55 protein-coding genes and 1 pseudogene are annotated in these 56,497 nt (G+C 60.8%); 19 read left to right on the top strand and 37 right to left on the bottom strand.

Translation table 11 applies throughout. The features are described 5' to 3' along the window. Positions 1-180: 180 nt before the first annotated feature. On the top strand, positions 181-561 hold the full coding sequence (locus L53_RS00265) for an Hpt domain-containing protein (protein ID WP_034810503.1): 381 nt from the start codon (positions 181-183) through the stop codon (positions 559-561). Here L53_RS00265 and L53_RS00260 read toward each other — a convergent pair. Further along, complete coding sequence (locus L53_RS00260) at positions 522-866, bottom strand: chorismate mutase (RefSeq protein ID WP_051607406.1); 345 nt, start codon at positions 864-866, stop codon at positions 522-524. The genes L53_RS00265 and L53_RS00260 overlap by 40 nt on opposite strands. A 152-nt stretch (positions 867-1,018) precedes the next feature. After that, on the bottom strand, positions 1,019-2,206 hold the full coding sequence (locus L53_RS00255) for a mechanosensitive ion channel (protein ID WP_034810502.1): 1,188 nt from the start codon (positions 2,204-2,206) through the stop codon (positions 1,019-1,021). Positions 2,207-2,726: 520 nt separating this feature from the next. Here L53_RS00255 and L53_RS00250 point away from each other — a divergent pair. Then, positions 2,727-3,428 carry a class I SAM-dependent methyltransferase gene (locus tag L53_RS00250; RefSeq protein WP_051607405.1) on the top strand — a complete coding sequence of 234 codons (702 nt, stop codon included), beginning with the start codon at positions 2,727-2,729 and terminating at the stop codon, positions 3,426-3,428. Here the strand turns inward: L53_RS00250 and odhB are convergent. From odhB to L53_RS00200, 10 genes are all read right to left on the bottom strand, one after another. Then, complete coding sequence (odhB, locus tag L53_RS00245) at positions 3,425-4,945, bottom strand: 2-oxoglutarate dehydrogenase complex dihydrolipoyllysine-residue succinyltransferase (protein WP_034810501.1); 1,521 nt, start codon at positions 4,943-4,945, stop codon at positions 3,425-3,427. The genes L53_RS00250 and odhB overlap by 4 nt on opposite strands. Before the next feature lie 29 nt (positions 4,946-4,974). After that, on the bottom strand, positions 4,975-7,983 hold the full coding sequence (locus L53_RS00240; RefSeq protein ID WP_034810500.1) for a 2-oxoglutarate dehydrogenase E1 component: 3,009 nt from the start codon (positions 7,981-7,983) through the stop codon (positions 4,975-4,977). A gap of 164 nt (positions 7,984-8,147) precedes the next feature. Next, positions 8,148-9,050, bottom strand: coding sequence for a succinate--CoA ligase subunit alpha (sucD, locus tag L53_RS00235; RefSeq protein ID WP_034810499.1), 903 nt, complete (start codon positions 9,048-9,050; stop codon positions 8,148-8,150). A 6-nt stretch (positions 9,051-9,056) separates the two neighbouring features. Next, the gene (gene sucC, locus L53_RS00230) at positions 9,057-10,253 is read right to left on the bottom strand and encodes an ADP-forming succinate--CoA ligase subunit beta (protein WP_034810498.1); all 1,197 of its coding nucleotides are present in this window, start codon (positions 10,251-10,253) and stop codon (positions 9,057-9,059) included. Between the two features lie 122 nt (positions 10,254-10,375). After that, complete coding sequence (locus tag L53_RS00225; RefSeq protein WP_198019693.1) at positions 10,376-10,855, bottom strand: MFS transporter; 480 nt, start codon at positions 10,853-10,855, stop codon at positions 10,376-10,378. Next, on the bottom strand, positions 10,825-11,109 hold the full coding sequence (locus L53_RS00220; RefSeq protein ID WP_034810496.1) for a hypothetical protein: 285 nt from the start codon (positions 11,107-11,109) through the stop codon (positions 10,825-10,827). The genes L53_RS00225 and L53_RS00220 overlap by 31 nt, the downstream gene beginning before the upstream one ends. Beyond that, positions 11,100-11,576: an MFS transporter gene (locus tag L53_RS00215; RefSeq protein ID WP_034810494.1), complete on the bottom strand. Its 477-nt coding sequence runs from the start codon at positions 11,574-11,576 to the stop codon at positions 11,100-11,102. Before L53_RS00215 ends, L53_RS00220 begins: the two co-directional genes overlap by 10 nt. Before the next feature lie 37 nt (positions 11,577-11,613). Next, positions 11,614-12,786, bottom strand: a complete 1,173-nt coding sequence (locus L53_RS00210; RefSeq protein ID WP_034810493.1) for an alkaline phosphatase D family protein — start codon at positions 12,784-12,786, stop codon at positions 11,614-11,616. 75 nt (positions 12,787-12,861) lie between these two features. Next, entirely contained in the window at positions 12,862-13,413 is a 552-nt protein-coding gene (locus L53_RS00205; RefSeq protein WP_233347449.1) for a DUF2306 domain-containing protein, read from the bottom strand. Between the two features lie 23 nt (positions 13,414-13,436). Next, positions 13,437-13,859, bottom strand: a complete 423-nt coding sequence (locus L53_RS00200) for a DUF2141 domain-containing protein (RefSeq protein WP_034810491.1) — start codon at positions 13,857-13,859, stop codon at positions 13,437-13,439. Between the two features lie 162 nt (positions 13,860-14,021). On the opposite strand from L53_RS00200, the gene L53_RS16045 reads away from it, so the two are divergent. After that, positions 14,022-14,762 (top strand): LytTR family DNA-binding domain-containing protein, encoded by a 741-nt coding sequence (locus tag L53_RS16045; protein WP_198019692.1) that lies wholly within the window; start codon positions 14,022-14,024, stop codon positions 14,760-14,762. Here the strand turns inward: L53_RS16045 and L53_RS16665 are convergent. The 4 genes and pseudogenes from L53_RS16665 to L53_RS00180 form a co-directional block, all read right to left on the bottom strand. Continuing rightward, positions 14,759-14,923: an HNH endonuclease signature motif containing protein gene (locus tag L53_RS16665; protein WP_084333035.1), complete on the bottom strand. Its 165-nt coding sequence runs from the start codon at positions 14,921-14,923 to the stop codon at positions 14,759-14,761. The two genes, L53_RS16045 and L53_RS16665, sit on opposite strands and share 4 nt — an antisense overlap. A gap of 80 nt (positions 14,924-15,003) precedes the next feature. After that, positions 15,004-15,873 (bottom strand): annotated as a pseudogene (gene folD / locus L53_RS00190) (bifunctional methylenetetrahydrofolate dehydrogenase/methenyltetrahydrofolate cyclohydrolase FolD); the annotation flags it as partial. After that, positions 15,854-16,150, bottom strand: coding sequence for a DUF167 family protein (locus L53_RS00185; protein ID WP_034810490.1), 297 nt, complete (start codon positions 16,148-16,150; stop codon positions 15,854-15,856). The pseudogene folD and the gene L53_RS00185, both read right to left, overlap by 20 nt. A 4-nt stretch (positions 16,151-16,154) precedes the next feature. Then, the gene (locus tag L53_RS00180; RefSeq protein ID WP_034810489.1) at positions 16,155-16,448 is read right to left on the bottom strand and encodes a YggT family protein; all 294 of its coding nucleotides are present in this window, start codon (positions 16,446-16,448) and stop codon (positions 16,155-16,157) included. 159 nt (positions 16,449-16,607) lie between these two features. Between L53_RS00180 and L53_RS00175 the strand changes: the two genes are divergently transcribed. Then, positions 16,608-17,852 carry an MFS transporter gene (locus L53_RS00175; protein WP_233347448.1) on the top strand — a complete coding sequence of 415 codons (1,245 nt, stop codon included), beginning with the start codon at positions 16,608-16,610 and terminating at the stop codon, positions 17,850-17,852. On the opposite strand, the gene L53_RS00170 is transcribed toward L53_RS00175, so the two are convergent. From L53_RS00170 to L53_RS00150, 5 genes are all read right to left on the bottom strand, one after another. After that, positions 17,839-18,210, bottom strand: coding sequence for a VOC family protein (locus L53_RS00170; RefSeq protein WP_034810488.1), 372 nt, complete (start codon positions 18,208-18,210; stop codon positions 17,839-17,841). The genes L53_RS00175 and L53_RS00170 overlap by 14 nt on opposite strands. 62 nt (positions 18,211-18,272) lie before the next feature. Next, the gene (locus L53_RS00165; protein WP_034810487.1) at positions 18,273-19,043 is read right to left on the bottom strand and encodes an SDR family oxidoreductase; all 771 of its coding nucleotides are present in this window, start codon (positions 19,041-19,043) and stop codon (positions 18,273-18,275) included. Between the two features lie 99 nt (positions 19,044-19,142). Beyond that, positions 19,143-19,436 carry a 4a-hydroxytetrahydrobiopterin dehydratase gene (locus L53_RS00160; RefSeq protein WP_034810485.1) on the bottom strand — a complete coding sequence of 98 codons (294 nt, stop codon included), beginning with the start codon at positions 19,434-19,436 and terminating at the stop codon, positions 19,143-19,145. Between the two features lie 3 nt (positions 19,437-19,439). Next, a complete protein-coding gene (locus L53_RS00155) occupies positions 19,440-20,024 on the bottom strand; it encodes a hypothetical protein (RefSeq protein WP_034810483.1) in 585 nt (194 codons plus the stop codon). Beyond that, positions 20,011-20,661, bottom strand: coding sequence for an HAD-IA family hydrolase (locus L53_RS00150; RefSeq protein WP_034810482.1), 651 nt, complete (start codon positions 20,659-20,661; stop codon positions 20,011-20,013). The genes L53_RS00155 and L53_RS00150 overlap by 14 nt, the downstream gene beginning before the upstream one ends. A 102-nt stretch (positions 20,662-20,763) precedes the next feature. On the opposite strand from L53_RS00150, the gene L53_RS00145 reads away from it, so the two are divergent. After that, positions 20,764-21,681: an SDR family NAD(P)-dependent oxidoreductase gene (locus L53_RS00145; protein ID WP_034810481.1), complete on the top strand. Its 918-nt coding sequence runs from the start codon at positions 20,764-20,766 to the stop codon at positions 21,679-21,681. A gap of 11 nt (positions 21,682-21,692) precedes the next feature. Then, positions 21,693-23,261, top strand: a complete 1,569-nt coding sequence (locus tag L53_RS00140) for a mechanosensitive ion channel family protein (RefSeq protein WP_051607403.1) — start codon at positions 21,693-21,695, stop codon at positions 23,259-23,261. Between the two features lie 10 nt (positions 23,262-23,271). Here the strand turns inward: L53_RS00140 and mtgA are convergent, their stop codons facing one another. Genes mtgA through L53_RS00125 form a run of 3 tightly spaced genes read right to left on the bottom strand, consistent with a single transcriptional unit; the run spans position 23,272 to position 26,093 of the window. Next, a complete protein-coding gene (gene mtgA / locus L53_RS00135) occupies positions 23,272-24,318 on the bottom strand; it encodes a monofunctional biosynthetic peptidoglycan transglycosylase (RefSeq protein ID WP_084332925.1) in 1,047 nt (348 codons plus the stop codon). Beyond that, entirely contained in the window at positions 24,303-25,415 is a 1,113-nt protein-coding gene (queG, locus tag L53_RS00130) for a tRNA epoxyqueuosine(34) reductase QueG (RefSeq protein WP_034810480.1), read from the bottom strand. Before queG ends, mtgA begins: the two co-directional genes overlap by 16 nt. A 3-nt stretch (positions 25,416-25,418) precedes the next feature. Beyond that, positions 25,419-26,093: a glutathione S-transferase family protein gene (locus L53_RS00125; RefSeq protein ID WP_034810478.1), complete on the bottom strand. Its 675-nt coding sequence runs from the start codon at positions 26,091-26,093 to the stop codon at positions 25,419-25,421. A gap of 124 nt (positions 26,094-26,217) precedes the next feature. Between L53_RS00125 and L53_RS00120 the strand changes: the two genes are divergently transcribed. Then, positions 26,218-28,941 (top strand): M1 family metallopeptidase, encoded by a 2,724-nt coding sequence (locus L53_RS00120; RefSeq protein ID WP_051607402.1) that lies wholly within the window; start codon positions 26,218-26,220, stop codon positions 28,939-28,941. 287 nt (positions 28,942-29,228) lie between these two features. Here the strand turns inward: L53_RS00120 and L53_RS00115 are convergent, their stop codons facing one another. After that, positions 29,229-33,956 (bottom strand): NAD-glutamate dehydrogenase, encoded by a 4,728-nt coding sequence (locus L53_RS00115; protein ID WP_034810476.1) that lies wholly within the window; start codon positions 33,954-33,956, stop codon positions 29,229-29,231. 357 nt (positions 33,957-34,313) lie between these two features. Next, positions 34,314-35,441, bottom strand: a complete 1,128-nt coding sequence (locus L53_RS00110; RefSeq protein ID WP_051607401.1) for an AI-2E family transporter — start codon at positions 35,439-35,441, stop codon at positions 34,314-34,316. Between the two features lie 131 nt (positions 35,442-35,572). Between L53_RS00110 and L53_RS00105 the strand changes: the two genes are divergently transcribed. Further along, on the top strand, positions 35,573-37,096 hold the full coding sequence (locus L53_RS00105) for a helicase HerA-like domain-containing protein (RefSeq protein ID WP_034810475.1): 1,524 nt from the start codon (positions 35,573-35,575) through the stop codon (positions 37,094-37,096). A gap of 6 nt (positions 37,097-37,102) precedes the next feature. On the opposite strand, the gene L53_RS00100 is transcribed toward L53_RS00105, so the two are convergent. From L53_RS00100 to petA, 5 genes are all read right to left on the bottom strand, one after another. Further along, entirely contained in the window at positions 37,103-38,014 is a 912-nt protein-coding gene (locus tag L53_RS00100) for a hypothetical protein (protein ID WP_034810474.1), read from the bottom strand. 74 nt (positions 38,015-38,088) lie between these two features. Beyond that, entirely contained in the window at positions 38,089-38,967 is an 879-nt protein-coding gene (locus tag L53_RS00095) for an S-methyl-5'-thioadenosine phosphorylase (RefSeq protein ID WP_034810472.1), read from the bottom strand. An 80-nt stretch (positions 38,968-39,047) separates the two neighbouring features. After that, on the bottom strand, positions 39,048-40,040 hold the full coding sequence (locus tag L53_RS00090; protein ID WP_034810471.1) for a cytochrome c1: 993 nt from the start codon (positions 40,038-40,040) through the stop codon (positions 39,048-39,050). A gap of 18 nt (positions 40,041-40,058) precedes the next feature. Then, positions 40,059-41,516 carry a cytochrome b N-terminal domain-containing protein gene (locus L53_RS00085; RefSeq protein WP_034810469.1) on the bottom strand — a complete coding sequence of 486 codons (1,458 nt, stop codon included), beginning with the start codon at positions 41,514-41,516 and terminating at the stop codon, positions 40,059-40,061. Positions 41,517-41,532: 16 nt separating this feature from the next. Continuing rightward, positions 41,533-42,072: a ubiquinol-cytochrome c reductase iron-sulfur subunit gene (gene petA / locus L53_RS00080; protein WP_034810468.1), complete on the bottom strand. Its 540-nt coding sequence runs from the start codon at positions 42,070-42,072 to the stop codon at positions 41,533-41,535. Between the two features lie 221 nt (positions 42,073-42,293). Between petA and hemF the strand changes: the two genes are divergently transcribed. Next, a complete protein-coding gene (hemF, locus tag L53_RS00075) occupies positions 42,294-43,178 on the top strand; it encodes an oxygen-dependent coproporphyrinogen oxidase (RefSeq protein ID WP_034811695.1) in 885 nt (294 codons plus the stop codon). 4 nt (positions 43,179-43,182) lie between these two features. On the opposite strand, the gene L53_RS16040 is transcribed toward hemF, so the two are convergent. Next, a complete protein-coding gene (locus tag L53_RS16040; protein WP_051607400.1) occupies positions 43,183-43,767 on the bottom strand; it encodes a hypothetical protein in 585 nt (194 codons plus the stop codon). 66 nt (positions 43,768-43,833) lie between these two features. Between L53_RS16040 and L53_RS00065 the strand changes: the two genes are divergently transcribed. The 3 genes from L53_RS00065 (at position 43,834) to L53_RS00055 (ending at position 45,199) form a co-directional block, all read left to right on the top strand. Beyond that, entirely contained in the window at positions 43,834-44,382 is a 549-nt protein-coding gene (locus L53_RS00065) for a DUF2975 domain-containing protein (protein ID WP_034810467.1), read from the top strand. After that, on the top strand, positions 44,382-44,636 hold the full coding sequence (locus L53_RS00060; protein ID WP_051607399.1) for a helix-turn-helix transcriptional regulator: 255 nt from the start codon (positions 44,382-44,384) through the stop codon (positions 44,634-44,636). The genes L53_RS00065 and L53_RS00060 overlap by 1 nt, the downstream gene beginning before the upstream one ends. 74 nt (positions 44,637-44,710) lie before the next feature. After that, entirely contained in the window at positions 44,711-45,199 is a 489-nt protein-coding gene (locus L53_RS00055; protein ID WP_034810466.1) for a TspO/MBR family protein, read from the top strand. Here the strand turns inward: L53_RS00055 and L53_RS00050 are convergent. The 4 genes from L53_RS00050 to L53_RS00035 all read right to left on the bottom strand — a co-directional run bounded on the left by L53_RS00050 (position 45,189) and on the right by L53_RS00035 (position 48,177). After that, positions 45,189-46,400, bottom strand: coding sequence for a CCA tRNA nucleotidyltransferase (locus tag L53_RS00050; RefSeq protein ID WP_034810464.1), 1,212 nt, complete (start codon positions 46,398-46,400; stop codon positions 45,189-45,191). The two genes, L53_RS00055 and L53_RS00050, sit on opposite strands and share 11 nt — an antisense overlap. Next, positions 46,387-46,872 (bottom strand): DUF6111 family protein, encoded by a 486-nt coding sequence (locus L53_RS00045; RefSeq protein WP_034810463.1) that lies wholly within the window; start codon positions 46,870-46,872, stop codon positions 46,387-46,389. The genes L53_RS00050 and L53_RS00045 overlap by 14 nt, the downstream gene beginning before the upstream one ends. Before the next feature lie 75 nt (positions 46,873-46,947). Next, positions 46,948-47,568: a CoA pyrophosphatase gene (locus tag L53_RS00040; protein WP_034810462.1), complete on the bottom strand. Its 621-nt coding sequence runs from the start codon at positions 47,566-47,568 to the stop codon at positions 46,948-46,950. A gap of 6 nt (positions 47,569-47,574) precedes the next feature. Beyond that, the gene (locus L53_RS00035) at positions 47,575-48,177 is read right to left on the bottom strand and encodes a DUF1285 domain-containing protein (protein WP_034810461.1); all 603 of its coding nucleotides are present in this window, start codon (positions 48,175-48,177) and stop codon (positions 47,575-47,577) included. Positions 48,178-48,236: 59 nt separating this feature from the next. Between L53_RS00035 and L53_RS00030 the strand changes: the two genes are divergently transcribed. From L53_RS00030 to L53_RS17215, 7 genes are all read left to right on the top strand, one after another. Continuing rightward, entirely contained in the window at positions 48,237-49,235 is a 999-nt protein-coding gene (locus L53_RS00030) for a MoxR family ATPase (protein ID WP_034810460.1), read from the top strand. Between the two features lie 153 nt (positions 49,236-49,388). Continuing rightward, a complete protein-coding gene (locus tag L53_RS00025) occupies positions 49,389-49,604 on the top strand; it encodes a hypothetical protein (protein ID WP_156947762.1) in 216 nt (71 codons plus the stop codon). Continuing rightward, on the top strand, positions 49,601-50,467 hold the full coding sequence (locus tag L53_RS00020; protein WP_034810457.1) for a DUF58 domain-containing protein: 867 nt from the start codon (positions 49,601-49,603) through the stop codon (positions 50,465-50,467). The genes L53_RS00025 and L53_RS00020 overlap by 4 nt, the downstream gene beginning before the upstream one ends. Further along, positions 50,464-53,304, top strand: a complete 2,841-nt coding sequence (locus L53_RS00015; protein WP_034810455.1) for a DUF4159 domain-containing protein — start codon at positions 50,464-50,466, stop codon at positions 53,302-53,304. Before L53_RS00020 ends, L53_RS00015 begins: the two co-directional genes overlap by 4 nt. Then, on the top strand, positions 53,301-53,582 hold the full coding sequence (locus L53_RS17225) for a hypothetical protein (protein ID WP_233347446.1): 282 nt from the start codon (positions 53,301-53,303) through the stop codon (positions 53,580-53,582). The genes L53_RS00015 and L53_RS17225 overlap by 4 nt, the downstream gene beginning before the upstream one ends. A gap of 25 nt (positions 53,583-53,607) precedes the next feature. Then, positions 53,608-54,510, top strand: a complete 903-nt coding sequence (locus L53_RS17220) for a hypothetical protein (protein WP_233347445.1) — start codon at positions 53,608-53,610, stop codon at positions 54,508-54,510. After that, on the top strand, positions 54,453-55,301 hold the full coding sequence (locus L53_RS17215; RefSeq protein WP_233347444.1) for a hypothetical protein: 849 nt from the start codon (positions 54,453-54,455) through the stop codon (positions 55,299-55,301). The genes L53_RS17220 and L53_RS17215 overlap by 58 nt, the downstream gene beginning before the upstream one ends. 1 nt (position 55,302) lies before the next feature. Here the strand turns inward: L53_RS17215 and L53_RS00005 are convergent, their stop codons facing one another. Further along, positions 55,303-56,019: a hypothetical protein gene (locus L53_RS00005; RefSeq protein ID WP_034810453.1), complete on the bottom strand. Its 717-nt coding sequence runs from the start codon at positions 56,017-56,019 to the stop codon at positions 55,303-55,305. Between the last annotated feature and the right edge of the window lie 478 nt (positions 56,020-56,497).

Genomic DNA, 56,497 nt, shown 5'->3' with positions numbered 1-56,497 from the left:
CCCCAGAGCCAAATACGAATTGTGCCACGTCAAAACTCGGCACAGATGAATAATAATTCAAGTTTGCCTTTTCGACAATCGATAAATTCAGCCCGATCAAAGATTCTCTGAAAAGCTAAAATCATTAACGATTGGGCAGCAGCCTCGTGTCACGGTCAAATTCTGTGGGAGACGCCTGACATGACCGAGACCTTTGCCTTACTCGATCGCGAGCACCTCAAAGCAATGACCGGAGGCGACAATGATCTCGCCGTGGAAGTCATCGAAATCTTCCGGCATCAGGCCGAAATCTGGTCACGTATGCTGGATCCGCACGCCGAGGCGAGCCAATGGGCCGACGCCGCCCACACGCTCAAGGGCGCCAGCCTTGGTATAGGTGCCATCCTGTTGGCGTCGAAATGTGAGAAAGCCGAAAAAGCAGGCCGGTCAGAGACCCCGCCCAGCGTCACGGCCGCTGCAGTCATGATCAGCGATATCAAGGATGCGCTGGGGGAGACACTCGAAGAGGTCGCCCAGGTGCTTTACGAGTTTACATCGTCGCCGCCACGCCGCGCGTCATAGCTGCCGAACTCGTACGCAATGCAACGGTCAATCAAGGTCCGCCAGACCGGCTCGGCGATGGCCGGCGACAAGCCCGCGCCTTCGCAAGCAGCCTTGACCTTTGTCACGACATCTTCGATCCGCGCGCTGTCATGCACTTTCGACCGGTCCGGCTTGATACGCGCCGCAGCATCCATGAAGGATTGGCGCTCTGCCAGGATTTCGACGAGCAGACGATCAATCCGGTCGATCTCATAACGAACATCGGACATGGTTTCAGCCGTCTCGGATGAGTGACGTCGCTGATCGGAAGTGTAGGTGGTCATGCGGAATATGCCCTGTTGCCGAGAGGTTTGCGCATATATGACCCCAATCGCCACCGCAACAAAGCAGCTGCGACGAAGCGCCTCCAGACCACATGGACATGAAAAAGGGCCGCCCTTTCGAGCGGCCCCCTGTTTTATGGGTTGAGCGCTGTCTAGCGTGTGCTGCGCCAGGATTCGAGGATCCGGGCGGCCCATTCGCGGCCACCCCAGCCAAAGGCGATGGCAAAGGCTGCGGCACCGCCGATGACAATCCATTTGGCCACTTCCAGAATGAACACGCCACCCGTAGGGTCGAGGCCCATGCGGGAGATGCCGAGGATCACGGCAAGCACGATGATGATCCATTTCATGACGCGCGCAGTGACATCGGTTGCCCCTGCCCCAGTGGAATCCATGGCCGAGCTCACAAGCTTGGCAATGAACACGCCTGCGAAGATGATCAGCGCGCCAAAGATGATCTGGACGCCCATATCGAGCACAACATTCATCGCATAGGTCAGCGACTCAATTCCCAGCGCGTTCAGCGCAGCCACCAGGCCAAGCAGCACGATCAGGAACATCGCAACCCGGGCAATTACCGTGCTGGCAGTCAGCCCGCCATCTGCGCCCTTGAGCAGGCCAAGTTCGGAAACAGCCGAATCCACACCTGTACCTGGCAGCGTCTTCAGCACCAGATTGGCAACAAACCGGCCGATCAGCACGAAGATTGCGAGGATCACGCCGGCGGCCAGTACATTCGGGATAATGCCGATAATGTCGGTCAGCAGCTCATTTGCCGGGGCGGAGATCGCCTCGATGGCCAGCACATCAAACGCCATGATAGCGCCGATGATCACCAGAACGGCGAATGCCACGGATGCCACAATGCCGGAGATGTTTACGCGTCCGGTCGCCAAGCCGAAGCGTTCCGGCATGCCGTCACCGAATACAAGTACGGCTTTCAGCGTCTCACGCACGACATTGGCAATAATGATGAAAATTCCGAAGATCAGTGCCGCACCGATGACATTTGGCAGATAGGACAGGATCGGATCGATCACGCCATGTAGCGCGCTCGAAATCTGCGTTGCGCCTGCGATCGCGAGCGCTTGCATCAAACCTATCAGGATCGTGACCCAGAATGCCGCTTGCGCAAGGCTGGTGCCAAGCGATTTGCTGTCACTGGTGGCCGTTGATGCGTTGGCTTTCTTGGCCAGACCTGTCCGGTCGATGGCTGCCGCAATCAGCCAGCGCACGATGAAAGCGCCGATGATGAAGGCAATCATGACCAAGGCGGCCTTGATCAGCTGTGGACCATAGGCCTGCGCCTGATCGACCGTATTTCGCCAGAATTCGTCCATTGAAGTTAGTCCCCTTTAGTTGTGTTGCGCCAGTTGAGGCTCAATCAGATACGCATTGGGGGAGCCCCTGGTTGCGCGTGCCAACAAATTTCGCTTGGAAAATGCCAGCCCAGCACATGCCCACCGCCTCCGTTTGTGTGCGCTCACCCACACTAGGGATTGAAGTCGATTTCGACCACGGAGCGCACCAAAGCGTACCGCTTTTGCTACCTCGGATCAAATGAACGTGAAATAACAAGGCATTGGGGAACCATTCAATCAGCCCCCCTTATGTACATAACCTGTGTTGTGACGCGTAATAAATACAACACATCGCGGAGGGTGGGGAGACGCCCCCCTGGCAGGCCGCGATAAGGGGACGACGCGAATGGGCAGGTGCAGAAACGCACCTGCCCTTTTTCGTGAACCCGTAGGTCAATTTCGCGAAAAATCTCGCAACGGCGATCTCGAACGTTTTTCCTGTTGCGGTCACATGGGTCAAACGTATATGTTATAAAATAACATGTATGGAGAGCTTCCCATGTCGCAAGACAAGTTCGCTTTGTCTGAAGCCTTCGGCCCGGATCATGCCGCAGCATACGACAACCAGTTCGAAGAATTGCAGGCCATCAAGGGGCTGCTGCATCTGATACTGGAAACCGGTTTGGGAAAACTGCCGGACAATGCACGCATTCTTGTCGCCGGGGCCGGGACCGGCGCTGAAGTCCGCTACCTCGCCACACGATTTCCCAAATGGCAGTTTGCGCTCATTGATCCTTCCAACGCCATGTTGGATGTCGCTCGCCGGCATGCGGAGGCTGAAGGCTTCGCGGCGCGCTGCACGTTTCACAATGCTTATGTCTCGGAGGTCGAAGCATTCGACTTTGATGGCGCAACCAGTCTGCTCGTCTCGCACTTCCTGACCCAGGCCGACTCGCGGACCGCTTACTTCCGTTCCATCGCGGATCGCTTGCGCCCCGGCGCACCGCTCTTCAATGCCGACTTGTGCGCCAACATGAACGCGCCCGACTTCCCGATGGTGATGGAGCTTTGGCTGAACCTCTTGTCCCGTACGGGCATGACCCCGGAGGGTCGGGCTCACTACCAGCAGATGTTCGGCTCACAGTTTGCCTGCCACGGACCGGCAAAGGTTGAACACATGATGGAGAGTGCCGGATTTGCCCTGCCCGCACAGTGCATGCAGGCAGGACTTATCCGAGGCTGGCTGACCGCGAAGGCCTAGACTTCGAGCAGCATCCGCTCTGGGTCTTCCAGGGCTTCCTTGACGCGGACAAGGAAGGTCACCGCTTCCTTGCCGTCAACGATCCGGTGGTCATAGGACAGCGCCAGATACATCATGGGGCGAATCTTTACTTCGCCATTGATGGCCACAGGGCGCTGTTCGATCCGGTGCATGCCAAGCACGCCGGACTGTGGGGGGTTCAGGATCGGGGTCGACATCAGCGAGCCATAGATCCCGCCATTGGAGATGGTGAACGTACCGCCCTGCATGTCGCCAATGGTCAGCGAGCCATCGCGGGCGCGCTTGCCGAGATCGGCAATATACTTCTCGATACCGGCCAGCGACAGGTCGTCGGAATCGCGCACGACGGGCACAACAAGGCCCTTGTCGGTGCCGACCGCGACGCCGATGTCATAATAGTTCTTGTAGATGATGTCCGTGCCATCGATCTCGGCGTTCACCGCAGGCACTTCCTTCAGCGCGTTGACGCACGCTTTCACGAAGAAGCTCATGAAGCCAAGCTTGATGCCGTGCTTGGCAACGAAGGCTTCCTGATGCTTTTTCCGAAGGTCCATGATTGCGCCCATGTCGACATCGTTGAATGTCGTCAGCATGGCCGCATTGTCCTGAGCCTCTTTCAGGCGGCGAGCGATCGTCTGGCGCAGGCGCGTCATGCGGACGCGCTCTTCCCGCGGACCAATGTCGCGCGGTCCCTTGGCTTCTGCCGGAGCCGAAGCAGCCTTCGGCGCGCTGTTCACATAATTCATCGCGTCAGCCTTTGTCGCGCGGCCATCACGGCCTGAGCCTGGAATATCAGCGGGGTTCACGCCAGCCTCTGATGAAATGCGGCGCACGGATGGAGAGACAGGGCGCTCGCCCGTCGCAGCGGGAGCCGATGTGGTGGCTGCAGGCTTCGACGCTGCCGGCGCAGCGGCCGCGGCCGACCCGCCCGCGCTGATGCGCGCAATAACAGATCCCGGCGTAACCGAGTCACCCTCACCGACCAGCAATTCGGCGACGATGCCGTCAGCGGGTGAAGGCACTTCCAGTGCAACCTTGTCGGTTTCGATCTCGGCGATTGTCTCGTCTTTCTTGACCGCATCACCTGGCGCCTTGAGGAAGGTTGACAGCGTGCCCTCAGCGACGCTTTCGCCCATGGTCGGCACTTCTACATCCATCAGTTCGCCCTTGTCGGCCTTGCCCGGGACGCCGCCCGGATCTTTCGGCCCGCCATGCTCCGGCAGCGCCGCCGCAGCCGTTTCAGGCTTCGCCGATGCGCCGGACCCGCCGCCGAGCTTGCCAAGCAGCGCGCCGATTTCGACCGTGTCGCCCTCATTGGCGATAATCTCGGACAGGACGCCATCTTCGGTGGCGGAAACCTCAACAGACACTTTGTCTGTTTCGAGTTCAACAAGCACTTCGTCTTTCTTTACCGCGTCGCCCTTGGCTTTCAGCCATTGGCCAACTGTGGCTTCGGTGATGCTCTCGCCGAGAGTAGGCACTGTGATATCGGTCATGAAATCAGTCCGTTTGTAATAAATCAGAATCAGGTGGCGACGATGTTGTCAGCTACAGGGTCTTTGCCAAGGGCCGTTGAGATCAGGGAATCCTGCTCGGCCTTGTGCTTGGACAGCAAACCTGTTGCCGTGGCAGCAGATGGCGGACGGCCCGCATAGGATGGACGCGGAGAGGTGGACCCGGCCTGGTTTGCACACCATTCCAGCTCGTCCCGAATGAACGTCCAGCCACCCATGTTGCGTGGCTCTTCCTGACACCAGACGATCTCGGCCTGTGGGAAGCGCTTCAACTCATGGATCAGCGACTTGCGTGGCACCGGATAGAATTGCTCGACGCGCAGCAGATAGACATCGTCCACACCGCTTTCCTCGCGCGCTTCGAACAGATCATAATAGACCTTGCCCGAACAGAGCACGACGCGGCGCACCTTGTTGTCCTTGACGAGTTTCACCTTGCCTTCGCGGCCCGGCGTCTCGGCATCATCCCACAAGATACGGTGGAAGGATGACTTCGTGCTCAGATCGTCCAGACTGGACGTTGCCAGCTTGTGACGCAAAAGGGATTTCGGCGTCATGATGATCAGCGGCTTGCGGAAGTCGCGATGGATCTGGCGGCGCAGGGCATGGAAATAGTTTGCCGGCGTCGTCAGATTGCAGACTTGCCAATTGTCTTCGGCACACATCTGCAGGAAGCGCTCCAGACGGGCTGATGAGTGCTCCGGACCCTGACCTTCATAGCCATGCGGCAGGAGCAGGACCAGGCCCGACATGCGCAGCCATTTGCGCTCAGCCGACGAGATGAACTGGTCGAAGAAGACCTGCGCACCGTTGGAGAAGTCCCCGAACTGGGCTTCCCACATGGTCAGCGTGTTCGGGTCGGCTAGCGAATATCCGTACTCGTATCCGACAACAGCCTCTTCCGACAGAAGCGAGTCGATCACTTCGTAATGGGCCTGCTTGTCGCTGATATTGTTCAGCGGCGTGTAGCGATCGCCATTTGTCTGGTCGATGATGTGGCTGTGGCGCTGGGAGAATGTCCCACGACCGCTATCCTGTCCGGACAGACGGACCGGGAAGCCCTCGTCCAGCAAGGTCGCAAACGCCAGATGCTCCGCCGTCGCCCAATCGAGCCCCTTCCCTTTCGAGATGGCGGTTGAGCGTGCGTCGATGACGCGCGCAAGCGTGCGGTGAATGTCGACGCCTTCCGGCACCGTGGTGATGGTCTGGCCAAGCGCCTGCAGGCGTTTCTTGGCAACACCGGTCTTGCCGCGGCGCTCATCATCATCCGGCAGGCCGAGGCCTTTCCACTCGCCGTCCAGCCAGTCGGCTTTCTTGGCTTCGAATGTCTTGCCGGCTTCGAACTCGCGGTCGAGATAGGCTTCGAAATCAACCACTTGCTGCTCGACCTGCTCGGCCGTCAGGATGCCTTCCTTGACGAGGCGCTCGGCATAGATCTCGCGGGTCGAGGCATGGCCCTTGATCTTGGTGTACATCACCGGCTGGGTGAACATGGGCTCGTCGCCCTCATTGTGCCCGAAGCGGCGATAGCAGAACATGTCGATGACAACGTCCTTGCCGAATTTCTGACGGTACTCGGTCGCGATCTTGGCCGCATAGGTAACCGCTTCCGGATCGTCGCCATTCACGTGGAAGATCGGTGCCTGAACCATCAGGGCAACATCCGACGGGTACGGAGAAGACCGGGAATAAATCGGGCTCGTGGTGAAGCCGATCTGGTTGTTCACGATAAAGTGGATCGTGCCACCCGTGCGATAGCCCGACAGGCCCGACAGCGCGAAACATTCGGACACGACGCCCTGCCCCGCAAAGGCTGCGTCGCCGTGGAGCAACAATGGCAACACGGTCGAGCGGTCCAGCGTCCCGCTCTCACGATGCAGCATTTCCTGCTTGGAGCGCGACTTGCCCAGCACAACCGGGTCCACTGCTTCCAGGTGGGACGGGTTGGCGTTCATCGAGAGGTGAACTTCATTGCCGTCGAACTCGCGGTCAGACGACGCGCCGAGATGGTATTTCACATCGCCCGAGCCAAACTCGCCTGCGCCTTGCGTGTTACCGCCCTGGAATTCGTGGAAGATCTGCTCGTAGGGCTTGCCCATCACAGCGGCCAGCATGTTGAGGCGACCACGGTGCGGCATACCGACAACGATCTCGCGCACGCCAAGCGCGCCGCCACGTTTGATGATCTGTTCCAGCGCGGGCACCGCCGCTTCACCGCCATCAAGTCCGAAGCGTTTCGTGCCTGGATACCGCTTGTGCAGGAAGCGTTCGAAGGTTTCCGCTTCGATCAGCTTGGCGAGGATCGCCTTCTTGCCCTGATCCGTGAACGCAACGCCCTTGTCCGGGCCTTCGATCCGCTCCTGAAGCCAGGCCTTCTCTTCCGGATCGGAAATATGCATGAACTCGATGCCTATGGTCGAACAATATGTCCGCTGCAGGATGTCGAGCATCTCGCTGACCGTCGCATGGTCCAGACCAAGATAGCCATCGATGAAGATCTTGCGGCCCATGTCGTCTGCACCAAAGCCATAGCTGGCAGGGTCCAGTTCAGGCTGTTTTTCAGGCGTGTCGAGCGAAAGCGGGTCCAGCTGCGCAGCAAGGTGGCCGCGCATGCGATAGGCGCGGATCATCATGATCGCGCGGATCGAATCCTTGACGTTCTGGGCGATTTCCTCGGCAGAGGCGCCCGGCTTGGCAGATTTCAGCTTCTTTTCGAGCTTTGGCTCGACCAGCGCCCAGTTGCCGTCGAAGGCGGCGACCTGTTCGTCGCTGACCGGACGGGGCCAGTCGCCCCGTTTCCAGCTGGCACCGTCGGCATTGCGCGCCGCATCACCTGAATCATCGCCCAATTCCGCAAAGAATTCGCGCCAGCTCTCAGGAACTGACGCGGGATTCTTCGCATATGCAGCCTGCATCTGCTCCAGCCATTGGGCCGAGCCGCCATACAGGAACGCTGTTTCCAGCATGGCGCTGTTACCTGCGCCGCGCGAGCCGTCTACTGGGCTGCCATCATCTGCCATTTTCAATCCGTCCTTTGGGACCTGTTCCCTGACATTAAGGAACAAAATACTTGCCCGGTTCCTACCGGAACTGAAGTTCTCTAGGACGGCCTGTGCGGGGACAGATGCTGGCCTCGCCAGACTGGCCCGGACGGGCCGTCCTGGCTTAGATGTATATCCGGGCGCTAGCCCTTCAATACGTCAACCATGGTTGTCCCGAGACGCGCAGGTGACGGGGAGACGCGAATACCCGCCTCTTCCATCGCCGCAATCTTGCTCTCGGCATCACCCTGGCCACCTGAAACGATAGCACCGGCATGGCCCATCGTGCGCCCCTTCGGCGCAGTCCGACCCGCAATAAAGCCGACCATCGGTTTTTTCCGGCCTTTTTTGGCTTCGTCGATCAGGAATTGCGCAGCTTCCTCTTCGGCACTGCCGCCAATTTCACCGATCATGATGATCGATTGGGTCTCATCATCGGACAGGAACATGTCCAGCACGTCGATGAACTCGGTGCCTTTGACCGGGTCACCGCCGATACCGACTGCAGATGTCTGGCCGAGGCCCGCCTGAGAGGTCTGGTAAACGGCTTCATAGGTCAACGTACCGGAGCGCGACACAACGCCAACAGTGCCCTTCTGGAAGATCTTGCCGGGCATGATGCCGATCTTGCACTGTTCCGGCGTCAACAGGCCGGGGCAGTTCGGACCGATCAGGCGTGACTTGGATTTTTCTAGTTTCGCCTTCACACGCACCATGTCGAGCACAGGAACGCCCTCGGTGATGCAGACGATCAGCGGGATTTCCGCATCGATGGCTTCTTCGATGGCGGCGGCGGCGCCGACTGGCGGCACGTAGATCACGGACGCATTGGCGCCGGTTGCCTTGGCGGCTTCACCGGCATTGGCGAAGATCGGCAGTTCGGTGCCGTTGTCAGCGGTCCATTTCTGGCCAGCCTTCTTCGGGTGCGTACCGGCAACCATTTGCGTGCCGTAATACTCCAGCGCCTGATTGGTGTGGAAAGAGCCCGTATTGCCGGTCAGGCCCTGGACGATGACTTTGGTATTCTTGTCGATGAGAATGGACATGTTTCCTTAGGCCTCTTTAACAGCGGCAACAATTTTCTGGGCGGCGTCGTCGAGGTCATCGGCGGGGATGACGTTCAGGCCGGAATTCTTGATGATTTCCTTGCCCATTTCGACGTTCGTACCTTCGAGGCGCACAACCAGCGGCACAGCGAGGTTGGTCTCCTTCACCGCGGCGATCACGCCTTCGGCGATGACGTCACATTTCATGATGCCGCCGAAGATATTCACGAGGATGCCCTTCACGTTCGGGTCCTTCATGATGATCTTGAAGGCCGCAGCGACCTTCTCGGCGTTTGCACCGCCGCCAACGTCACAGAAGTTGGCTGGCTCTTCACCGTACAGCTTGATGATGTCCATCGTCGCCATGGCGAGGCCCGCGCCGTTGACCATGCAACCGATCGTGCCGTCGAGGGCGATATAGGCGAGGTCCCATTCGGAGGCCTCGATCTCTTTTTCGTCTTCCTCGGTCGTGTCCCGCAGCTCGACAATGTCAGGGTGGCGGAACAGGGCGTTGCCGTCAAAGCTGACCTTGGCGTCGAGCACGCGCAGACGGCCATTTTCCATGACGATCAGCGGGTTGATCTCGAGCATCGCCATGTCCTTCTCGATGAAGGCCTTGTAGAGGATCGGGAAGAGTTTCATGCCATCTTCGCGGGCCTCACCGTCCAGCTTCAGCGCGTCGCAGAGCTGCGCAGCATCGGCTTCGGTCACACCAGCCGTCGGATCGATTGGCAGGGTCAGGATTTTCTCAGGCGTCTCGTGCGCGACTTCCTCAATGTCCATGCCGCCTTCGGTGGAGGCAACAAAGGCCGGGCGGCCTGTGGCGCGGTCGACCAGAAGGGAGAGATAGAGTTCGCGATCAATGTCGGCGCCGTCTTCGATGTAGAGGCGGTTGACCTGTTTGCCAGCATCGCTGGTCTGCGCGGTGACGAGGTGATTGCCCAGCATCGCCTTGGCGTGCTCCAGAACGTCTTCCTTGGAGAAGGCGAGGCGAACGCCGCCCTTTTCGCCAGCTGCTGCTTCGATGAACTTGCCCTTGCCGCGTCCACCGGCATGAATTTGGGACTTCACGACCCAGAGCGGCCCCGGCAGCGTATCGACCGCCTTTTGTACATCATCGAGAGAAAGAACGGGTACGCCTTCTGCCACTGGAGCGCCGAAAGATTTCAGCACGGCCTTGGCCTGGTATTCGTGTATGTTCATGGAAACTTGCCTTGTCTGCCCTGGCTTGCGGAAAGAGCCGGCACAGGCCGGCCCGTTTGATTGTCCGCGCTATATAACAGTCTTGGCAGGCCCGTAAACCAGCTGAGTACTCAAGTCTGGACTCAGGTTTCGGCTTCCCGGTCCGGATTGCGCGGATCGAGTTCCACGCTGGCCAGAGGCGTTGGCAGGATCGGGCTCCAATCCTCTTGTTGGTGCTCTTCCGGAGCTGCCCTTGCGGAAACCCGCCAGACCATAATCAACGCCAACAGGATGAGCAACAAGCCAGACAGACCGAACAGGCCTGTCGCACCTGCACCGCGCATGGCGATACCCGACAAAAGTGGCCCCACAATTGATCCACCGGCCCAAATGAAAAGCAGACCGGACATGACCTGCGGAATCTTTCCCTTGGGGGTGCGGTCGATGGCGTGGGCCACGCATAATCCAAAAAACGTCAATGCACCGGCGCCCCACACGACCAGCACCATCATCACGCCGACCTCTCCAAGGCTGCGTCCGAATATCGCGATCACCATCGCAGCCATACCCGAAATGGCGCACAGTACCGCGATCACCAATCGGCGCTCGATTCGGTCGGACAACCGCCCTGCAGGCCATTGAATGATGAAGCCGCCCAGCCACGCACCGTCCCTCCCCCGCCAATGGAGAAGCTTTCAAAATAGATCGGCAGCAAAGCGAGCGTACCGGTATTGATCACGCCCGCCAGCATCACCCCGATGACAGCCGCCGGGGCCAGTTTGTACAGGCGCCCAATCGGCATTGCCTTGCGATCCGGCGCTTCCGGCTGTTCCTGTTGTGTGAGGCAGATCGGCACGAGCGCCAAGGTCAGAAACAATGCAGCGGCGACAGGCCCGCCACGAAGAACGGACCAATCATCAGCGAGAGTTTCGCGCCCATGTGATACAGGCCCATGACATTGCCGCGCGACTTGTCCGGCACGGCCTGCCCCAACCAGCTCTCCACGCTCGTGAACATATAGGCAAAACTGACACCCTGTACGATGCGTACGATGGCCCAGAAGCCGGGCTCATACCACAGGGACAAGGCAATGGACCCCGCCGAAGTGACTGCTGCGGCAGCAGCGAACAGGCGGATGTTGCCAAAGGAGGCAAGCGCTGCAGGTGCGGTCCATGCCCCCAGCATGAAGCCCGTCGCATAGAGCGCGGCGATGCCACCGATGAATTGGGGCGCCGTGCCCAGCGCTTCGAGCCCAAGCGGGGTCAACATGCTCAGCAAGCCGCCCGCGATTTGCAGGATCATCACCGCCAGGATGAGGGCGAAGACATTGCGGGTATCAGTCATAATCTACAGGCGGCCTTTCCGTTGCCGCGTGGCATAGCTACCGGAATTGGGCGGTTGTTTGACGGACCGTCTCGCCTGCGGCGTTTTTTATCTCAAGATCGACAGCCCCAGCGGCCCAATCGATGCCGATTGCACCATAATTATCCTGCGAAAAGCCTTCGCCGATCTGTGCTGGGTCCATCTCGTCCGTTGTATCCTGGAACGACACGTTCAGCGACGAAGCCGTCAACTCGTAGGCAGGGTATGGCAGCGCAGTCTCACTGCGATAGAGGAAGGACGCATGCCGGTCGCCTGACACGAACACCACGCCGTTCGCACCTGTCTCACTGATCAGATTGTAGAGACGCTGCTGTTCGGCCGGCAGGCGCGACCAGCTTTCCCAGCCATGGCCGTCGGTCGGCAAGACCTGGATCGACGAGACGATCAGGCGCAAATCTGCCGGCTTTTGCAACTGGTTTTCCAGCCAGGTCCACTGGTCATTGCCCAGCATGTCCTGATTGGGATCGGAGGACGCGACATAGCGCTCCTTGCCGGTCACGCCATATTCGTCTGTCGCGGTCAGCGGCGACCGGAAGAACCGCGTATCCAGCATGATGATCTGGGCGCGCTGGCCTTCCGGGCCAAAGGTGCGCGCATAATAGGTGCCGGGCCAGGCGCCGACATCTATGTTCTCGATCCCCCAGAAGCGTTCGTGCACACGCTCAGCAAGACGACGGAACGGGAATTCGCGGCCCGCATCATTGGCGCCATAGTCATGGTCATCCCACGCCACCATCATGGGATGGCTCGCCCGCAAGGCCTGGAAATCGCTGCGGGCGGCAAGATCGGCAAAACTCTCGCGAAGTTCGTCGAGTTCGGCCTGATCGGTGGCATAGCTCATGCCGTCCTTGTCGCCATAGACATTGTCGCCGATCATCAGGAAAAGATCCGCGTCTTCGGCGGCAATGCGCTGCAATGTATCGGTCGGTCCGGCTGCTTCCTCATCATGACAAGACCCCACCAGCACGCGCGACAGGACCGCGTCTTTCGAAGGCAAGGGCAATCCGGCGGGGGCGGTTGGATAAAAATCTTTCGGCAATGTGCGGTAATAGGCGTCGAGCGCCTCTTCGGCACTTTGCGGCGCGCGCGTTATGCCCGGAATGGTGATCGGCCCCGGCGCCTGGCACGCCGCGAGCCCTGCAACGACAATCGCACTGACAATACGTTTCATATTACCCCTCCAAGGCACCTCTACCTGCAATCGGTGTAGCGGTCTTTGGAGGGGTCGGTAAGGGGCTTATTCCGATCAAACTCCGAAGAAGATCGACCACATCATGCGTCCCGGCAGGAAGGTAAACAGGCCAGCAACCAACATACCCCCTGTGAACATTCCGGTCATTTCCTTGCGATGCCTTGCGATATCCTTCCGGCGCGCCGCAGCGATGCCCATGGGCAGGCCGATGATTGTCCAGGCTGACAGGCCATGGATCCAGCTGAAGCTGTTGCCATTGAGGCCTGTCAGGAAGAAGGAACTGATCGCCGTGATCGCCATCGCCACAACCCAGGCATAGCCAAGCCGCTTGTGCAGCCCCCTGCCCTTTACGCCCATCATCAAAGCCGTGCCGATACCAAACGCGCTGAGCGCTCCCGCCAGGTGCATTTTGAGCACGACCGGCGACTCGACCAGACGCGCGGCATCCAGCCTGAACCGGATCGGAGGATTGTCCGCGCTTTTCAGGATCATCCAGCTGATCACCGCATAGGCGGCAAGGCCGATTAGGATCACGGTGCGGTTGCTGGGCCGTCCCGGCGACAGGCGGGGCAGTCCGGATGGCAGGGCAAAGGCAGGACTTTTCATGACAGGTCTCCTTAACGGCAGGCTTAGCGCAGTGTGATTGTGTGGACGGCGCCATCGGTCGGCAGGGCGAACTCGGCATCGCCGAAGCTTGGCGGACCAAAGCGGACCGGCGCATCATTGGAGAAACCATAGGGCTCTGTCGGAATGCCGAAATTTCCACGCGCCAGTTTGCCGTCGCCATCTACGTCGTGAAACAGCTTCACACCGTATGTCCTAGGCTCCAGCCCTTGGAAGACGACGGAATCAGCGCCTTCTGAAACGTCGACAATGTCCGCCGCAACGGCGTCATTTCCGGACCAGCCGCCTTCGTTGAAGATCGCAATGTGGAGCGCCCCGGTATTCTCACCAAGATTTTCGACCTTGAGCGTCAGGTCAGCGGCAGACGCCGAAACAGGCACAATGGCGATGGCGGCCAGGATCGATACGAGTGTGCGGTTGATGTTCATTTGATGTCTCCATAGTGTGGGGCGGTCGCCCCGTGGTGGGTGATGAAGACAGGGTGTGGTGCGGGCCGGGTCAGCGCTACGGAGATTGCGCGGACGGGCTGGAATCCTTCGCCAAATACCTGCAAACCCATTCACGAAGCGCGAAATACACGGGATGACACGATGGCATCAGCCCTGAAGGATATTGGAAAAACACTCGGCATCGTCACCCTGCTGGCGGCTGGCTTCACATGGTTCGGAGTCTATGGCACCGGCGGCTCTCTCAAACTCCGATTCCTGATGTGGTTCGTCACAATGCTGGTCGGGTCGGTCGCATCCTATTGGGTCGTACCCTTTGTCTTCCACACGCACATGAAGGCGTCCCACCCGGCCCTGAGAATTGTAGCCGCCGCCGTCTTGCTTACGATTCCTGTCACGATCTCGCTCTGTATTTTCCTGGCCTTTCTGGGCGCGTCGATTTCCCTGGTGCACATCCCCATCCAGTTTGCCTATGTGCTGGCGATCTCGCTCGTCATCACGACGGGCGGATTCCTCATTGATCGGGCCCGTCAACTGGCCGAGCTGGAAGACGCCGAACCGGAAGACCGGGTCGCGGGCTTCCTGTCGCGCCTGCCAGTGCGATATCGGGGCGCAGATCTCTGGGCCATCTCCTCGGAAGATCATTATCTGCGCGTTCATACAGACCGGGGGGAAGAACTGATCCTGATGCGGCTGGCCGATGCGATGCGAGAACTGGGCGAAGACAACGGCCTGCAGACTCATCGCTCATGGTGGGTCTCGCACAAGGGTGTCGCCGATGCGCGGCGCACCAATGGCAAACTGGTTCTCATCCTGAAATCCGGTCAGGAAGCACCGGTTTCGCGTACCTACCAGCCGAATGTCCGGGCTGCAGGCCTCGCCTAGCCCTTTCCGGTGCCTCGGCGTTTGTTGCAAATGGCATGGGCAAGACGGAGATTGTTGATCTCGTCTGACCCTTCATGCGCGCGCGGTATGATATGGTCGAATGTCGGCCGCCATTTCTTCCAGAGCGTGGAATGCGCCACATCAGCCCGGCTGGGGGGCATGGGCTTTCCACACAGGGCGCAGAGGCCGTCCTGATCTTCCCAAAGTTGCCGGAATCGCGGCGTGTCCGGCGGGGAAAAGGACTCCAGCCACGCCGGGCGCAGGCGGCCAGCACCGTATTGCGCAACAGGCAGGCAATGGTCATGGGCCCGACCCCGCCCGGCACGGGCGTGATGTGACCCGCAACTTCCGCGCTGGCGGCATAGTCGGCATCACCCACCAGACGGGTCTTCCCCTCGCCCTTTTCGGGCGCATCGATCCGGTTGATCCCGACATCGATAATGGTCGCGCCGGGCTTCACCCAGTCGGCCTTGACCATTTGCGGACGTCCGACGGCAGGCACGAGAATGTCGGCCTCGCGGCACATGGCCGGCAGGTCCTTTGTACGGCTGTGCGCGATGGTGACCGTGCAGTTCTCAGCCAGGAACAACAGCGCGGCCGGCTTGCCGACGAGGATCGAGCGACCAATCACGACGACATGTTTGCCGGAGAGGTCACTGCCCAGCGCGCGCTTGGCCAGGATCACACAGCCGGTCGGTGTGCACGGGCGCAGGCCCGGCTTGCCGAGCGTCAGGCGACCGGCAGACACTTCGGTCAGTCCGTCGACATCCTTGTCGGGATCGATCTTCTCGATCGCCGCATCAGCATCGAGACCCTTGGGCAGCGGCAACTGCAACAGGATGCCATCGACGCTTTGATCGGCATTCAGGGTTGCTATCAGGGTCTCGACATCGGCCTGGCTGGCCGTATCCGGCAGGCGGTGGTGCACGGAGACCATGCCAACCTCTTCGGTCTGGCGTACTTTGTTGCGCACATAGACCTGGCTCGCAGGGTCTTCCCCCACAAGGACCACAGCCAGTGAAGGCTGTCCGGGCAATTGGCTTACCGCCTTTGCCACGTCTGAGCGGACATCTGCCGCAACCGATTTTCCGTCAATTACCTGCGCGCTCATTGCCCTGATCCCCGGCCAGCTTCGCCGCCAGATCGGGCGGCCCGTCAATGTCGAGGCCTTTTAACCGGTTCTTTGTGCCCGTCACCACCCTGACCGCAGACTTTGGCACGCCCAGCCATTTCGCGATCAGCTTTTCGACGGCTGCATTCGCCTTGCCACCCTCGGGCACAGCGCGCACACGAACCTTCAGATAGGTTCGGCCCGAAGCGTCTGTTTCCCATGTTTCGACCCGGTCGGCCGAGGCGTTCGGCTGAACGCGGACGATCAGCCTGTGCATGCGATCAGAACGGGACGATGCCGTAGCCGTAGCGCGCGATCACACGCTCGAGGAAGAAAATGATCAGCAGAACCACCATAGGCGTCAGGTCCAGCCCACCCATGGGCGGCAGGATGTTGCGGATCGGGCGGTAAACCGGCTCGGTAATACGCTGCAATCCACCCCAGACACTGCGTACGGTGGGGTTCTGGAGGCTCAGCACATTGAAACCGACCAGCCAGGACAAGACAGCCTGAATGATGATGATGAATGTGGCGATCCGCAGAACGACCATGATGAGATCAAGAATGGCGGCCATGGGGCAACGCTCCGATTTTTCTGTTGTTGCCTTCACTTAGGGTGATGCCCCTAGCTTGTGCAAGGCGTTCTCTCTAGCTTTGCCAGTTGGGAACACATTCCGTTTGGCAAGGCGGGCAAACACAAACAATTATAACGATTGCCGAGGGAGCCCGCTTGCATGACAGATCCGGACAGGCCGCTGCTACCGCTCACCGGGGTCCAGAAAGCGATGATCGGCATTGCCATGGTGGCCATGGGCGCGGGCATGAGCATCAACTTCGTGGTCGTTGCCCCCCTCGCCCGCAAGGCCGGCCTGACCGAAATTCAGGTCGCGGGTATCCTGACCCTGTCCGCTGCTGTCTATGCGCTGCTCATTCCAACCTGGGGCCGGCTGGCTGACCGGTTTGGCCGCAAACGCGTCATGGTTTTCTCGCTGGCGGCCATGGGCCTGACCAACATGATCTTCGTGTTCGCCCTGAGCGCCGCGCTGGCAGGAATCCTGACCGGGCTGACCGCCTTTTTCACGCTTGTCTTCGTGCGCCTCTGGTTCGGCCTGTTGTCGCCCGGTCTGCAACCGGCCGCCATGGCTGCGATGACGGATGCCACCACGCCGCTCGACCGGGCCGGCGGGCTCGGCATGCTTGGCGCCTGTATGAGCATCGGATCCATCCTCGGCCCGGCAGGTGCCACCGTGCTTGCCCCGTTTGGGGCCCTCATGCCGATCTGGGGCACCATCGCCTTCAATCTGACCGTTGCCCTTATTCTGGCCGTGGTTTTGCCCCCAACAAGGCCGCGCCCGAAATCTGCCAAGCGCCCGACCCCACTCGCGGTGCGCGATCCGCGCGTCTTCCCGCACCTGCTTTTCCTGTTCACCTATTTCATTGGAATCGGAATCGTACAGCAGACGGTCAGCTGGTTCATCGAAGATCGCTACCAGTTCATAGACACAGCCACCCGCTCAGCCGGCGAAGCCGTCGTGCTTCATTCCGGGATTGCCTTCGCCTGCATCGCCGCGGGCATGATAATGGTGCAATTCGGCTTTGTTCAGCCGCGCAAACCCGATCCGCGACGCATCCTGCCGATTGGCCTCGCCATTGTGGCCATGGGCTATGTTTCAGCCGACCTCTTCTTCCCGTTCTGGTCGCTCGCACTCAGCTTCTTTGCCGTTGGGTGTGGTGCGGCGCTGGCCGTGCCCGCCGCCAATGCGCTGGGCAGCCTTTCGGTCTCTCGCGAGGAGCAGGGCTCAGCGGCAGCGCTGCTCGCGGCAGCGCCCCCGGCCGGCTTCATCTTCGGCCCCCTTATCGGGGCAATGCTGTACTCATTCATGCCGGAACTCCCGCTCTACGTATCGGCAGGCCTGGTCGGCACACTCGCCGTCTATGCCGTTATCGTGACGTCGAAACGCCCGCTTACACCATCGTGAAAGCATTGAGCTTGTTGCCATCCGGATCCCGGAAATAAGCGGCATAGAACCCTTCATCGCCACGCGGTCCGGGTGCGCCTTCATCACTGCCGCCATTGGCCAGCGCGATCTCATACAGCTTGTGCACCTGATCCTTGTCCCTGGCCTGCAGCGCCACCATCGTGCCATTGCCGACGGTGGCGGGCTGTTTGTCGAACGGCAGGGTCGCCGCCACGCCTGCTGCACCACCGGGCGTGCCCCAGGCGATGAATGTGTCGAAATCCATCATCCGCCCGGTGCCCATCTCGGCCGCAATGGCATCATAGAATTTCGCAGCGCGCTGCAGGTCTGACGTCCCGACTGTTACATACCCGATCATAAGTCCCTCCCATCAACTGGACAGAACGGAACATAACAGGAACAGTCGGGAGCGACAAGCCTTTACATGGCCGAGATGCCACCATCCACTTTCAGCTCGATTCCGGTGACGAGCTTCGACTCATCCGATGCGAGATAGAGCACCGCATAGGCGATATCGTCCGGCTCACCGACCTTCCCGAGCGGGATCTGGCGCCCAAGCTTGGCGAGCGCTTCTTCCTCGCCGAACATTTCCTTCGTCCGATCCAGGATCGGCGTATTGATGAAGACGGGATGCACCGAGTTGCAGCGAATCTGGCCGCCCTTGGCGCAATGCAGCGCAATGGATTTCGAGATATGCCGAACGGCCGCCTTGGCGGTGTTGTAGGAGACGTAGTTCGCACTCGCGATGATACCGGCAATGGACGAGATGTTGATGATCGAACCAAGCCCGTGCGCGCGCATCAGCGGAATGGCGTACTTGCAGCCGAGAAAAATGGAATCGACGTCGACCGTCTGCACTTTCTTGAACATGTCGTAGTTTTCGTCTTCGACCGAGCCGAGCGAGCCGATGCCGGCATTGTTGACCAGCACGTTCAGGCCGCCCATCGCATCATGCGCCGCTTGCAGCACTTCCTGCCATTGCGCCTCGTCGGTCACATCATGCTGCCAGGCAAAGGCCGTGCCTGCGCCGTGTTCGTCATTGATCGAGGCGGCAACAGCTTCGGCCCCTGCCCCGTTCACATCGGTGACGGTTACCTTGGCGCCTTCGCGAGCCATCATGCGAGCCGTTGCCTCGCCCAGCCCCTGCGCACCGCCGGTGATAAATGCCTTCTTGCCCTGTACGCGACCCATGCCGGTCTCCTCCACTGTTTCAGGTTTTCCTACCCGTAACAGTGCACTCGAAACCGGGCCAGCTTGACCTTGGGAGAGGCGACAGTTCTGCCGCGAGGATCAGGAAAGTTTCGCAGCCAGTTCATCCATGAACCGGGCCAGTTCAACGTCCTTTTCAGACACACCGTCCACATCATGCGTCGTCAGCGTGACCTCGACCTTGTTATAGACATTGAACCATTCAGGATGATGGTCCATCTGCTCGGCTTTTAGTGCGACAGCCGACATGAAGCCCCAGGCCGTCTTGAAATCGGCCAGCTTGAACGTCTTCTCGATCGTGTCACGGTCACCGGCACCTTTTGCCCAGCCGCCCAGTTTTGAGAGCGCTGCATCTGCGCCAATCCTGTCTGTCATAGCTCAGTCCTCTGCATCCTGACCGAGCACATAATAGACCCATCGGCCATTGCCCGCGATGGCGGTGCGCATGCCGGGATAGCCTTCACCCTGTCGTATCCGCTCAATTCCCTCTTCGCCAATCAGTTCCATGAGGCGCCGGCGGTCCTGGAAGGACAGTTTCTCCGGGATCAGGTCCTCAGCGTCACGCGCGGCTAGGTCTGGCCAGACATACCAGACTTCGCCATCAATCTCGCGCATGCCGGGAGGCAGTTCGAACAACTTGCGCAGGCTGCGGTTCGGATCGGCGCCAATCCGGCGCATCAGATCCCAATACTGCCGGTGCGGCGTACCGCCCAGATTGGAGACAAAGCCGTCATTCGCATTGGCCACTCGCGACAAACGGCTCAACGATCCTGCCTTTGCATGCGACAATAGCTGGTCCCGCATCGCCTCTGCTTCTTCGGTCAGCACAACCGGCTCAGGCACCTGTGGCGGCTGCATCAGGGATTCATCCGGCACCAATGGCCGTTCCGGCTCGGCCGCAGGCGAGCATGCCGCCAGCAGCATGGCCGCCAGCGCGCCGATGAGGGCGTTAGCCCAGTTCATACCCGGTCGCCGCCTGAAGGTCTGACAACAATTGGTCTTCATTGAGCACCTTGATCGTTGTCATGCCCATATCACGGGCCGGTTTCAGATTGTGCCCGAGGTCATCCAGATAGACACAGCTTGCCGGATCAACATCGAGCGTCTCGCACATCAGAGCATAGATGCGCGGATCGGGCTTGCGAATGCCGAGCTTTGAACTCTCGATCACATGGTCGAACATGTCGAAGACCTTGGCCACCTCACGCGCTTTTGCCTCGTCATTGGTCATCGAGGCGCCTTTGCCGATCGGCGCATTGTTGGTGATGCAGCCAACCTTGCCCTTGGTCTTGCAGACGCTCAGCGCCTTGACCACGCGCGGCCGCAGCGAGCCGGACAACAGCGCCAGCACTTCCCCACCGGGCACCTCATGCCCCATCGCCTTTGATTCCTCGCGGAACATGCCGTCGAACTCTGCCGCCGTGACGAGGCTCTGCTCAAGCTTGGCCCAGGCATTGTCCAGCGGATTGGTGGCATTGACCGTGCGGATGAAATCCTTTGGCAGGCCATGCTCGGCCTCGTAGCGGGTGAAGGCGTCGAAGGGAGAGGTCGTGAATACGCCCCCGAAATCCCAGATTACAGCTTGGAATGTCTTTGTCATGCCAGCACCTCTACCCGCACCAGCGACGATTTCAAACCTTGAACATTGCGGGCCGAGTTCTAGTGTGGCCGCGACTGCAACATATAAAGGGAGTTTCGTCTGATGGGCGTTCTGGAAGGCAAAGTGGTCCTCGTGACCGGCGGTGGTAATGGCATCGGCAAGGAAACCGCGCTGCTGGCGGCGCGCGAGGGCGCAAAAGTGGTCGTCAACGATCTGGGCGGCAGCCTGACCGGCGCCGATGAAGGCAGTGCAGGCCCGGCTGAAACCGTGGCTCAGGAAATCCGCGCGGCGGGCGGCGAGGCTGTCTCGAACTCGGAAAGCGTGACCGACATGAAAGCGGTCCAAGGCATGATCGAACAGGCCAAGGACGAGTTCGGCGCCCTGCACTCGATCATCAACCCGGCCGGCATCCTGCGCGACGGCATGTTCCACAAGATGAGCGAAGATGATTGGGACAGCGTCATCGACGTGCACCTGCGGGGCAGCTTCAACGTCACCCGCGCGGCCATCGAACTGTTCCGCGAAAAGGAAGACGGCAATTTCGTCCTCTTCACCTCCACATCCGGCCTGATCGGCAATATCGGCCAGGCGAACTATGCCGCCGCCAAGATGGGCATTGTCGGCCTGTCGCGCATCGTCGCCATGGAAGGCGCGCGCAAGAATGTCCGCTCCAATGTCATCGCGCCATTTGCCTGGACGCGCATGATCGCCTCCATCCCGGTCAAGGACGAAGCCGGCGCAGAGCGTGTCGAGCGGATGCGCCAGGGCATGCGGGCCGACCAGGTTGCCCAACTGGCTGTGGCCCTTTGCGCCGACAAGGCCAATGACGTGTCCGGACAGATTTTTGCCGTGCGCGGCAATGAAGTCGTGCTGTTCGACCAGCCGCGTCCGGTCAAGTCGCTGGCGCGTATGGAGGGCTGGACGCCGGAAAGCCTGCTCGAACAGGCCATGCCCGCCATGAAAGCCAACTTCTTCGACATGGGCGCCTCGGCCAGTGTCTTCCCCTACGACCCAGTCTAGGCGGATAGCGCTTGGCGGAAGATGGCGTCACCTACCAGAAATGCATCACCGGCGGTGATGGGGAAACCTATTGCCGTCCGGTGGATGCGACGGAAGCGACTGGACAAGCCACTCCGCCATCGGAGGATATCCTCCCGCCGGTAGAAGACGTCATTAATCCGCTGCTCAAATGGATAGAGCCTGCTCGACCCTTTCTCGACGACCCAGCCGGCTGGCTTCAGACAAAGGCGCAACAGCCTGAATTTCTCTATCCTATCCTGATCCAGCTCGGCTGTATCATCCTGGCGCTCGCGCTGGGCGCCCTGCTCACCCCACCCTTCAAGCGCCTGATCACGGTCACGCTGCGACGCTTTGTCGAGCCGCCCCGCCGCGAAGGACTGGACGTCTTGCACAAGGCGGTTCGTCCGGCGCTCTGGTCCATCCTTCTGGCGCTGGCGGTCTCATTGCTCAGCTCCATCGACCACTCGCTGATCCTGGTTCGGACGGCCTTGTCACTCGCGATTGCCTGGCTTGCCATCCGGGTGACCATGACCTTCCTGCCGGAAGAATTGCGCGGTCTTGCATCATTCCTGACATGGACGTTCGCGATATTCTTCGCCCTCGGCGTCTTGCCGGATGTCATGAACTGGCTTTCGAGTATTGGTCCGTCCTTCGGGAATCGGCGGATCAGCCCGGTCTTCATTTTTCAGGCTATCCTGACCGCCGCTGTCTTGCTGTTCATTGCAAACCGCGCCGCAAAATCGATGAAGCGGCGGGTCAATCACATCCCGAAAGTCGAACCGTCCATCCGCATTCTGATTGGCAATGCCATACAGATTGTCTTCATTGTTGCGGCTGCCCTGCTCACCCTCGCAGGGCTCGGCATTCCGCTAGGCGCGCTAACGGTCATCTCCGGTGCCATCGGCCTCGGCTTTGCCTTCGGTATGCAGAAAGTTGTCTCGAACTTTGTCTCCGGCATCGTCCTGCTCTCGGAGCGCTCGATCAAGCCGCAGGACGTGATCGAGGTCGGCGAGACGTTCGGCGTCGTGGAATCCCTCGGCCTGCGCTACACGTCGATCACGACGCAGGAAGGCAAGGAATTCCTGATCCCGAACGAAAAGCTGATGACCGATACGGTGATCAATTGGAGCTTTTCCAACAAGCGCGTGCGCATCCACAAGGAGTTGCGCATCGATTACACGTCCGACCTGGAAGAGGCGATTGCCATCGTCATCGCCGCCGCCAAGGCGACCGAGCGAGTCATCAGCTGGCCGCAACCCGTCTGCCTCGTCAAAGACTTCACCGATGAGTGCATTGTTCTGGAGATGCGCTTCTGGATCATCGACCCGGAAAATGGCACGGCCAATGTCGGCTCCAACATCCTGCGCGAAGTCTGGAAACGCTTTACCGAAAACGGCATGTCCGTGCCGCTGCGCCGCAAGGAGCTGTTCATCGAACCGGACTCCGCGCTCAAGGTCGAGATTTCCCGGCCCAAGCGCACGCCTGATCTGAACGCCACTCCGGAACCGGAGGAAAGTGAGCCGGAAGCGGACACTGTGAAACAGGATGAAACGAAAGCGCGACCGCCAGAAGCCGATTAAGGCAATCTGACTAGTCGGGGAACGCCTCGCTCGCGGGGTCTTCAACCGGCTCCAATGACCGCGGACGCAGATCGGTCGGGCCGCCATCCCGCGCTTCCGACTGGCTCGCTGCGGCTTCGGGCTCCAGCGGCTCAGGCGCTTCCTCGATGGGTTCAGGGGATTGCCCGGCCTCGCCAAACCGTTCCTGCGCGCCTTCCAGAAACGCATCGAACTCGTCATCTTCTGGCGCGGCCTGCACCTCTTCAGGCTCGATTGCCTCGGGCCCGGTCTCCGGTTCAGGTGGCAGGTCCGGCAAGGGCTCAAGCTGCGGGGCCGGCTGGCCCTGTTGTGGCTGCGGGCGTGCCGGAGGCGGCGTATCGCCTAGCACACAGGTCGCGAGGCCCTGGCTGTGCACAACCCGCATGCGCGCCTGCAGCGTGCCGGCGCGTTTGTTGACATAAGGCCCCGGCGGATCGACGCGCCATTTGTTCGGGCTCGGCAGCACAGCGGCCAGCAGTGCGGCCTCGCGCTCTGTCAGGTCTGCCGCGGACTTGCCAAACCGCGCCTGCGCGGCGGCCTCGGCCCCGAACAGGCCATCGCCCCATTCGGCGACATTCAGATAGGCTTCCATGACGCGGGCCTTGCCCCAGAACTTGTCGATGAACACTCCCATCCACATGTCGCCCAGCTTGCGCGGTACGCCGCCCCCATTCCAGAGAAAGACATTCTTGGCGGTCTGCTGTGTGATTGTGGAAGCGCCGCGCGTGCGCTTGCCCTGACGGCGTTCATCCAGCGCCTTTTCAATCGCGGCACGGTCAATTCCATTATGCTCGCAGAAGCGGGAATCCTCCGCCGCGATGACCGCGCGCACAAGGTGAGGCGAAATCTCGGACAAGGGCACCGCGTCGCGCCGTACCGTCTCGCCACCTGCCGCGCGCTGCACCATCAGCACCGTGCCCGGAATGGGCAGCCAGACCAGCGCCAGCGCATAGAGGTGAAACGCCACAAACAGGCCCGCCAGAATGCGCATCGCCCATGTCAGGAAGGTCCAGAAACCGCTCATCACTCTGTCATCCATTCCGCCAGAACGCCCGGATCCGTTTCCGGCTCCATCCGGACGGCCTTTTCCGTCGCAAATCGGGCACGATCAAGGCGGGCGAGCGCCCAGATAGCAGACCCACGTACCACCGACGCCGGATCATCCAGCAGCGGCAGCAGGCTGGCGACCAGCGCCCCCTCCCCTGAATTGCCGATGGCGATACAGACATTGCGCACGAACCGGTCCCGCCCGATCCGCTTGACGGGCGAACCGGAGAACACTTCCCGAAATGTGGCATCGTCCAGCGCGGCAAGTTCATCCAGCCCCGGCGCCTTGAGTTCGGGCCGCGCATGGAAGGCGATCTCGCTGGCGGCTTCGGCGAACTTGTTCCACGGACAGATGGCAAGGCAATCATCACACCCATAGATACGGTTGCCCATCGCCGCACGAAACTCTGCCGGGATCGGCCCCGAATGCTCAATGGTGAGGTAGGAGATGCAGCGCCGCGCATCGAGTTGATAGGGCGCGGGAAACGCATTGGTCGGGCAGACGTCCTGACAGGCGCGGCACGAACCGCAATGATCCGCCTCCGGTTGATCGGGTTCCAGTTCCGCCACCGTCAGCATCACACCAAGAAAGAACCAAGATCCCAGCTCACGGCTGACCAGATTGGTGTGCTTGCCCTGCCAGCCGAGGCCGGCCTTTTCGGCCAGCGGCTTTTCCATCAGCGGCGCGGTATCGACAAAGACTTTCACCTCTGCGCCGGTCTCGGCCACGAACTCCCGGGCGAACTGTTTCAGCCGCTTCTTCAGCGTATCGTGATAGTCCCTCCCCCGTGCGTAGACGGAGATGTTGCCGAGCGCCTTCTGTTCCAGAGTGCGGAGCGGATCATGGTCCGGGCCGTAATTGAGCGCGACGACGACGGCAGATTTGGCATCCGGCCACATCGCGGTCGGCGCCTTGCGCCGCTCCAGCGTCGTCTCCATCCAATCCATGCTGCCATGATGGCCAGCCTCTACGAACGCTTCCAGCCGCTCGCCTGCCACCCATGCCTCATCCGCCCGCGCAATCGCCACGCCGTCAAAGCCAAGCGACCGGGCGAGGTGCTTGACGCGGATGTGGAGGGGATCGGGCAAGGTCTAGAAATCCAAATCGGTATAATGGGCCACGGGCCGTACCGCCTGCAACCGGTCGGCCAGCAAGGGCCTGAAGCTCGGACGCGACTTGATCCGGGCATACCAGTCTTTCAGCTCCGGCACAGCATTCCATTCGACATCGCCGAAATAGTCATAGGCAGACAAGTGTGCCGCTGCAGCCAGATCGGCCAGGGTAAGCTCCCGGCAGGCAAGATAGCCATTGAGCTCCAGCAGGCCATTCAGGAAAGTCAGACGTCCGCGCAGCGCATGCGCCCCCCGGCGCAACCGCGCCGAATCGGGGTGCCGGTCGCGGCGCACCCATTGCATCACACGTTCAGTCAGTAGCGTGTCGGTAACCTCTTCACACGCAGCCTCAATCCAGGCCCACAGGCGGCGGACTTCAGCGCGCGCCGCCGGATCTGATGGCAACAGGACCCGTCCGCTGGAGGTCTCTTCAAGATACTCGCATATGGCGCGCGTGCCGCAGGCAAACATGCGTGGCTCGCTGTCGATCTCAACCAAAGCGGGCGCAACAGCCCCATGTGCGAGGCGGGGTACGTCAGGATGGGCTGACCAGGGCGGCGATTCCAACGCCTCGAATCCCTCGTCTTTCTCGCCCAAGGCGAGGCGGACCAGCCGTCCGGCCGGATCAAGAGGCCAATGGTAGAGCCGTTTCATGGGTTCAACTTCTCATGGCATCACTGAAAGGGGTGTTAAATTCAGCTGCATCTGATCGCTTTTGCTGGGCCGTATCCTATGTTTTTTGGCTTCAAACTGTTTCCACCGTTACAGGACCAGATCCATGCACAATTCCTGGTTTCGCGCTGCTTTGGCTGGCGCGGTCTCCCTCCTTGCACTTAATGCCTGCGGAAATGCGACCTCCGCTTCTGACGCAAGCCTCGGTTCCCAGACCCAGCCGGTCCGAATTCAGGTGCCGCCTGCAGGACAATTGCCGACGGATGTCACGCCACTGGCCTACCGGCTGGAGCTGAAGACTGATCCAGATGCCGACAGTTTCTCGGGCAATGTAGCCATTGACGTCTCCCTGACAGCGCCGCACGAGCGCATCTGGTTGCATTCGCTGGATCAGACCGTGCTGTCGGCCAGGGCCGTGCTGGACAATGGAACAGATATCCCGGCAACTTTTACCGGCAATCAGGCACCTGGCGGAGTTTCACGACTCGACTTCGACTCGCCCGTCCCGGCGGGCACAGCCACGCTCGAAATCAGCTACACCGCGCCTTACAATGTGGGCCTTGCCGGTCTCTACAAGGCGGTTCAATCCGATACGGACTACCTTGCCACCCAGATGGAAGCGATTGATGCGCGCCGGATGGTGCCATCATTTGACGAACCGCGCTTCAAGACACCGTGGAGCGTGACCGTCACCGCGCCAGAAGGCATGGAGGTCGTCTCCAATGGCGCGGAAATCAGCGCCGAACCGGCCGAAGACGGTTGGACCCGGCATATCTTCGCCGAAACTCGCCCGATCCAGTCCTATCTGATCGCGCTCGCAGTCGGTCCTTACGAGACGCGGCCCGCCCCGGCCATTCCGGCCAATGCCCTGCGCGAGGCGCCGGTGCCCCTGCGCGGCTTTGCTGCCCGCGGCAAGAGAGACCAGCTCAGCGAGGCACTCGACATCACTGACGAGATGTTGCTCTGGCAGGAGGATTATTTCGACTATCCGTACCCTTATGGAAAACTGGACCTGATCGCCGCACCGGAATTTGCCTTTGGCGCGATGGAGAATGCCGGCGCGATCATCTACCGCGAAGCCGCGCTGCTGATGAATGAGCAGACCAGCTTGTCCCGCCGCCGCGGTATCCTGACGACGCACGCCCACGAGCTTGGCCATCAGTGGTTCGGCAATCTTGTCACGCCGAAATGGTGGAACGATATCTGGCTGAACGAGGCCTTTGCGACCTGGATCAGTTACAAGACGATGGACGGGGTTGACCCAGACGGCGAGTGGGGCCTCAGCCCAATCCTGGCAGGGCTCAGCGCGATGGGGGCCGACAGTCTTCAATCGGCGCGCCAGATTCGCAATCCGATCAATACCAATGGCGATATTCTCGATGCGTTCGACTCCATTACCTATCGCAAAGGCGGCAGCGTGTTGAACATGTTCGAGACCTATCTGGGCGAAGAAGCCTTCCGCGAAGGTATCCGCTTGCACATGCGTCGCTTCGAGGATGGCGTCGCTGATGCCGACGATTTCATGCAGAGCCTCGCCGACGGGTCCGGCCAGCCGGATATTGTTGAAGCCTTCACCAGCTATATCAACCAGCCAGGCATCCCATCGCTGGATGTCGCCGTGTCCTGCCCTGCTCCAGATGCGGGCCTGATCACGATCACTCAAAAGCGCTATGCGCCGCTTGGCTCTGATATTGATACCAATGCTCAGACCTGGAACGTGCCGTTTGCTGCGCGCCTGAAAGGGCCTGTGGGTGATCGCACGATCCGGCAGATGCTGACCGCACCGGTCACCGAGATTCCTCTGGATGGCGATTGCCCCGACTGGGTGATGCCAAATGCCGGCGGCACGGGCTATTGGCGCTTCGATACGAATGCGGAAAACCTGACGGCGCTGATTTCCAACTTTGACAGCTTGTCTGACGCCGAACAGATCATGTTTGCGGATGCACTGACCTCCGGTTTCCGTGCAGGGCGGATCAGCACCGATGACCTGATGGCTGGACTGGCCGCAACCTCAAGCGGTCATCCGCATGCGGTTTCTGAAGGGTTCGGCATCATTGGCACGCTCGACCGCATGCTGGAGCCATCCGAGCAAGCGGGCCTTCGCGCGTGGGTCCAGCGCACCTATGGACCGTTGGCCGAATATCTGGAATCCCGTCCGGCCACGGCGCTGAGCCAGCAGGAGATGCTTTTGCGCGACAGGCTATATGGCTGGTTGCTGGAATATGGCGAGCGCCCCGCTGAGCGCCGCGCCCTGCTCGCCCGTGCCCGGCAATATGTCGGGCTCAAAGGCAGCCCGGACGCAACGGCGATTGCGCCGGAAGATCTTTCAACAGCTATGATGATCGGCGTCGAGGATGGCGGCGCTGACTTCTATGAAGCTGCCAAGGCCTATGTGGCCACAGCAACCAACCAGAATGAACGCTCAACGATCCTGAGAGTGTTAGCCAGCCGTGGCAGCAAGGATGTCGTGTCAGACCTGTTCCCGTCCGTTCTGAACGGCTCGAACTCAACCGACGAAGTCTTCACGGTCGTCTACGGCGCCATGGCAAACCCCGTGGCACAAGACACAGCATGGGATTTGATAACCACAAACTTCGAGACGGTTGTGGAGCGCATGCCCGAAATCCGTCAGCCAAAGCTCGCGGGCCTGACGGGATATTTCTGCAGCGTCAGAAAGGCCGCAGAGGCGGAAGACTTCTTTGAACAGAATGCGCCGCTGACCCCCGGCTATGAGCGATCCCTGGCCCAGGGTACGGAGAAGGCAACACTCTGCAGCGCGCTAAGGGCTCAGAAAGCGTTGGATGTGAACAACTTCTTCCAGCAGTAATCGGCCCGGCACGGCCCGGATAACGGGCTTTGTCGCTGATCGAATTTGTCTGAGATCTCCGGCTTGTATCTTGTCCGGGTCGCTTCTTGCCCAAATGGGAAGCGGCGGTCCGGTCGGGGTATGCTCAGGCCCCGGCCAGCGGATGGGAGGCGGCCCGCTGCAGGGGCACGACTTCCCACACCAATATGAATACCGTCCCTGCCGAAGGCGCCGCCTTCCGTCCGCAAGGACCTTGGATGACAGGAAACCGGAAGGGCACACGCCCTGTCCGGCTCTTGGTGCAACGATCAGTGGCGCATGAACTGGCGCAACGCGTCGGCCGCAAGCGCAAATCGCGCAAACGCCCAATTGCGATCCTTGCCCAGCGTATGCAACTCTGCGAGCAATGCCTTGCGCGCATCATTGCGCTCGGCGAGCCAGGCATCTGCCCCGTCTCCGGCGAGAGCCTTCTCTGTTGCATCCGCCTGCATCCGAACCAGTTCGTTCAACAGGCGACGGCCCGCCACGCGATCCCAATAATCTGCATGCAGCAGATTGTCCCGCGCCATGGCGCGAAGCCGGTCGATGCGCAGCTGGTCGCCAATCGTGTAGAAAGCCTTGCCGGCCGCCTCCACACTGACACCCGCCTTGCCAGCCAGATCGACCACGAGCAGCCCTTGGGCAAACTGGCCCATCGCAGCGGCCCAACGCGAAATCTCTTCCGACGCACCGCGCTTCATCAGGCTACGTACTTCGCGCTCGATGCGCGCAGCCGGGAACGGCGAGTGAATGCCGGCAAGGATGGCCTTGAACTCGTTCAGAGGCGCTTCGGTATGTTGCACGGCATCGCCGACATGCAGGTCCGGATGGGTCTCAATGAACCAGAGCGCCGCATCGACCATGGCACTTGCCGCATGCAGGCGCAGATCGATTTGCACATCCGCAGGCACGATCGTGTCGAGCTGGTCGACCTCGCGCTGGAAGCCATCAAAGTTCAAGACGGCGCGCGCCGCTTCGAGCCCGCGCGCGACTTGCGCATTATCGCCGCCGGTCACTTCGCGCAGACGCAGCAGGGCCACGGGCCCGGCCATGTCCAGCACCCGATTGGCAATGATCGTTGCGATAATTTCCCGCTTCAGGCGATGGTTCGACATGGCCTTTGAATAGGTGTTTATCGGACTCGGGAAGTAATTGACCAACAGGTCTTCGAAATACGGATCGTCCGGAATATCGGAGGCCACAATATCGTCGAACAGAGTAATCTTCGACCAAGCGAGCAAGACGGCAAGTTCCGGCCGGGTCAACGGCTGGCCGCGCTCAGCGCGGACTTTCATCTCACCGGTCTCCGGCAGGGTTTCCAGCGCCCGGTTCAACACGCCCCGGTCTTCAAGATATTCCATCAGGCGCTCAAGCGCATCATGGTCTTCCTTGGCCGTCGTCTCGGCCAGGGTCAGCGCAAAGGTCTGCGTATAATTATGACGCAGGACAAGCGCCGCCACGTCGCTGGTCATCTCCGCGAGAAGATCATTGCGGTCGGCCGGATCGAGGTCGCCTTCGCGGATCGCCTCAGCAGCCAGAATCTTGATGTTCACTTCGTGGTCCGACGAATCAACGCCGGCGGAGTTGTCGATCGCGTCCGTATTGATCCGTCCCCCATGCAGGGCAAACTCAATCCGCCCGGCTTGGGTGACGCCCAGATTGGCCCCTTCCCCGATGACTTTCACCTTCAGCTGATTTGCATCAACCCGGATCGCATCATTGGCACGGTCACCGGCGGCCGCATGAGTTTCATGGGCGGCTTTCACATAGGTGCCGATGCCGCCGAACCAGAGCAAGTCCGCATCCGTCTTCAGCAGGGCGTGGATCAACTCGTCGGGTGTGACGGCATCCTTGGACAGACCAGTCAGCGCCTTGATCTCATCGCTCAGCGTGATCGCCTTGGCAGAACGCTCGAAGATTCCGCCGCCTTTCGACAGGATACCCTTGTTATAGTCCGACCAGCTCGATTGCGGCTTGTCGAAAAGACGCTGACGTTCGGTCAGGTTCTTGGCAGCATCCTGAGGGTCAGGGTCGATGAAGATGTGCATATGGTTAAACGCCGCGACCAAGCGGATTTCCGGCGACAGCAACATGCCATTGCCAAACACGTCTCCGCTCATGTCACCAACACCGATCACGGTGAAAGGCTCGGTCTGGATGTTCTTGCCGAGTTCGCGGAAGTGGCGTTTGACCGCTTCCCAGCCGCCGCGCGCGGTGATGCCCATCTTCTTGTGATCGTAGCCAACCGAACCACCCGACGCAAACGCATCGCCCAGCCAGTGGCCCATCTCTTCACTGATCGCATTGGCGGTGTCAGAGAAGGTGGCCGTGCCTTTGTCTGCCGCCACGACGAGGTAGGGGTCTTCGCCATCCCAGACAATCGTGTCCGCCGGGTGGGTGACCTCGCCCTCCACGAGATTGTCCGTGATGCCGAGCAACGCCCGGATGAATTCCTTGTAGGCATCACGCCCGGCTTCGAACCAGGCATTGCGGTCAGACCGATCTGGCAATTGCTTCGGCAGGAAGCCCCCCTTCGACCCGACCGGAACAATGACCGCATTCTTCACCTGTTGCGCCTTCACGAGGCCCAGAACTTCGGTGCGATAGTCTGATGCGCGGTCCGACCAGCGCAGTCCCCCCCGTGCAACCGCGCCAAAGCGCAAATGCACGCCCTCGACCCGCGGGCTGGACATGTAGATCTCGCGGAAAGGTTTCGGCTCCGGCAGGTCTTCCAGCTCACGGCTGGCAATCTTGAGACTGACGAAACTGTAGGGCGCGCCATCGCCATTGGTCTGGTAGAAATTGGTCCGCTGAACGGCCAGGATCAGATCAGCGAGACGGCGCAGCACCTGATCGTCTGCCAGCGCCGACACGTCGCGCAATGCGTCCTCGATCTCTGCGCGCATTTTCTCGGCTTCATGCGTGCGTTCGGCGAGTGACATATCGCGCGCCGGATCGAAGCGGATAGCGAACAGGTCCAGCAATTTCTGGGCAATCGCCGGATAGGTCGAAAGCGCCGTCTCCTGAACATATTGTGGTTGATCCATGCCGCTCTGGCGGCGATATCCGGCGAGCGCCCGGATCAGGGCTGCATCGCGCCAGCTTGCGTCAGCGCTGAGCACCAGCCGGTTGAAGCCGTCATTTTCGGCCCGTCCGCTCCAGACCGCAACAAACGCATCCTCCAGCGCGGTTCGGATTGCATCCAGGTCAATTGCTGCGCCCGCGGTCGCGCACATGACAACATCGTGGATCCAGTAGGTCTCGGGCGCATCGTCGGCTGGCTTTTCCGTCGGACGGACCGGATAGCCAGTCTCGAAATCCACGAAGAAGCCCATCTGCTCAAAGATTGGCACACAGGCAGACAGCGGGATCGAACCATTGCGGGAGTATATCTTGACCCGTATCTTGTTGTCGGCGTCCCCTTCCAGCCGGTAGGCGCGCGTCAGGATGGGGTGGCCAGCTGACAAATTTGCCATCGCCGCAACATCGCGCATCGCCTCGTCGGGCCCGAAGGCTTCGCGATAGGCCGCATTGAAAGCCCCGATGAATGAGCGTGCATTTTCCTGATGTGCGCGTTCAAGGTCAGACTGGACCAGCGCGGACCGAAAGCCTTGCTCCCATGTCCGTGTGATCTGGACGATACGCTTCTCGAGCGCCGCAAGGTCCGGCAAGGGATGGCCCTGTCCCAGCCAGATTTCGAAATGGACCCGGACCAGGGTCTCGGAATCGAAATACGGACGGAAGCGCGTCACATGCCCATTATAAGCGGTGACCAGTTCCTGCGTGATGCGTTGACGCATGGCGGTGTCATAGGCTTCACGCGGCACGTAGACGATGGCGGTGACAAACCGGTCGAACTGATCCTGTTGCACGAACAGCCGCGTGCGTGGCCGCCCGATCAGATGAAGCGCGCCGACAATGATCGGATGGAGGATTTTCGAAGAGGTCTGGAACAACTCGTCGCGCGGCCAGGTTTCGAGCAGATTGGTCAGCGCCTTTTCGGTATGCCCGCCGGGCGTTGCGCCGGAAGCCTCGAGAATGGCAGCGATTCGACGGCGGATCAGCGGGATGGAGCGGGCCGTTTCGTCATAGGCCTCAGCGGTGAACAGGCCAAGGAAGCGGACTTCGCCATTCACCCTGCCCTGCGCATCATATTTCTTCACGCCGACATAGTCGCAAGCGACCCGGCGGTGCACGAGGCTGGTCAGCGTCGATTTGGCAACAAGGATTGGATACGGTTCCGATAGATGTGCGCCAATCTCGGGCGTCAGCACCAGAGGCTCGGCCTCGCGGGACAGAACGTTCAGTTCTTCATCGCGCAGCACGCCCAGATTGGAGCCTTCCACCATGATCGGCTCTTCGGGCAGCACTTGCCCATCGGCATTTGTCTCGAATTCGTATTCGCGACAACCGAGGAAAACAAAATGTTCCCGCGATAGCCATTTCAGGAATGCAACCGCCTCGTCGCGATCCATCTCTTTGAGATGCGTTACGCCCTTCAGCCGGTCGATCTCCTGCTGCATACGCGCCCGCATGGGCTCAAAGTCCGACACGGCAACCGCATTGTGCGCCAGCGCCAGGCGAACTCCGGCTTTCAGGCGCGCTGCCTCATCATGGGTCAAGATCGGCAAATGAACCTGGATGATGGACACGCTGCGCCCGTCCTGTCGTTTGACAATCGGGTGAAACAGGGCCGCGACCTCAAACCCCTGTGCGCCGCACTCGCCAAGCACCGAATCCACGAGGAATGGCATGTCAGGGCTGGCGGTCTCCAGAATGGTGCGTGACAGGGAGTCCCCGTTTTCCCCATCGACCTCCAGCAGGACGCGCACATCCTGCTCCCCCGGAGAGACCGCCTCTGCCCATTCCCAATGGCGGCGCGCAAGAAACTTTAGGTCGCCATCCGTCAGTCCGGTGAGGTCTTCGTGCCCGGATTCTCGCTGAATCTGGTCGAAAACTTGCTCCAACGGCTCATGTGAAGCAGAATTTACTGTCATGCAGATGTCTCGCGAAAGAACTTAACGATGTTCCCATCTAGACTGCGTTGGCACACCGGCACAACACATAGGGGCAAATGAATTGCCCCAGCGTCATGACGGGTCTTTGGGGAACGCATCTTGGGCCCTCAGGGCCCGATATAAACGGACCCGCCGAACGGGGACGTGTCCGGCGGGTCCTACAGGCCTATTCCGCAGGCTGGGTGGGGGGACGCACGCGGAGGGCCTGATCTCACTAAATTTGCAAGCGGTGTGCCGAATACAAGTCTTCGTCAGCAGCGCCTGATGTTACCAATAATTGAGTATGGGGTCTGAACCGGATTCGCAATTATTAACTTGCCCAACACTTCGCATAATTTATCGATTTTCACCATAGGTCTGAGCAGCGCTGACTGCATCCGGCAGCTCCGTATTGGTACCCTTGCCTTGTGGATTACCATCTGCAGAAAGCAGGATTGCAATCCATCTGGTGCTGGAAGATTGCGCAAAGAATATCATCATCAAAACCGTCAAAGGTGCCGACAGGAACATGCCGGGAATGCCCCAGATGGCACCCCAGATGGCCAAGGAAAGCAGGACGACCAACGCTGACAAATTCAGCGACTCCCCCATCATGCGCGGCTGGATGAAATTGCCGATCGAAAACTGCCAGAAACTGACGGCAGCAAACACGATCGCCGCATAGATGTAGTTGTCTTGCGGTGGTGTGCCCGGCACCCAGGCCGGAAGTTCCGGCTGCACGATGGCAAACAGCGGGGGCACCAGTGCCGCAACAATTGACCCCACAGTCGGGATATAATTGAGCACAAATATCAAAGCCGACAGGAAGAGCGCATTTTGCACCCCCAAGGCCAGCAATGAGAAATAGGTCAATGCGGTGATCAGGGCGGAGATCACGGTCTGGGTCCACAGATAGGTTTCAATGCTGCGCCGCGCCTCATCGCCCACCTGACGCACCTGCGCGCGTCGCTCGAAACCGGGGAAGATATTATCCAGTTTCCGCGTCCAACTGGACTGCGCCAGGAACAGGAAGGCGACATAGATCAGGATCAGGACCAGATCGCCGGACAGGTCACCGGTTTCGTTGGCGATGGTCGCAAAGAAACGTTGTCCGGTTTCGTTGAACAGCAGTTCCTGCAGCGTCGGCGCACCCGACATGTGCACAACCTCATACATGTCCGCGATCATGGCGTTGATCCGGTTTTCATACTCTCCGGCATCGCGACCAAATTCGGCGATACCATTTGCGAGCAGTGCCATGAATCCGAAAAATCCACCCAAAACAATCAGGATCGCGAAAACCCGGGCGTGCCCGATCTTGAGCGCGCGAGACCAATTATCGATCATCGTGGCAAAGCCCTCGATGACGAGGAACAGGAACACAGCCAGCGCAAAGGGCGCGAGGATGCTGCGGCCAAAATGAAGGAAGGTCAGGATGACGCCGGTCGCGATGATCCAGATGCCGGTCTTCGTCGCGCGATCCATAATATCCCCCGGAGCTGTGGTTACCACAGGGTGAGGAGAGCCTCGCACGCCGTCAAGAGCCTGCGCCTCCACCCTTGCCGAATCCGGCGAATTCTCTAGCGTCGCAGCCTGTAAGGAATGAAGGGGACAGGATGATGGATTCCATCTTTATCGGGGGCGCAGATGCCGAGGGCACCGGCACACCAAATGTGGCGCAGAACCTGTTGCTGAAAATCGCAAACCGGCATGGCCTGATCGCGGGCGCAACCGGCACCGGCAAAACAGTCACCCTGCAAAACCTGGCTCAGGGCTTTTCCGATGCGGGCGTTCCTGTCTTCTGCGCTGACGTGAAAGGTGACCTTTCGGGCATCTGCATACCCGGCAGCACGGACCACAAGCTGCACGACAAATTCGTTGCACGCGCCAACAAGATCGGGCTTGGCGAGTATGAGTATACGTCTGCGCCAACTGTGTTCTGGGACGTGTTCGGCGAGAAGGGTCACCCGATCCGCACCACGATTTCCGAAATGGGGCCCCTGCTCCTCTCCCGGCTGATGGACCTCACCGACGCGCAGGAAGGCGTGCTGAACATCGCGTTCGAATATGCCGACGATAATGGCCTGCTGCTGCTTGATCTGAAGGATCTGCGCAAGCTGCTCGTTCATATGAGCGACAAGGAGGTCCGCGACGAACTCAGCAAGGAATACGGCAACATTGCCTCCGCTTCGCTTGGCGCGGTACAGCGCAACTTGCTCGTCATGGAGCGCGAAGGTGCCGATTTCTTCTTCGGCGAGCCCGCACTGGAACTGTCGGACATGATGCGCACCAATACCGATGGGCGCGGCATCGTGAACGTTCTGGATGCCACCCGCCTGATCAACAGTCCAAAACTCTACTCCACATTCCTGCTCTGGCTGTTGTCGGAACTGTTCGAGCAGCTTCCCGAGATTGGCGATCCGGACAAGCCGCGCCTCGTCTTCTTCTTTGATGAAGCCCACCTGTTGTTCGACGACGCTCCTGCGGCGCTGATGCAGAAGATCGAGCAGGTCGTGCGGCTGATCCGCTCCAAGGGTGTGGGCGTCTATTTCGTCACCCAAAACCCGCGCGACCTGCCGGAAAGCGTGCTCGCACAACTGGGCAACCGGCTGCAGCATGCCCTGCGCGCCTATACGCCCGCCGAACGCAAAGGCGTACGCGCCGCGGCGCAGTCCTTCCGCGAGAATGAGACTTTTGACACAGAGGAAGTCATCACCCAGCTTGGCGTTGGCGAGGCACTGGTCTCAACGCTGGACGCCAAGGGCGCGCCAAGCGTGGTACAATGGACTGTAATCCGCCCACCAGCCTCACGACTTGGCCCGGCAACGGATGCCGAGCGCAAATCGGTCCAGAATGCCAGCCCCATCGCCGGAAAGTACGAAAAGTCGATTGACCGTGAGTCGGCCTATGAAGTGCTCGAAGCACGCGAAGTGAAAGCCGCCAAGGAAGCTGAGGAACTTGCCAAGAAAGAGGCCAAGGCTCAGGCCGAGCTGGACAAGAAGAAAAAGAAAACGACCACGCGCCGTAGCTCCCGCAGGATGAGTTCGCTCGAGAAAGCGGGAAATCAGGCCGCCCGAACGGCCAGCCGGGAGATCGTCCGTTACATCCTGCGCGGCATCATGGGCACGTTCAAACGCTAGCGGGGATCAGTTGGGCAAGCGGCCGGCTTCGTCGGAGTCTTCCTCGGCATAGGCCTCATCATCTTCCGGCAGGTCGTCGTCCATCGCTTCAATCTCGGCCAGGGCGGCATCGACGTTTTCCGACGGCGTGATATCGGCTTCGCCCTCATGGGTGTCCTCGAAGTCCTCATCGATATATTCAGCTGCTTCGTCGGCTGCCGCGACGGCCATGACTTCTTCGGTCTTCGGCTTGCGCTTCCAGAATGGCGCATGCGGATCGGCTTTCCGGTCATACTGCATGCTGTAATATTCATGGGCGGTATGGGTCAGCGGGCGCGGTGTCAGGTGCAAACCGTACTGGCGCAGACGTTCAACGACTTCATCGCGCAGATGCATGCCCGGAAAGGAATTTGCCGAGAAGCCATGCGCTTTCATCCAGTCGCGCACGTGCCAGCTGCGCACAGTGCCCGCCTCTGAAGGACGTACACCGGCGTGCTCTTCCCACATATAGAGCGTCGCAATGCCGTTGATCGTCGCATCCATCGCGTCGTCGAGCGTTGCGCTGAGATCGCGCTTCTGGGCCAGCACCGCCCGCAACGCCATCTTGCGCGCCTCAAGTTCCTGATAGGTCGCGCCGATCACGGCGATCGCATTGCGATTGGTCTTGATCAGGGAAGCGTTTACACCGTCGAGCTGCGGATGCTGGACCGGCAGCAGGACATCTGGTCCGGCTTCCTGCGTGTCGACGATCTGGGCGACCTCATTCGCCATGCGCTGGAGATTGATTCGCATCTCATGGCTGATGCCGTCGAGGGCGGAGATCGCGCCATCGCGTTCTTCATCCCTCAGCCGCCAAAGCTGCCAGGCGATCATCAATGCCGCTGCGATAAGCAGGCCGAGCCCGCCGGTGAAGAATGTGTAGAATTGCGCTTCACTCATTCTGAGATCCCCTCAACGCGTCCACCGTAAACCATGCTTCCCCCGCATGGCGACCGGTTAAGTGTTGGTAAACCTTAGCCCTTGAGCGCACGTCCTGCAATCACTTGAAGACGGTCGAGCAAATCCGGGTCGCGCGCCTGTGGCGCAGTAATCAACGCATAATCCAGACACGTATCCGTGCCATTCGGATCCGGCGTACGCTCCATTCCGGACATGGCTTCAGCAAGTCGGACAACAGCCTTGCGGGCCACCGCGCTGTTCTGGCCCATGATTTCCAGCACATTCGTCACCGATACCGCCTCGGTTTCTGCCCGCCAGCAATCATAATCGGTGACCATGCACAGGATGGCATAGGGCAACTCGGCCTCGCGGGCGAGCTTGGCTTCCGGCATCGCGGTCATGCCAATCACGTCGCAACCCCATTGCCGATAGAGCTTCGATTCTGCGAGCGAAGAGAATTGCGGGCCTTCCATGGCCAGATATGTGCCGCCGCGATGCATCTTTGAGCCGACAGCCTCCGCAGCATCTGCTGCAAGCCCCGACAGGCGCGGGCAGACTGGGTAGGCCATGGAGACATGCGCCACCATGCCGGTTCCGAAGAAGGTTTTGTCGCGCGCAAAGGTGCGGTCGATGAACTGGTCTGCGGCGAGAAAGTCGCCGGGGGCGTATTCCTCTTTCAGGCTGCCACAAGCCGAAATTGACAGGATGTCCGTCACACCCGCCGCCTTCAGTGCAGCAATGTTGGCGCGGTAAGGCACCTCGGTCGGCGTGATGCGGTGACCTCTTCCGTGGCGCGGCAGGAAGACCAGCTCCACCTCCCCTATCCGGCCGCGCACCAGCACGTCAGATGGCTTGCCCCAGGCCGTTTCGGCCTGTTCCTCGCGGCGGTCTTCTAGGCCGTCAATTTCGTAAAGGCCCGAGCCTCCGATAATGCCGAGGGTCCATTTGCTCATGATCTGCTCCGGAAAAAGAAAACCCCGCCCTTGGATCAGCCAGGGGCGGGGTCGTCAATTCAAGGTTCTGTCAGAACTGCCTAGTGCTCTACGTTGCGCCAGATGCGTTTGTAGGAGAACCAGAGCAGGATCGCGAGGATGCCAAAATACACCATCACGGCAAGGCCAAGCGATTTGCGGTTGGTCTGTTTCGGCTCACCTGCCCAAGCGAGGAATTGCGCAACATCATAGGCCATCTGATCGATGGTCGCTTCGGTGCCGTCGCTATACTCGACGCGGCCCGGAACGAGCTGCGGCGGCATGGCAAGGAAGCCACCCGGAGGCGCATGGCGGGGATCGCCTTCGAATTGTGGAACCGTGTCGCCCGGCATGTACGGATTGTAGTACTGGCCGGCATTCTGGATCAGGTAGCCTTCGTAATGGTCGTCACCATGACCAATATGCAGCTTGGACGCGTCGATAACGGTCTGAACTTCGGCAGGCGTATCGTCGCTCGGATCATCCGGCGTGCCCCCGTCAGATGCTTCAGCTACAACGCGCTCCGAGAATACGTCCTCGTCCGGATAGCCTGCCAGCAGGCTGTACACATAAGACGCGCCATCATGGCGGGCCTTGTAGATCACTGACAGGTCTGGTGGCACAGCGCCGCCATTGGCCGCACGGGCCGCACTGTCATTCGCATATGGGCTGCGGAATGTGTCGGCGGGCGTCGCCGGACGGAAATCATAGTCACCGACTTCATTTGGCGTCGGGCTGAGGATTTCGTTCTGCGCGGCCAGAGCCTTCACATACGGGTTGTCGTTCGGGTTCGGATAGGCCTCGTCATAGAACGGGCCACCCGGATCGCCGAGGTTGCGGTAGCTGAGCAGCTTCATGGAGTGACAGGACGAACAGACTTCCTGGTACACCTGATAGCCACGCTGCAGCGAGGCCTGGTCGAACTGACCCGTCACGCCTTCAAAGGGCCAGCCCTCTTCCGGTTCGTGCGGGTGAGCAGCGCCGCCGGCAGCATGCGCTGACGCGGCGATCATGAGACCGGCAAGACCGGCAGTAAGAATGCGGAACGCTTTCATGATTTTCCCCAAAGCTCCCTATTCAGCCGGCACGGCCGACGCTGACGCCTTGTGGCGCTTCAGCACGGATTTATGGATCGATTCCGGCAATTCCTTCGGCTTCTCGGTCAGACCAAGGAAGAACAGAAGAACGAAGAAGCCGAAGTAACAGAAGGTCAGGATCAGCGAGAAGTGACGGAACATGAAGGTCGGAGCCGGCACAGCCGACAGAGACGGGTTCGCGTCAGCTGGCAGGCTCTCCATGAACCGTTTCGCGTCGATATAGGCTTCGCCACCACCCTTGTATTCGCTGGTCGCTTCCTGACCATCCGCCGTGTAGCTGACCACGAGTTTCGGGTCACCTTGCAGCGCCGGGATGACGGCATCGTCCGGATTGGCCGCGCCGCACCAGCCGAGCAGCAGGCAGACGGCGACAAAGCCGAAGAAGAACTGCTTGGCCACCGGACGGTAGCGCATGGACTTCACTTTCGACGTGTCGAGCCAAGGCAGGATGAACAGGACCGCGATGGCTGCGAACATGAAGATCACGCCGAGCAGCTTGGCCGGGATCGGGCCGAGATCGAACGTGATGGCGCGCAGGATGGCGTAGAATGGCAGCAGGTACCATTCCGGCACGATGTGCGCAGGCGTCACCAGCGGGTTGGCTTCGATATAGTTGTCAGCATGGCCCAGCACGTTCGGTGCGTAGAAGACGAAGACGGCAAACATGATCAGGAAGATCACGATCGCGAAGGCGTCCTTCACCGTGTAATACGGGTGGAATGGTACGGTGTCTTTTGCAACGTCCTGAACCTCAACACCGGTCGGGTTGTTGTTGCCCGGCACATGAAGCGCCCAGACGTGCAGGATGACAGCGCCGGCGATCATGAAGGGCAGCAGATAGTGCAGCGAGAAGAAGCGCTGCAGCGTCTGGTTACCAATCGATGGTCCGCCGAGGATCCAGGTCTGGAGGCTCTCGCCGATCAGCGGGATGGCGCCGAACAGCGACGTAATGACGTTGGCGCCGTGATAGGACATCTGGCCCCAAGGCAACATGTAGCCGAGGAAGGCGGTGGCCATCATCAGAAGGTAGATGACACAGCCAAGGATCCACAGCACTTCGCGCGGCGCCTTGTAGGAGCCGTAATAGAGCCCGCGGAACATGTGAATATAGACGGCAAGGAAGAACATCGACGCGCCATTGGCGTGAATGTAGCGGAGCAGCCAGCCATACGGCACATCGCGCATGATACGCTCAACAGACGCAAACGCGCCGTCGACACTGGCCTCATAGTGCATGGCCAGGATGATACCGGTCAGAATCTGAATCACGAGACAGACGGCAAGGATGCCGCCGAACGTGTACCAGTAGTTCAAATTCTTCGGGGTCGGGAAATTGATCGCCGTGTCCTGGGCAAACCGGACCAGCGGCAAACGCGTATCAAGCCATTTCGTAAAGGCATTGGTCGGCGTGTAGGAGGATTCGTGTCCACTCATCTGCGGTATCCTTCCCTTAAAGCGAAATGTTGATCACGGAGTCGGACACGTAATTGTAGTCCGGAACCGGGAGGTTTGTGGGGGCCGGGCCTTTGCGGATGCGGCCAGACGTATCGTAGTGCGAGCCGTGGCATGGGCAGTACCAGCCACCGAAATCGCCTGTATTGCCTTGCGCCGGACCAACCGGAACACAGCCAAGGTGGGTACAAGAGCCCGAGGTGACCAGAATGGCCGGGTTCAACGACCCGTCAGCCTTGGGACGCAAACGCGCATCATCGGTCTCAGGATCACGCAATGTCGCGACATTCACCGAATCGGCCGCAGCAATCTCAGCCGCTGTGCGGTGGCGCACGAAGAACGGCTTGCCGCCGATCAGGACGCGGATCTCGCCGCCCAGAGGGATTTTGGACACATCGACATCCAGCGCCGAAGCGGCCTTTGTGTCAGCGGCCGGGTTCCACTGGTCAACAGCGGCCCAGGCAAACATGGCAGCGCCGCCAAAGGCGACCGCTCCAGTGGCGATGTGAATGAAATTGCGGCGATCGTCGTCGATCATCTCGCCGTGTTCGTGTGCAGGTGTGTCAGTCACGCTTATCCCGTCCCTTGCGAAGGCAGAAATCTGGGCCCGTCATACAGGAGCCCGCCCCCTTGCACATTGCGGCAAGTGGGCGCGGGTGCCTCCCCAATAACTACTATTGGCAGCGCGTTATCCTGACTTGGCGCCTGTGACAACAGGGCGCTTGCAAGTGTCGCAGTCCTCGCCCCATGTGTCGCGCCATGACAGATGGTGATCTCGAAACGAAGAAGACTCGCGCACGCGACTGGTTCAGGGTGTTGCAGGAAGACATCTGCGCGCGGTTCGAAGCGCTGGAAAATGCGGCGGAACGCCCCCTTTATTCAGGCGAACCGGGCCGGTTCGAACTGACCGAGTGGAAACGCGGCGATGGCAGCGAAGACTTGGGCGGCGGCCGTATGGGCCTGATGCGCGGCAAGGTGTTCGAAAAAGTCGGGGTCCACTTCTCCGAAGTCCACGGCACATTCTCTGAAGCCTTCGCTGCCCAAATCCCCGGCGCGGACAAGTCAGATGGCCGATTCTGGGCATCCGGCATTTCGCTGATCGCGCATCCGCGCAATCCGAAAGTGCCTGCCGCACACATGAATACCCGCATGCTGGTGACCAGCCAGTCCTGGTTCGGTGGCGGCGGAGACCTTAATCCCCTGCTCGACTATCAGCGCGATCAAGAATTTGAAGACACGGTCGATTTCCACGCCGCCATGAAATCCGCCTGCGACACGCATCCGGGCGCCGACTACGCGCAGATGAAAGAGACCTGTGACACATATTTTCACCTCGCCCATCGGGATGAGCCACGCGGCACTGGCGGCATTTTCTATGACCGGTTCAATACCGGTGACTGGAATGCCGATTTCGCCTTCACACAGGAAGTCGGCAAGCAATTCGCGACGGTCTATCCTGCCCTCGTCGCGCGCCGCATGAACGAAACCTGGAGCGAAGCCCAACGCGAGGAACAGCTGATCCAGCGCGGACGCTATGTCGAGTTCAACCTGCTCTACGACCGCGGCACCACCTTCGGCCTCAAGACCGGCGGCAATGTCACGAGCATCCTCTCCTCAATGCCGCCCGTGGTGAAATGGCCGTGAGGCTCTAATCCGCCGCGCAATAACGCGCGTCGCCATCCGGCATTTCAATCGAGACTTTCCGCTCCTTCACAAGGGTGAAATAATCCTCATCCTGTGCCGGGCGCAGATAGATGGCGATGCGGGGGTCCTTGAAGGGATTGGCACCATGCTTCAGGCAAGGCCGCGTGGTGACGCTGACGGACAGGCTTTTCTGGCCCGGTGCCTCCTTGAGGCTCAGCATATGCGCGCGGAAATCGTCCATGCGCGGCGCGTCCTTTGGGTGGATATGCAGCCGATGGATCATGAACCCTGCCTTTGCGCGCTTGTTCAGGAAACGGGCTGGTGCGTCCGGCACGGGGACAAGGTGGAACAGCTCTTCCCGGGTCTTGTCCCCCTCTTCCTGCCAGACTGACAAAACGAGCGTTGCTGCGTCCTCAGGCAAGTCGTAGTCATCCGGCGCGCGCACAGCGACCTCGACCTGGCTGGCATCCATGGTCGTCGGATCCAGCGCAGCGAGTTTCGGCAGGCTGGTCACCGGCACGCTTGCGCAGGCAATGGGCAGAAAAACACCTGCGCCGATGACGAAAATCCTTGCGATAATGGCGAACATGCAGATACCCTTCTTTCAATAACTAATTCACGTAAAACATGAATTTTTAATTGGCAAGGACGAATAATGAACACTCCCACACTCCTGCCTGACCGGACACGCCTCGTCTGCCGCGTCTTGAAATGGCTCGCACTCCTCATCCTCGTCCTGATAGTGGCAGCCTATTTCCTGATGGATGTTTCAACCTCCATCCTGGATTCGGCCTGGGAGGGCCTTCAGCCGCATGTCCGGGAGGACGTCTCTTATTCCGGGGGAAAGAAACTGCTCCTGCATGTCCTGGCAGCGGTCGGCTATTTCAGCCTCACCCTGATCGTCATCGGCGCTGCGCGTGTCTTCAGCGTGTTCCAGAAAGGCGTGGTATTTGCGCCCGCCGCTGTCCGGGCAGTGCGCTTCCTGGGCCTGACCATTTTCCTGTTTGCTGCCGTGCAACTGATCCTGCCTACGCTGATGGTGCTCGGCCTGACCTATGACAATGGACCGGGCAACCGGGCACTCACACTTGGAATCAATTCCAATACCGTCATCTTGTTGATGATTGGCGCGGTGGTCCTGGTAATCGGTCAGATCCTGACTCAGGCGACCGACATCGCCCATGAAAACGAGCAGTTCATCTGATGGCCATCATTGTCCGCCTCGATGTGATGCTTGCCTTGCGCAAGATGAAGTCCAAAGAACTGGCCGCGGCAATCGGTATTTCGGAGCAGAACCTGTCGCAGCTAAGACAGGGACACGTCAAAGGCGTGCGGTTCGAGACGCTGGACAAGATCTGCGCCGCGCTGGACTGCAAGCCGGGCGATATACTGGACCGGGACGAGGACCAGTCGCGAAATCCCGTCCGGATTTTGGGCACCGACGGAAAAAAGCGATGACGATCAGAGCATTGTGGCTCGAATTAACGTTTCGGAAATGACGAAAACTTCATTCGGAGGTATAAGCGTGGTCGATGGTCACCAGCGCGAAAGCCTTTCCCTGGGGGGCAGGGATACTGCTCCTGCTAGCGACGGTGACAGCCGCCGCAGCAGGAGCAGTGATTTCGGGCGGCAGCTCCGACCCTTGGTACGCTGCGCTCAGCAAACCTTCCCTAACCCCACCCGACATTCTGTTTGCCCTTGTCTGGCCAATTCTGTTCGTACTGATGGCGGCAGGCGCCCTGCTGGTACTGGACCGGGCCGGTTCATTTGAACGTGCCGTCAGCCCGCTCGGGCTGTACTATTCGATGCTGGTGTTCAATGCGGGCTGGAGCCTTGCATTCTTTGGCATGAACGAGGTCGCGCTGGCGCTCGGCATTCTGGTGGCGCTTTGGCTGTTGATCGTGGCCATGATGCAGGACTTCTGGCGCTATTCGCACCTCTCCGCCTTGCTGCAAATCCCTTATCTGGTCTGGATCAGTTTCGCCGGATACCTCAACGCCTATATCCTTTTCACGAATTGAGGCGCGCGACCAATTCGTCTCGAGTCAGACTGAAATCCGACGCCACCCAGCTCTGCTCCAATGTGCGCAGGACTGCGCCGACATCCGGACCGCTAAGCCCTGCTGCAAGGGCATCTGCGCCGCCCAGCGGAAAGTCCGGCTTCTGCCAGTCGACTGCCGCTGCCTTGATCGTCGTCAGGGCATCCGCTCCAGAAACCTGCGCGGCCTCAATCAATGCGCGGTCCAGCACAGCACGTGGGCCAAAGTGGTAAAACAGACGGCGCAGTGCGTCTGCCTGGACGCCAAGAACATGAGTTAGCGCAGGGTCGGCCCACTCGGCCAGTCGGCTGGCCTCGGCATTGGATAGCCGCAGATGCGCCGTGACACTGGTCACATCGCGGGCGCGACGGGGAAGCATGGCCATCAAGCGCTGCAACGGATCTGGCCCAAGGCCGGCCCCCTGCTCCACCGAAACAAGAGATGGTAATTCCGATGCGTTCGCGCCCGGCAACACAGCTCCCAGCACGCCCGTCTCTTCCATGGCCAGCATGGCTTCGGACGGATCGGGCGCTTCCATCAGGCGTTTCAATTCCTTCCATATCCGCTCGGAAGCAATCTTTGCGAGTCCATCCTTTTGCCGCTCACACGCAGCAAGCCCCTCCGCATCCATGCCCGCGCCATACCAGGCATTGAAGCGGAAGAAGCGCAGGATGCGCAGATAGTCCTCGCGCAGGCGCTGGTCTGCGTCGCCAATGAAGATCACCCGCCCATCAATGGCATCCTGCACCGAGTTCGGCACGATCTCATGCAGGCGGCCATCGGCGGCGGCGTAGATGGCATTGAGACGAAAGTCGCGGCGCTCAGCGTCCTCGGCCCAATCCTCGGTGAAGGCGACCACGGCGCGACGGCCATCGGTCTCGACATCGCGGCGCAGGCTGGTGATCTCGAAGGGGCGACCCTCGCAAATTGCGGTGATGGTGCCATGTTCCAGCCCAGTCGGGATGGCACGAATGCCAGCGGCTTGCAGCGCGGCGATGGTTTCATCCGGTTTCAGTTGGGTCGCAATATCGATGTCATCGACCGGCACGCCGCGCAGTTCGTTGCGCACACAGCCGCCGACGAAGCGCGCGCCACCAGGACGCGCCACTTCCAGCGCAGCCATCACGGCGCGTGTGCCCGGCCAGTCCAGCCAGCGCGCGGTCGTCAGGTCAGTCCGTGTCATCGTCCGGCCGCACGATCTCCGGTGTGTCGGCATCGGGGTCCGGGGCCAGGATCACCGGCTCTTCCTCCCGGCGCGCGGCATCTTCGGTATCCGGCGCCGTGGCGCGGATCTCGCCGGCATCATGGATATCCGTGCCGGGCCCGGTCGCGCCCGTGGCGGAACGGATACTGTCTCGCTCGCGCGGCACGCCGACATTGGTGACATCATGAACGCATGGATAATCGCGGGCCGGGATCAGCTTGCCATTCTCCATACGGGCCGGCTCGTGGCAGATGTCGCGTTCTTTCGGCTCCATCAGGATCAGAACGAACCAGGCCACGGTCGCAAGGCCAATGCCGCACAGGAACAGGATATTGATGGGCCATTTGCGTTTGCCCTCCTGCTCTGCATTCGATGTTGCCAGCAGGTAGAGCCCGAACACGATGAACGGGATCGAGAAGATGAATAGCTCAAAGACGATGCGTCCGGCCAAGGTAGGGTTCCCTCCAGTTGTTACACCTTAGATAAGGCGCGGATGGATTGAACAAACCCCTAAAACCGGGCTGGATCAATCGTCGTACAGTGTATAATACAGTTTCCGGATAATCCCGGCGGTCACGCCCCAGATACGAAACCCGCCATGCGGCATCTCGTAGAACTGGCGTTCCTTGCCCCGATAAACCGCTCTGCCGACCTGATGATTGGCAATGTTCATCAGGAAATCGAGCGGTGTTTCGAACACGTCCGCGACTTCGGTCGGGTCGGGTTTGGGCTCGAAATCGGCGGGCAGAATTCCCACGACCGGCGTGATCCGAAACATGGTGCCCGTGACATAGGGTGCGCCGCGACCCAGCACCTCCACCTCTGCCGGGTTCACGCCGACTTCTTCCTCGGCCTCGCGCAGGGCAGCGGCGACTTCGTCCACGTCAATCGGATCGATCTTGCCACCCGGAAAGGCGACCTGTCCGGCATGATTGGCCATCGTGTCCGGGCGCAGGGTGAGCAGCGCGGTCGGACCGGATTTGCGCGGGATGACGCCAAACAGCACCGCCGCCGGGCGGATTACCGCCAGTTCTTCCGGCGTCAGGAAATCGAGGTCGCCATATTCGGTCAGCCGCCCTTCGCCATGGGGCGGATCAAGCCGGTCTGAGACCCGCGTCAGGAAATCGTCCAGCCCGTTCCAGCTCATGCCGGATCAGGCCGCCGGACCGAGAGGAAAGAAGACACCCTGGCTCCACACGCCCAGAGTATCTGATCCGTCGGGTGCAGGTTCTGCCATATTGGCCAATTCGTAGAAGACCGGCCGGGCAAGTTTGGCTTCGAGCTGTCCGCGCACCAATACATAGGGGGAAGGCTCTCCGGTCTCGGGATCGGTCTCGACGCGCAGCGGCGCATCCGGCCCTGCCAGGGTCACATCGCCCAGATTGGTCACGAAGGCCAGCGTCTGTTGTGGTCCGGCTTCGCCAGCCCGCTCGACGCGCACAGCAAGGAACGGCGCATCGACCACGTGGACGATCACTTTTTCGTAGGGCGTGACCAGCCAGATCTTGCCGTCGGGATCCTGTCTTAGAATGCGGGAAAACAGCTTCACCAGCTTTTCGCGATTGATACGGCCGCCCTCATGCCACCAGCTGCCATCGGCGCGGATTTCCATGTCGATGTCTGCCGTGCGGTCCGGATTCCACAAATGGACGGGGGGCAGCTTGCCCTCTACCTTGCCATCGGGAAGGATCGCTTTAAGCGTCTCTTCGAGACTGATTGTGGTTGTGGCACTGGAATTCACGTTTTGCTCCGCCATGATCCGGCCTTAGACATAGGTTTGTTTATTCAGATCGAAAACCCGGAGGCGCCCTTTTGATGGCCGATACTGACCAGGTAAGTGATGCAATCATCGCAGAAGCCGAATCCGCCGCCGAGACGCTGGCGCAGGTGAAAGCTGAAATTGCGAAGGCGGTATTCGGACAGGACCGCGTGGTTGAGCTGGCGCTCGCGGCCGTACTGGCCGGGGGCCATGCCCTGCTGATCGGCGCGCCGGGCCTGGCCAAGACACGGCTGGTCGAAGCGATGGGCACGGCACTGGGCCTCGCCAACCAGCGCATCCAGTTCACTCCGGATTTGATGCCATCCGACATTATCGGCTCTGAAGTGCTGGACGAAAGCCCGAGCGGGCAGCGCACGTTCCGCTTCCTCAAAGGGCCGATCTTCACCCAGCTACTGATGGCCGACGAGATCAACCGCGCCAGCCCGCGCACGCAGTCCGCCCTGCTTCAGTCGATGCAGGAGCACCATGTCACCGTGGCCGGTGTGCGCCATGACCTGCCCGCGCCTTTCCATGTTTTGGCGACGCAGAACCCGATCGAGCAGGAAGGCACCTACCCCCTGCCCGAAGCCCAGCTGGATCGCTTCCTGCTGAAGGTCGATGTGAACTATCCCGACCTCGACACCGAGCGCCGCATCCTGATCGAGACGACGACCGGCGACGATGACGTGGTGCGCCCGGCGCTGGACGCCGACCGGCTAATCGCGCTGCAAGGCCTCGTGCGTCGGATGCCGGTGGGCGAGAAGATCGTCTCGGCGATCCTCGGCCTGGTGCGAGATGCCCGGCCGGAACAGACAAGCGACGAGCGCGTCAAGCGGCTGGTGGATTGGGGGCCTTCGCCCCGTGCCGGTCAGGCGCTGATGCTGGCTGCACGGAGCCGCGCGCTCTTGAGGGGCCGTCTTGCGCCGAGCATCGAGGATGTCGAAGCGCTCGCAGAACCCTGCCTCGGCCACCGGATGGCGATGCGCTACGACCCGACCGGCGAGGCACCGAGCCTGACAGATCTGATCAATGACCTTGCGCGGAAGGTTTCGTGATCAGTGCGTAGGCTATTGGGCTTTGGTTCAATTCTCGTTTCCGCGGTCGCGTGCTCAGGCGCGGTACCCCCCCTGACAACGCAGGGGGCTCAAGACTGTGCCGTCGCCAAGTTGAACACCATTGTGACCTACCGATTGATCGTTCAGGAGGGATTGGATGAGGATGGTGAACTCAGAAATCGAAGTCTTCCTGGGCTCGAAGCCGAGATTGAGAGCTACATCGATGCACTGAAAGAGATGGAAGCCCAATCAAATGGATCCTTCTCAACAAAGGATTTTGTGCAGACCCTGTTCGATAAAATGGATCAAATTGGAAGCGATTCAGTAGCTAACGCATTCTATGCTGCAACCTGCGAGTTGCCGCTGTGACTCCCGCCGCCGATCTACGTTCTGAGGCTGAAAGCCTTGCCCGCCAATTGCCCGGTCTGAACTTCAAGGCCGAAGCGAGCGAAGCCGCGCATATCGGGTCGGCTGGCCGACGCCGCGCGGGCACGGGCGAGCATTTCTGGCAGTATCGGCGCTATGCGCAAGAAGACGCGGCCGACCGGGTCGACTGGCGCCGCTCCGCCAAGGGCACGGAATTGTTCGTACGCGAAACAGAACTGGAAACCGCGCGCACGGTGCTGTTCTGGAGCGATGATGCACCGGGTTTCCGCTGGAAGGGCAAGGGCGACTTGCGTACCAAGGCCGAAGAAGCCCAGCTCCTGATGCTGGCCATCGGCATCATGATGTCGAAGGATGGCGAACGGATCGGCATGCTGGGCGCGGGCCGGACGGCCAGCTTTGGCAAGAAGGCCGTGGCGCGGCTCGCCGAAGACCTTGAGCGCGGCACACATGGCCAATTCCCCTCCCCGCCGAAATCAGCGGCAACGATTATTCTGGCATCTGACTTTTACGCGCCGCTCGCCGAGTGGCAGGCCCGCCTTGCGCCGCTTGCCGCGAAATGCCCGGAAGGCGTGCTGCTGGCGATCTCGGCACCCATCGAGGAGCGCTTTCCCTTTGAAGGGCGGACAAAGCTCAGCCGCCCCGGCGGGGAGGGCGACCGCATCCTTGGCCGGGCCGAGACGATGCGCGAGGCCTATCTGCGCCGCTTTGCCGAACAGCGGGACGGATTGCGCAGACTGGCCACGCAAATGGGCTGGCGGCTGGTGACGCATACAGTCGGAACGTCCAGCCTTGAAGGCGCCGCCCGGCTGAAGGCGCAGGTCGAGACGTTCGGGGCCAAGGCATGACCTCGCTCGGCCCATTCCTGCTCGGCGCGCCGTGGGCGCTTGCCGCTTTGGCCGCGCTGCCAATCATCTGGTGGATCCTGCGGGCAACGCCCCCTGCCCCACGTCATGCGGAATTGCCGTCGCTACAATTGCTCGACGGGATCGAGCCGCAGGAAGAGACGCCCGCGCGCACGCCCTGGTGGGTCTGGCTGATCCGTACGCTGGCGATTGCCGCCGCGATCCTCGGCCTGTCCCAACCCGTCTATGCACCGGGCGCGCAGACCGAGACCGTGGAAGGCACCGGCAGCTTGCTGATCGTGGTCGACAATGGCTGGCCGTCCGCCCCGCGCTGGCCGGACCTCGTCAATGCCGCGACCGCAACGCTGGACACGGGCAATCGCGACGCGCCGGTCCATCTGTTGCTGACCGCGCCGCAACAATTCAATCCCGACCCGGCCGAGCGTATTTCCCGCGCCGACATGGGCAAGCGCCTGACCTCGCTGAGGCCGCAGGCCTGGGCCCCTGACCGTTCCGATGCGTTGCGGCGGTTGAATGACTCAGGTTTCAAGCCTGACCGCATCTTCTGGGCAAGCGACGGCTTGCAGGGCAAGGACGGCCAGGCCTTTGCCGCGGAGCTGTCAAGTTTCGCGCCGCTGACCGTCTATGCCGCAGCGCCGACGGGCCCGGTCGTGATTTCCGGCATTCGGTCGCACGCCCGCCGCGCTTCCACGCGCGGCATCGCAACCGGATATGTATCTGCCATGACGATTGATGGTTCAGCCCTCGCGACTGCGCCCCTGGAATTTGCCGATGGGCAGACCGAAGCGGCCGCCGAGTTTACCATCCCTGCCGCAGCACTCGCCCGCGTTGCCCGGTTCAGCGTCACAGGCCAGCAAGGCGCAGGTACGGTCTGGCTATGGGATTCGGCAGATCGGTCGCGCCGGGTCGGCCTCGTCGATGCGGGCAGCACGGCCCAGCCGCTGCTGTCGGACATGCACTATATCCGCAAGGCGCTGGAACCGTTCGCGACGATATCCGAAGGCAGTATCGAGAACCTTGTGGCCGCGTCCCCGGATGCAATCATCCTGAGTGATATCGGGCAGATCCTGCCGCAGGATGCCGAATTGCTGCATGCCTGGGTCGAGGAAGGTGGTGCGCTAATCCGGTTTGCCGGTCCGCGCCTCGCCGCGCAGGGCGATGACCTGCTGCCGGTTGCGCTGCGCCGGTCTTCTCGCGCGCTCGGCGGAGCGCTGGCTTGGGATGAGCCGCAAGCCATGGCAGCGTTCCCGGAGACCTCCCCCTTTGCAGGCCTGCCCATTCCCGGTGACGTGCGCATCAAGCAGCAAGTGCTCGCGCGGCCGGGGCCGGAACTCGCATCGAAGACGTGGGCGCGACTGGCAGATGGCTCTCCGCTGGTGACCGCCGACATGCGCGGCGATGGCACACTGATACTGTTCCACACAACCGCCGGGCCGGACTGGGCAGATCTTGCCTATTCCGGCACGTTCTCGCAGATGCTGCGCCGGTCGATTGCAGCCGGACGTGGCGAATCCGTCGGCGATGCGGAGGGGGCTTACGCCCCTTTCCTGACCCTGGACGGCTATGGGCGCCTGTCGGCCGCGGGGGCCAATGCCGCGCCCTTGAAGGCCACCGATTTTGCAACGACCGAACCGTCTGAAGCTCACCCACCGGGGCTCTATCGTGGGCCAGCCGGATCGCGCGCCCTGAATGCGGGTGCCGGCAAGCGGCCGGAGCTGATCGCGAACTGGCCAATTTCGGCTCGTCTGCTGGGCGATGCCGAGGCCCGGTCGTTGCGCCTTGCAGGGCCGTTGCTGACCCTTGCTGCCGTATTGCTGGCGCTGGACCTTTTCATCGCCCTGTTCGTGGCCGGACGGCTGCGCCGGTTTGGCAAGGGCGCAGCGATGGCATGTGTGGTGGCTGGTGGCGCGCTGGTCTCGGTGCCGACACCAGATGCGGCGGCCCAACCCTTCCAGTATGAATTGTTGCCGGACGGCACCTATCGCCGGGTGGACAATAATCCGCAGACGATCCGACTGCCGTCCAACGGAAACGCGACCCAGAAGGAGATCGACGCGGCGCTGGAGATGCGCCTGGCCTATGTGGAAACACCTGACCGTTCACTCAATGCGCGTACGCGCGCCGGCCTGTTCGGTCTGTCCAATATCCTGCGCCTGCGTACGTCCGTCGAACCGGCTGATCCCCATAGTGTCGATCTGGAGGCCGACGCACTGGAGCTGTACCCGCTGATCTATCTCAACATACCCGACTCCATGCCGCCGCTGTCGGACACTGCGATTGCCCACCTCAATACATACCTGCGCTCTGGTGGGGCGCTGGTGATTGATACGCGCGCAGGCGGAACGATTGGAACGCAGACCGATGTGACTCGCCTGGAGACCTTGCTGGAAGGGCTTGATGCACCGCCCTTGCAGACGGTGGGCGAAAACCATGTTCTGACGCGAACCTTCTATTTGCTGGACGACTTTCCGGGGCGCTATGCGCAGCGCAATCTCTGGATCGAGCAGGCGGGCGATGCCAGTGCACCGCGCGGCGACGGCGTTTCACGCCTCATTATCGGCGATGCCGACTGGGCTTCGGCCTGGGCCGTGGATGAACAGGGCCGCGACCTCTATTCCGTGGACGGCGGAGCGCAACAGCGTGAAATGGCGAGACGCTTCGGCGTGAATCTGGTCATGTATGTGCTGACTGGAAACTACAAGGACGACCAGGTGCACATCCCGGCTCTGCTGGAACGTCTCGGCAATGGCGACGAAGATCAGCTGGATGAAAGTCCGGTCCGCCTGCCGACCCGCATTCCCGATGGAGGGCCGCAATGATTGACGCGACGCGCCTCGGCTTTGAGCCCTTTCTTGGCTGGCCGATCCTGTGGGCAGTCGTGGCGCTTGCTGCGCTGGCATGGCTCGCTTATGCGTTTCTGCGCGGCAAGGCATGGCTGACACGAGGGCTGGCGCTGACTTTGCTGGCTGCGGCATTATCGAACCCCTCACTCGTACAGGAAGAGCGTGAGCCCCTGCCCTCGGTGGCGGCGATCATTCTCGACCGGTCCGAGAGCATGAGCGGCGGCCTCAGCGGCTTTCGCCGCGCTGAATGCTGAACTGGAAGCCGACCCATCCCTGGAAGTGCGCATCCTGGAAAGCGATCCGGGGGCGGATGGCACCAATCTCTATGGCGCGCTGGAAGGCCTGATGGCTGATGTGCCCCGCGACCGGATTGCAGGCGCCATCCTGATCACTGACGGACAAGTACATGACCTGCCGGAACCGGACTCGGACGAACGCCATATCGGCCCGTTGCATGGCCTGATCGTAGGCGATCCGAACCGGGGTGATCGGCGCGTGTCGATTGTCGATGCACCGGACTTTGGCATTGTTGGCGAAATGGCTGAATTGGTCGTGCGAGTGGATGATCCCGGCCTGCCAGAGGGTCGGCAGGTGGAGATTGAGCTGTCGGTCAATGGCGGCACGCCGCGCCGGATGAATGTGACGCCCGGCGAAAATACGAGCGTACCGATCGAGATTGAGCGACGCGGAGAAAATGTCATCGTGGTCGAGACGCCAGAGGGGCGCGAGGAGCTGACACTGGCCAACAATCGCACGGCGGCGACCCTTTCTGGAGTGCGCGACCGGCTGCGCGTGCTGCTCGTCACCGGCAAGCCGAACCAGGCCGGCCGGGTCTGGCGCGACCTTCTGAAATCGGACCCGTCGGTGGACCTTGTTCATTTCACCATCCTGCGCCCACCCTACAAGCTGGACTATACGCCAACCGAAGAGCTCGCCCTGATTGCCTTCCCGACCGAGGAATTGTTCGAGGAGAAGCTGGAAGAATTCGACCTCATCATCTTCGACCAGTATGAGCGCCGGGGCGTGATCACCCAGTCCTACCTCGCCAATATGTCCCGCTATGTGACCGAGCGGGCGAGCCGTTTGCCGGGCCAGGCAGCCTTGCGCGCTCACCGCTGGCCTCAGTGCTGCCCGCCTCCCCTACGGGCGATATCTATACTGGCGAATACACGCCGGAGCTGACCGAGCCGGGCAAGCGCCACGCCGTGCTGGCCAGCCGCGAATGGGGCGGCTGGATGCGCTATGTCGATGCCGAGGCGCAGGCCGGGGATGTGCTGATGAGCGGGCCGCGTGGCAAGCCGCTGCTGATCGTGGACCGGGTGGGCGATGGCCGCGTCGGTATGCTGATGACCGACCAGATCTGGCTGTGGGCGCGCGGGCATGATGGGGGCGGACCGTTTGCAGAACTGATGCGCCGGGTGGTCCACTGGATGATGAAGGAGCCGGAGCTGGAGGAGCGCAAGCTGAACCTTGTGGCCGAAGGCGATACAGCGCGCGTGGAACTGCGTACGCTGCTGGACTCGGCGCCGCCGCTGGTGGTCGAGACGCCGGAAGGCAGCTTCCTAGAGCCGCAATGGCGTCAGGACGGGCCGGGCCGGTTCGTGGCTGAAGCGCCGATTGACCAGCTGGGCCTCTATCGCGCCGAAGCGGGGGGGCTGGAAGCGGTCGCCCTGAATGGGCCGGCCAATCCGAAGGAATATGCAGACCTGCAATCCACAACCGAAGTCCTGCAGCCTTTGGCAGATGCGACCAGTGGCGGTGTCTTCCGCCTCAATGCCAGCGGTACGAATTTGCCGGACATTCGGCGCACCAGCGCGCGGGGAAATTCGGCGGGCGGCAACTGGCTTGGCCTGCGCGAGCGCGGTGCCTATGCGGTGCGGTCTTCGTCCAGCCAGCCCCTGTTGCCGGGGGTGATTGCGGCGGCGCTGCTAATTGGCCTGCTGCTGCTCGCCTGGCGACGTGAAGGGCGGTGATCTAGGGGATCGCCACGCCGATCACGGCACCGACAGCGAGGCCTGAGCGGGCAAACTCTGTGATCACGCCCTGATTTATCTCGCGGGCGAAACTGTCCGCATCGGATATGTCGTAGCGCGCGTAGAGGCCGATTTCGGCCTGCTGGCCAAGTGGCCTTGCCGCGCCCAGTTCGAGGCCCGCATAGGACCGGTCGCCGGACTCGTCACCGGCATCGACAAAGCCCGCGCGGGCAAAGGCGTAGGTATCCCATGCGCCAGATTTCCAGGAGGGGCCGGCGGAGACTTCGGCGCCGAAATCGCCCAGCGTGGCATCGTGAAACACGGCGAGCGCCGGGCTGTAGGGCAAGTCGGACGTGAAGCTTGCGGCAAGCTCCAGGCTTTTTTCATCCTCTGTTCCCGGATAGGTCAGCCAGCTTGCCGTCAGGTCCACGACGCCGCCCTGGGTGTCGAACTGGTAGCCGATGAAATAGTCGGTCTCGTCCGCAAAGGCTGCCTGGTCTGCGCCGATTGGGGTCAAGCGATAGAGGCCGCCATAGAGCGTGCCATGCGCGCCGGTTGTCTCCAGCAGGAGTTCGGATTCCAGTGTCAGCGGGCCGATTTGTTCGCCGCGATCATGGAGCCCGCTGGAAATGGCCGCCTCGCCGATGAGCCGTGTTTCCGCGAGGCTTTCGGTCACGAAGACACAAGCGCTCGCAGCAAGCAGGTTCAGTTTCAGCATGGCAGGCCTCCGTCATTTTCCCCAGTCCTGACGCAAGCAGGCGGGGCGGACAAGGCGGCTGAGGCAAGCCAGCGAAAAATTATTCCTTATGCGAATTATAGTCACTTTCACTTGCAAGATGACTCAGCCCCCTCAGAAGTAAAGCGGGTGAATTTCCGCAATGAAATCCGAGACCTGCACGGCGTGACCCGCCCACGGCGCGGGGGCTCGGGTGACGGCATGGTGATGCCGCCTTGTGGCGGATTACGCATTTGGCACCGCCCCCTTGATCAGGAGATTTCAGAGCTTGCCGCCTGCGCCGGTGACCGGAGACGCGGATCCGCGCCCCGGCAAACGGGTTCAAATTTCACGAGAAGTCAGGACGTGTCGGGCCAGTCCGCGACGGCGCGGCTGACAAGGCCCGGCAGGGCGCTGGCCACGCTGCCCAGCTCTGCGCCGAGGCGGAAATTGCCGGCGCTGGGCGGGCAGACGGGGCGCG

This window comes from Hyphomonas sp. L-53-1-40 (assembly GCF_000682775.1).
Taxonomy (GTDB): Bacteria; Pseudomonadota; Alphaproteobacteria; order Caulobacterales; family Hyphomonadaceae; genus Hyphomonas.
The sequence above is the reverse complement of the archived record's forward strand: the minus strand, read 5'-3'. Positions and strand labels throughout refer to the sequence as shown.

Excerpts from the sequence above, each read along its gene's own strand:
- L53_RS00260 (WP_051607406.1), bottom strand. The coding sequence starts at position 866 with ATGACCACCTACACTTCCGATCAGCGACGTCACTCATCCGAGACGGCT.
- L53_RS00100 (WP_034810474.1), bottom strand. The coding sequence starts at position 38,014 with ATGAGTGAAGCGCAATTCTACACATTCTTCACCGGCGGGCTCGGCCTG.
- L53_RS00060 (WP_051607399.1), top strand. The coding sequence starts at position 44,382 with ATGGCCATCATTGTCCGCCTCGATGTGATGCTTGCCTTGCGCAAGATG.
- L53_RS00210 (WP_034810493.1), bottom strand. The coding sequence starts at position 12,786 with ATGAAACGTATTGTCAGTGCGATTGTCGTTGCAGGGCTCGCGGCGTGC.
- L53_RS17225 (WP_233347446.1), top strand. The coding sequence starts at position 53,301 with ATGATTGACGCGACGCGCCTCGGCTTTGAGCCCTTTCTTGGCTGGCCG.
- L53_RS00105 (WP_034810475.1), top strand. The coding sequence starts at position 35,573 with ATGATGGATTCCATCTTTATCGGGGGCGCAGATGCCGAGGGCACCGGC.
- hemF (WP_034811695.1), top strand. The coding sequence starts at position 42,294 with ATGACAGATGGTGATCTCGAAACGAAGAAGACTCGCGCACGCGACTGG.
- L53_RS00175 (WP_233347448.1), top strand. The coding sequence starts at position 16,608 with ATGACAGATCCGGACAGGCCGCTGCTACCGCTCACCGGGGTCCAGAAA.
- odhB (WP_034810501.1), bottom strand. The coding sequence starts at position 4,945 with ATGACCGATATCACAGTGCCTACTCTCGGCGAGAGCATCACCGAAGCC.
- L53_RS00185 (WP_034810490.1), bottom strand. The coding sequence starts at position 16,150 with ATGCACAGGCTGATCGTCCGCGTTCAGCCGAACGCCTCGGCCGACCGG.
- L53_RS00170 (WP_034810488.1), bottom strand. The coding sequence starts at position 18,210 with ATGATCGGGTATGTAACAGTCGGGACGTCAGACCTGCAGCGCGCTGCG.
- L53_RS00095 (WP_034810472.1), bottom strand. The coding sequence starts at position 38,967 with ATGAGCAAATGGACCCTCGGCATTATCGGAGGCTCGGGCCTTTACGAA.
- L53_RS00085 (WP_034810469.1), bottom strand. The coding sequence starts at position 41,516 with ATGAGTGGACACGAATCCTCCTACACGCCGACCAATGCCTTTACGAAA.
- L53_RS00090 (WP_034810471.1), bottom strand. The coding sequence starts at position 40,040 with ATGAAAGCGTTCCGCATTCTTACTGCCGGTCTTGCCGGTCTCATGATC.
- L53_RS00110 (WP_051607401.1), bottom strand. The coding sequence starts at position 35,441 with ATGGATCGCGCGACGAAGACCGGCATCTGGATCATCGCGACCGGCGTC.
- L53_RS00030 (WP_034810460.1), top strand. The coding sequence starts at position 48,237 with ATGGCCGATACTGACCAGGTAAGTGATGCAATCATCGCAGAAGCCGAA.
- mtgA (WP_084332925.1), bottom strand. The coding sequence starts at position 24,318 with ATGGATGACAGAGTGATGAGCGGTTTCTGGACCTTCCTGACATGGGCG.
- L53_RS00040 (WP_034810462.1), bottom strand. The coding sequence starts at position 47,568 with ATGAGCTGGAACGGGCTGGACGATTTCCTGACGCGGGTCTCAGACCGG.
- L53_RS00265 (WP_034810503.1), top strand. The coding sequence starts at position 181 with ATGACCGAGACCTTTGCCTTACTCGATCGCGAGCACCTCAAAGCAATG.
- L53_RS00055 (WP_034810466.1), top strand. The coding sequence starts at position 44,711 with ATGGTCACCAGCGCGAAAGCCTTTCCCTGGGGGGCAGGGATACTGCTC.
- L53_RS00240 (WP_034810500.1), bottom strand. The coding sequence starts at position 7,983 with ATGGCAGATGATGGCAGCCCAGTAGACGGCTCGCGCGGCGCAGGTAAC.
- sucD (WP_034810499.1), bottom strand. The coding sequence starts at position 9,050 with ATGTCCATTCTCATCGACAAGAATACCAAAGTCATCGTCCAGGGCCTG.
- L53_RS00035 (WP_034810461.1), bottom strand. The coding sequence starts at position 48,177 with ATGGCGGAGCAAAACGTGAATTCCAGTGCCACAACCACAATCAGTCTC.
- L53_RS00015 (WP_034810455.1), top strand. The coding sequence starts at position 50,464 with ATGACCTCGCTCGGCCCATTCCTGCTCGGCGCGCCGTGGGCGCTTGCC.
- L53_RS00150 (WP_034810482.1), bottom strand. The coding sequence starts at position 20,661 with ATGACAAAGACATTCCAAGCTGTAATCTGGGATTTCGGGGGCGTATTC.
- L53_RS00050 (WP_034810464.1), bottom strand. The coding sequence starts at position 46,400 with ATGACACGGACTGACCTGACGACCGCGCGCTGGCTGGACTGGCCGGGC.
- L53_RS00205 (WP_233347449.1), bottom strand. The coding sequence starts at position 13,413 with ATGAAAAGTCCTGCCTTTGCCCTGCCATCCGGACTGCCCCGCCTGTCG.
- L53_RS00120 (WP_051607402.1), top strand. The coding sequence starts at position 26,218 with ATGCACAATTCCTGGTTTCGCGCTGCTTTGGCTGGCGCGGTCTCCCTC.
- L53_RS00255 (WP_034810502.1), bottom strand. The coding sequence starts at position 2,206 with ATGGACGAATTCTGGCGAAATACGGTCGATCAGGCGCAGGCCTATGGT.
- L53_RS00125 (WP_034810478.1), bottom strand. The coding sequence starts at position 26,093 with ATGAAACGGCTCTACCATTGGCCTCTTGATCCGGCCGGACGGCTGGTC.
- L53_RS00180 (WP_034810489.1), bottom strand. The coding sequence starts at position 16,448 with ATGGCCGCCATTCTTGATCTCATCATGGTCGTTCTGCGGATCGCCACA.
- L53_RS00145 (WP_034810481.1), top strand. The coding sequence starts at position 20,764 with ATGGGCGTTCTGGAAGGCAAAGTGGTCCTCGTGACCGGCGGTGGTAAT.
- L53_RS00215 (WP_034810494.1), bottom strand. The coding sequence starts at position 11,576 with ATGACTGATACCCGCAATGTCTTCGCCCTCATCCTGGCGGTGATGATC.
- L53_RS00155 (WP_034810483.1), bottom strand. The coding sequence starts at position 20,024 with ATGAACTGGGCTAACGCCCTCATCGGCGCGCTGGCGGCCATGCTGCTG.
- sucC (WP_034810498.1), bottom strand. The coding sequence starts at position 10,253 with ATGAACATACACGAATACCAGGCCAAGGCCGTGCTGAAATCTTTCGGC.
- L53_RS00250 (WP_051607405.1), top strand. The coding sequence starts at position 2,727 with ATGTCGCAAGACAAGTTCGCTTTGTCTGAAGCCTTCGGCCCGGATCAT.
- petA (WP_034810468.1), bottom strand. The coding sequence starts at position 42,072 with ATGATCGACGACGATCGCCGCAATTTCATTCACATCGCCACTGGAGCG.
- L53_RS00005 (WP_034810453.1), bottom strand. The coding sequence starts at position 56,019 with ATGCTGAAACTGAACCTGCTTGCTGCGAGCGCTTGTGTCTTCGTGACC.
- L53_RS00160 (WP_034810485.1), bottom strand. The coding sequence starts at position 19,436 with ATGACAGACAGGATTGGCGCAGATGCAGCGCTCTCAAAACTGGGCGGC.
- L53_RS16040 (WP_051607400.1), bottom strand. The coding sequence starts at position 43,767 with ATGTTCGCCATTATCGCAAGGATTTTCGTCATCGGCGCAGGTGTTTTT.
- L53_RS16665 (WP_084333035.1), bottom strand. The coding sequence starts at position 14,923 with ATGCCCCCCAGCCGGGCTGATGTGGCGCATTCCACGCTCTGGAAGAAA.
- L53_RS00200 (WP_034810491.1), bottom strand. The coding sequence starts at position 13,859 with ATGAACATCAACCGCACACTCGTATCGATCCTGGCCGCCATCGCCATT.
- L53_RS00065 (WP_034810467.1), top strand. The coding sequence starts at position 43,834 with ATGAACACTCCCACACTCCTGCCTGACCGGACACGCCTCGTCTGCCGC.
- L53_RS00165 (WP_034810487.1), bottom strand. The coding sequence starts at position 19,043 with ATGGGTCGCGTACAGGGCAAGAAGGCATTTATCACCGGCGGTGCGCAG.
- L53_RS16045 (WP_198019692.1), top strand. The coding sequence starts at position 14,022 with ATGGCATCAGCCCTGAAGGATATTGGAAAAACACTCGGCATCGTCACC.
- L53_RS00115 (WP_034810476.1), bottom strand. The coding sequence starts at position 33,956 with ATGACAGTAAATTCTGCTTCACATGAGCCGTTGGAGCAAGTTTTCGAC.